At 42.9% G+C, this 57671-nt stretch carries 59 protein-coding genes and 1 pseudogene (1 of these 60 cut by a window edge); 33 read left to right on the forward strand and 27 right to left on the reverse strand.

The annotated features are described in order from the left end of the window. Positions 1–191, reverse strand: the start of a protein-coding gene (locus MSHOH_RS04670) for a cupin domain-containing protein (RefSeq protein WP_048137764.1). The gene continues 208 nt to the left of window position 1, outside the view; the window shows 191 of its 399 coding nt (coding positions 1–191); it begins with the start codon at positions 189–191; its stop codon lies off the left edge, out of view. 212 nt (positions 192–403) lie between these two features. Here MSHOH_RS04670 and MSHOH_RS04675 point away from each other — a divergent pair, with 212 nt between their 5' ends. The 16 genes from MSHOH_RS04675 (at position 404) to MSHOH_RS04735 (ending at position 15389) form a co-directional block, all read left to right on the forward strand. Continuing rightward, complete coding sequence (locus MSHOH_RS04675; protein ID WP_052730710.1) at positions 404–850, forward strand: hypothetical protein; 447 nt, start codon at positions 404–406, stop codon at positions 848–850. 255 nt (positions 851–1105) lie between these two features. After that, a complete protein-coding gene (locus tag MSHOH_RS04680; protein ID WP_048137765.1) occupies positions 1106–1393 on the forward strand; it encodes a hypothetical protein in 288 nt (95 codons plus the stop codon). 422 nt (positions 1394–1815) lie between these two features. Further along, positions 1816–3057: an acyltransferase family protein gene (locus MSHOH_RS04685; RefSeq protein WP_239451218.1), complete on the forward strand. Its 1242-nt coding sequence runs from the start codon at positions 1816–1818 to the stop codon at positions 3055–3057. A 455-nt stretch (positions 3058–3512) separates the two neighbouring features. Further along, positions 3513–3866: a hypothetical protein gene (locus tag MSHOH_RS04690; RefSeq protein WP_048137769.1), complete on the forward strand. Its 354-nt coding sequence runs from the start codon at positions 3513–3515 to the stop codon at positions 3864–3866. Between the two features lie 933 nt (positions 3867–4799). Continuing rightward, positions 4800–5150: a hypothetical protein gene (locus tag MSHOH_RS04695; protein ID WP_048137771.1), complete on the forward strand. Its 351-nt coding sequence runs from the start codon at positions 4800–4802 to the stop codon at positions 5148–5150. Between the two features lie 353 nt (positions 5151–5503). Continuing rightward, on the forward strand, positions 5504–5869 hold the full coding sequence (locus MSHOH_RS04700; RefSeq protein ID WP_239451219.1) for a hypothetical protein: 366 nt from the start codon (positions 5504–5506) through the stop codon (positions 5867–5869). A 667-nt stretch (positions 5870–6536) separates the two neighbouring features. Next, positions 6537–6704 carry a hypothetical protein gene (locus MSHOH_RS23425; RefSeq protein ID WP_158024046.1) on the forward strand — a complete coding sequence of 56 codons (168 nt, stop codon included), beginning with the start codon at positions 6537–6539 and terminating at the stop codon, positions 6702–6704. A 16-nt stretch (positions 6705–6720) separates the two neighbouring features. Continuing rightward, positions 6721–8958, forward strand: a complete 2238-nt coding sequence (locus MSHOH_RS04705; RefSeq protein WP_048137775.1) for an amino acid permease — start codon at positions 6721–6723, stop codon at positions 8956–8958. A 117-nt stretch (positions 8959–9075) separates the two neighbouring features. Then, on the forward strand, positions 9076–9243 hold the full coding sequence (locus MSHOH_RS24525) for an alpha/beta fold hydrolase (protein WP_204245385.1): 168 nt from the start codon (positions 9076–9078) through the stop codon (positions 9241–9243). A gap of 385 nt (positions 9244–9628) precedes the next feature. Next, the gene (locus MSHOH_RS04710) at positions 9629–9883 is read left to right on the forward strand and encodes a hypothetical protein (RefSeq protein WP_048137777.1); all 255 of its coding nucleotides are present in this window, start codon (positions 9629–9631) and stop codon (positions 9881–9883) included. Between the two features lie 318 nt (positions 9884–10201). After that, the gene (locus MSHOH_RS04715; protein WP_048137779.1) at positions 10202–11035 is read left to right on the forward strand and encodes a transglutaminase-like domain-containing protein; all 834 of its coding nucleotides are present in this window, start codon (positions 10202–10204) and stop codon (positions 11033–11035) included. 248 nt (positions 11036–11283) lie between these two features. Further along, entirely contained in the window at positions 11284–11745 is a 462-nt protein-coding gene (locus MSHOH_RS04720) for a hypothetical protein (protein ID WP_048137781.1), read from the forward strand. 723 nt (positions 11746–12468) lie between these two features. Continuing rightward, positions 12469–12858, forward strand: a complete 390-nt coding sequence (locus tag MSHOH_RS04725) for a DUF2267 domain-containing protein (RefSeq protein WP_269850268.1) — start codon at positions 12469–12471, stop codon at positions 12856–12858. Positions 12859–13092: 234 nt separating this feature from the next. After that, positions 13093–13620 (forward strand): hypothetical protein, encoded by a 528-nt coding sequence (locus tag MSHOH_RS24995; RefSeq protein WP_239451220.1) that lies wholly within the window; start codon positions 13093–13095, stop codon positions 13618–13620. Next, the gene (locus MSHOH_RS25000; protein WP_239451221.1) at positions 13569–14003 is read left to right on the forward strand and encodes a hypothetical protein; all 435 of its coding nucleotides are present in this window, start codon (positions 13569–13571) and stop codon (positions 14001–14003) included. Before MSHOH_RS24995 ends, MSHOH_RS25000 begins: the two co-directional genes overlap by 52 nt. Before the next feature lie 378 nt (positions 14004–14381). Beyond that, positions 14382–15389 carry a TolB family protein gene (locus tag MSHOH_RS04735; RefSeq protein WP_048137785.1) on the forward strand — a complete coding sequence of 336 codons (1008 nt, stop codon included), beginning with the start codon at positions 14382–14384 and terminating at the stop codon, positions 15387–15389. Positions 15390–15661: 272 nt separating this feature from the next. On the opposite strand, the gene MSHOH_RS25005 is transcribed toward MSHOH_RS04735, so the two are convergent. Together MSHOH_RS25005 and MSHOH_RS25010 are read right to left on the reverse strand one after the other, a co-directional pair. Beyond that, positions 15662–15892 (reverse strand): hypothetical protein, encoded by a 231-nt coding sequence (locus MSHOH_RS25005; protein ID WP_239451222.1) that lies wholly within the window; start codon positions 15890–15892, stop codon positions 15662–15664. Beyond that, positions 15883–16053: a DNA methyltransferase family protein gene (locus MSHOH_RS25010; protein ID WP_239451223.1), complete on the reverse strand. Its 171-nt coding sequence runs from the start codon at positions 16051–16053 to the stop codon at positions 15883–15885. The genes MSHOH_RS25005 and MSHOH_RS25010 overlap by 10 nt, the downstream gene beginning before the upstream one ends. A gap of 1345 nt (positions 16054–17398) precedes the next feature. On the opposite strand from MSHOH_RS25010, the gene cfbA reads away from it, so the two are divergent. The 12 genes from cfbA to MSHOH_RS04805 all read left to right on the forward strand — a co-directional run bounded on the left by cfbA (position 17399) and on the right by MSHOH_RS04805 (position 30023). Then, positions 17399–17791: a sirohydrochlorin nickelochelatase gene (gene cfbA / locus MSHOH_RS04745; RefSeq protein WP_048137786.1), complete on the forward strand. Its 393-nt coding sequence runs from the start codon at positions 17399–17401 to the stop codon at positions 17789–17791. 27 nt (positions 17792–17818) lie between these two features. Next, entirely contained in the window at positions 17819–19249 is a 1431-nt protein-coding gene (gene cfbE, locus MSHOH_RS04750) for a coenzyme F430 synthase (protein ID WP_048137788.1), read from the forward strand. Positions 19250–19591: 342 nt separating this feature from the next. Beyond that, positions 19592–20704, forward strand: a complete 1113-nt coding sequence (gene cfbD / locus MSHOH_RS04760; RefSeq protein WP_048137791.1) for a Ni-sirohydrochlorin a,c-diamide reductive cyclase catalytic subunit — start codon at positions 19592–19594, stop codon at positions 20702–20704. A 112-nt stretch (positions 20705–20816) separates the two neighbouring features. Next, positions 20817–21614, forward strand: a complete 798-nt coding sequence (gene cfbC / locus MSHOH_RS04765) for a Ni-sirohydrochlorin a,c-diamide reductive cyclase ATP-dependent reductase subunit (RefSeq protein WP_048137793.1) — start codon at positions 20817–20819, stop codon at positions 21612–21614. 126 nt (positions 21615–21740) lie between these two features. Further along, the gene (gene cfbB, locus MSHOH_RS04770; RefSeq protein WP_048137795.1) at positions 21741–23237 is read left to right on the forward strand and encodes a Ni-sirohydrochlorin a,c-diamide synthase; all 1497 of its coding nucleotides are present in this window, start codon (positions 21741–21743) and stop codon (positions 23235–23237) included. Between the two features lie 320 nt (positions 23238–23557). Then, entirely contained in the window at positions 23558–24610 is a 1053-nt protein-coding gene (endA, locus tag MSHOH_RS04775; protein WP_048137797.1) for a tRNA-intron lyase, read from the forward strand. A gap of 229 nt (positions 24611–24839) precedes the next feature. Beyond that, positions 24840–25235 (forward strand): DUF2209 domain-containing protein, encoded by a 396-nt coding sequence (locus MSHOH_RS04780; RefSeq protein ID WP_048137798.1) that lies wholly within the window; start codon positions 24840–24842, stop codon positions 25233–25235. Positions 25236–25237: 2 nt separating this feature from the next. Beyond that, positions 25238–26518 (forward strand): GTPase HflX, encoded by a 1281-nt coding sequence (gene hflX / locus MSHOH_RS04785; protein ID WP_082089236.1) that lies wholly within the window; start codon positions 25238–25240, stop codon positions 26516–26518. Between the two features lie 768 nt (positions 26519–27286). Further along, the gene (locus tag MSHOH_RS04790) at positions 27287–27961 is read left to right on the forward strand and encodes a PHP domain-containing protein (protein WP_048143184.1); all 675 of its coding nucleotides are present in this window, start codon (positions 27287–27289) and stop codon (positions 27959–27961) included. Positions 27962–28133: 172 nt separating this feature from the next. Continuing rightward, positions 28134–28646, forward strand: coding sequence for an SRPBCC domain-containing protein (locus MSHOH_RS04795; RefSeq protein ID WP_082089237.1), 513 nt, complete (start codon positions 28134–28136; stop codon positions 28644–28646). A 313-nt stretch (positions 28647–28959) separates the two neighbouring features. Further along, positions 28960–29616, forward strand: coding sequence for a hypothetical protein (locus MSHOH_RS04800; RefSeq protein ID WP_239451225.1), 657 nt, complete (start codon positions 28960–28962; stop codon positions 29614–29616). 41 nt (positions 29617–29657) lie between these two features. Next, complete coding sequence (locus MSHOH_RS04805; protein WP_048137804.1) at positions 29658–30023, forward strand: cupin domain-containing protein; 366 nt, start codon at positions 29658–29660, stop codon at positions 30021–30023. Positions 30024–30159: 136 nt separating this feature from the next. Here MSHOH_RS04805 and MSHOH_RS04810 read toward each other — a convergent pair whose 3' ends face one another. After that, positions 30160–30942, reverse strand: a complete 783-nt coding sequence (locus MSHOH_RS04810) for a hypothetical protein (protein WP_158024047.1) — start codon at positions 30940–30942, stop codon at positions 30160–30162. Positions 30943–31761: 819 nt separating this feature from the next. Between MSHOH_RS04810 and MSHOH_RS04815 the strand changes: the two genes are divergently transcribed. After that, positions 31762–32331, forward strand: coding sequence for an exonuclease/endonuclease/phosphatase family protein (locus tag MSHOH_RS04815; protein WP_239451226.1), 570 nt, complete (start codon positions 31762–31764; stop codon positions 32329–32331). A gap of 245 nt (positions 32332–32576) precedes the next feature. Here the strand turns inward: MSHOH_RS04815 and MSHOH_RS04820 are convergent, their stop codons facing one another. Next, complete coding sequence (locus MSHOH_RS04820; protein ID WP_048137808.1) at positions 32577–33716, reverse strand: adenine nucleotide alpha hydrolase family protein; 1140 nt, start codon at positions 33714–33716, stop codon at positions 32577–32579. Between the two features lie 714 nt (positions 33717–34430). On the opposite strand from MSHOH_RS04820, the gene MSHOH_RS04825 reads away from it, so the two are divergent. After that, a complete protein-coding gene (locus tag MSHOH_RS04825) occupies positions 34431–35726 on the forward strand; it encodes a YIP1 family protein (protein WP_048137810.1) in 1296 nt (431 codons plus the stop codon). 420 nt (positions 35727–36146) lie between these two features. Here MSHOH_RS04825 and mtaA read toward each other — a convergent pair whose 3' ends face one another. From mtaA to MSHOH_RS25935, 4 genes are all read right to left on the reverse strand, one after another. Further along, positions 36147–37184, reverse strand: a complete 1038-nt coding sequence (mtaA, locus tag MSHOH_RS04830; protein WP_048143186.1) for a methylcobamide:CoM methyltransferase MtaA — start codon at positions 37182–37184, stop codon at positions 36147–36149. A gap of 103 nt (positions 37185–37287) precedes the next feature. Then, positions 37288–40653, reverse strand: coding sequence for a HEAT repeat domain-containing protein (locus MSHOH_RS04835; protein WP_239451227.1), 3366 nt, complete (start codon positions 40651–40653; stop codon positions 37288–37290). Between the two features lie 116 nt (positions 40654–40769). Beyond that, the gene (locus MSHOH_RS04840) at positions 40770–41588 is read right to left on the reverse strand and encodes an alpha/beta fold hydrolase (protein WP_048137812.1); all 819 of its coding nucleotides are present in this window, start codon (positions 41586–41588) and stop codon (positions 40770–40772) included. Positions 41589–41951: 363 nt separating this feature from the next. Further along, positions 41952–42197 (reverse strand): CPBP family intramembrane glutamic endopeptidase, encoded by a 246-nt coding sequence (locus tag MSHOH_RS25935; protein ID WP_204245430.1) that lies wholly within the window; start codon positions 42195–42197, stop codon positions 41952–41954. 152 nt (positions 42198–42349) lie between these two features. Between MSHOH_RS25935 and tnpB the strand changes: the two are divergent. Further along, a pseudogene (gene tnpB / locus MSHOH_RS04845) lies at positions 42350–43460 on the forward strand (IS200/IS605 family element RNA-guided endonuclease TnpB). Between the two features lie 474 nt (positions 43461–43934). Here tnpB and MSHOH_RS24535 read toward each other — a convergent pair. From MSHOH_RS24535 to MSHOH_RS04885, 11 genes are all read right to left on the reverse strand, one after another. After that, positions 43935–44195, reverse strand: coding sequence for a hypothetical protein (locus MSHOH_RS24535; RefSeq protein WP_048137814.1), 261 nt, complete (start codon positions 44193–44195; stop codon positions 43935–43937). A 23-nt stretch (positions 44196–44218) separates the two neighbouring features. After that, entirely contained in the window at positions 44219–44539 is a 321-nt protein-coding gene (locus MSHOH_RS24540) for a class I SAM-dependent methyltransferase (RefSeq protein ID WP_052730712.1), read from the reverse strand. A 271-nt stretch (positions 44540–44810) separates the two neighbouring features. Then, positions 44811–45818: a class I SAM-dependent methyltransferase gene (locus tag MSHOH_RS21925; protein WP_052730713.1), complete on the reverse strand. Its 1008-nt coding sequence runs from the start codon at positions 45816–45818 to the stop codon at positions 44811–44813. A gap of 27 nt (positions 45819–45845) precedes the next feature. Then, a complete protein-coding gene (locus MSHOH_RS04865) occupies positions 45846–46766 on the reverse strand; it encodes a carboxymuconolactone decarboxylase family protein (RefSeq protein WP_048137815.1) in 921 nt (306 codons plus the stop codon). 286 nt (positions 46767–47052) lie between these two features. Beyond that, the gene (locus MSHOH_RS04870; RefSeq protein WP_204245431.1) at positions 47053–47751 is read right to left on the reverse strand and encodes an SAM-dependent methyltransferase; all 699 of its coding nucleotides are present in this window, start codon (positions 47749–47751) and stop codon (positions 47053–47055) included. Next, positions 47667–47912, reverse strand: a complete 246-nt coding sequence (locus MSHOH_RS24545; protein ID WP_204245386.1) for a hypothetical protein — start codon at positions 47910–47912, stop codon at positions 47667–47669. The genes MSHOH_RS04870 and MSHOH_RS24545 overlap by 85 nt, the downstream gene beginning before the upstream one ends. Positions 47913–47972: 60 nt before the next feature. Continuing rightward, on the reverse strand, positions 47973–48689 hold the full coding sequence (locus MSHOH_RS04875) for a TetR/AcrR family transcriptional regulator (RefSeq protein ID WP_048137817.1): 717 nt from the start codon (positions 48687–48689) through the stop codon (positions 47973–47975). Between the two features lie 37 nt (positions 48690–48726). Then, positions 48727–48948: a hypothetical protein gene (locus MSHOH_RS23435; RefSeq protein WP_158024048.1), complete on the reverse strand. Its 222-nt coding sequence runs from the start codon at positions 48946–48948 to the stop codon at positions 48727–48729. Between the two features lie 176 nt (positions 48949–49124). Then, on the reverse strand, positions 49125–49922 hold the full coding sequence (locus tag MSHOH_RS04880) for a CPBP family intramembrane glutamic endopeptidase (protein ID WP_048137819.1): 798 nt from the start codon (positions 49920–49922) through the stop codon (positions 49125–49127). A 187-nt stretch (positions 49923–50109) separates the two neighbouring features. Further along, the gene (locus MSHOH_RS24230; protein ID WP_162197604.1) at positions 50110–50271 is read right to left on the reverse strand and encodes a hypothetical protein; all 162 of its coding nucleotides are present in this window, start codon (positions 50269–50271) and stop codon (positions 50110–50112) included. 96 nt (positions 50272–50367) lie between these two features. Further along, the gene (locus MSHOH_RS04885) at positions 50368–50925 is read right to left on the reverse strand and encodes a putative glycolipid-binding domain-containing protein (protein WP_048137821.1); all 558 of its coding nucleotides are present in this window, start codon (positions 50923–50925) and stop codon (positions 50368–50370) included. Between the two features lie 218 nt (positions 50926–51143). On the opposite strand from MSHOH_RS04885, the gene MSHOH_RS04890 reads away from it, so the two are divergent. After that, on the forward strand, positions 51144–51884 hold the full coding sequence (locus tag MSHOH_RS04890) for an alpha/beta fold hydrolase (protein WP_048137823.1): 741 nt from the start codon (positions 51144–51146) through the stop codon (positions 51882–51884). A 482-nt stretch (positions 51885–52366) separates the two neighbouring features. Here the strand turns inward: MSHOH_RS04890 and MSHOH_RS04895 are convergent, their stop codons facing one another. The 7 genes from MSHOH_RS04895 to MSHOH_RS04920 all read right to left on the reverse strand — a co-directional run bounded on the left by MSHOH_RS04895 (position 52367) and on the right by MSHOH_RS04920 (position 57384). Next, positions 52367–52924 carry a class I SAM-dependent methyltransferase gene (locus tag MSHOH_RS04895; protein WP_048137825.1) on the reverse strand — a complete coding sequence of 186 codons (558 nt, stop codon included), beginning with the start codon at positions 52922–52924 and terminating at the stop codon, positions 52367–52369. A gap of 480 nt (positions 52925–53404) precedes the next feature. After that, the gene (locus tag MSHOH_RS04900; RefSeq protein WP_048137827.1) at positions 53405–54286 is read right to left on the reverse strand and encodes an arginase family protein; all 882 of its coding nucleotides are present in this window, start codon (positions 54284–54286) and stop codon (positions 53405–53407) included. 121 nt (positions 54287–54407) lie between these two features. Further along, positions 54408–54911: an alpha/beta fold hydrolase gene (locus tag MSHOH_RS24550; RefSeq protein ID WP_052730714.1), complete on the reverse strand. Its 504-nt coding sequence runs from the start codon at positions 54909–54911 to the stop codon at positions 54408–54410. Between the two features lie 36 nt (positions 54912–54947). Continuing rightward, on the reverse strand, positions 54948–55163 hold the full coding sequence (locus MSHOH_RS24555) for an alpha/beta fold hydrolase (protein WP_052730715.1): 216 nt from the start codon (positions 55161–55163) through the stop codon (positions 54948–54950). A 359-nt stretch (positions 55164–55522) separates the two neighbouring features. After that, positions 55523–55825, reverse strand: coding sequence for a CPBP family intramembrane glutamic endopeptidase (locus tag MSHOH_RS25940; protein ID WP_082089238.1), 303 nt, complete (start codon positions 55823–55825; stop codon positions 55523–55525). Between the two features lie 154 nt (positions 55826–55979). Continuing rightward, positions 55980–56750, reverse strand: coding sequence for a peroxiredoxin (locus MSHOH_RS04915; protein ID WP_082089239.1), 771 nt, complete (start codon positions 56748–56750; stop codon positions 55980–55982). Positions 56751–57063: 313 nt separating this feature from the next. After that, on the reverse strand, positions 57064–57384 hold the full coding sequence (locus tag MSHOH_RS04920; RefSeq protein WP_048137829.1) for an amidohydrolase family protein: 321 nt from the start codon (positions 57382–57384) through the stop codon (positions 57064–57066). Between MSHOH_RS04920 and MSHOH_RS21945 the strand changes: the two genes are divergently transcribed. Beyond that, entirely contained in the window at positions 57371–57664 is a 294-nt protein-coding gene (locus MSHOH_RS21945) for a hypothetical protein (RefSeq protein WP_052730717.1), read from the forward strand. The genes MSHOH_RS04920 and MSHOH_RS21945 overlap by 14 nt on opposite strands. The last annotated feature ends 7 nt before the right edge of the window (positions 57665–57671 follow it).

Here is a 57671-nt window from a genome sequence, read left to right on the forward strand (position 1 = left end):
ATTATGCACTTCCCCTGGCCTGCCTCAAAACGGAAAAACTGGTCGTTTTCCTCATGGACTTCCATTCCGATTTCTTCCTCGGGTTTGAGAGTCATAAGTACCAGCTGACTGTGCTTTGAGGTGTAGAGCACCTTGCGGAAATTCTCATTTTCCAGAGTCGCTTCTTCGATATTAATAGAAAATCCTTTCATGCCTTTTAATTATTGGTTATTGTATATAGAATTTTTCGAGAACGAAGTCCATTTAAAAAAAAGTTAAAATATATTTCATCACTTTCGTTCCTGAGGCTGTGATAATTCGCAGTTAAAATCTATTAAAATAGGGCCAAAATTTCGATTGCCTACAGAACAAATATATTTAAATTGTAATTATACTTTTTATATTAAATAAAGGTGTAATTACAATGTTAAAAAAACTAATTCTGGCAACCTTAATAATCCTCCTGCTAGCAGAGAGTACATCAGCAGCAACCCTCTATGTAGGCAGCACACCCAGATACAAAACCATTCAAAGCGCGGTAAATGCGGCAAATGAAAGCGACACAATCAGAGTAGCCAATGGAACATATAATGAGTATGTCTCCATATCGGGAAATTCGTTAGCATATACGGAACAGACTATCCAAAAGTTAACGGATTCTACAGGATTGACCTGCAGTGAAAACACTATAATGAATAATCAGATTACTAATGGAACGGTTACTTTGTGTGATACATGGGATAACGTGCTCAAAGGAAACAAAATTACAAAAGCCAGGATTTGTCTCCATATCTATGAAGGAGCGACCTGCACAAGTATTACAGGAAATTCATTCTCTTACTATAATATTGCAGATCGCATGCCTTGTTAGAGTGCAATATACCTTAAAACAGGGATTAAAGCCCCATTTTGGATTTTCGGTTTTAGCGATATGGGCAGGAATCAATTCTTAAAGGATTGAAACTTATTATTATCTTTCTGTCTGTTGTGGTTTTAAGTGCTATAAGGATTATAAAAACACAAAGTTCTATAACCCTAAGTAGAACAAAATCAAAAAGGAACCCTATACACGAAGCTGAAAAAGTAAATCGTGTAATAACTTAACAATTAGAATATGTGATCCAACATGCCCAGAAAATACACCAATAAAACAACCCACTTTATCCTACACGATGATGGTACATTCGACGTTTACATAAATAAGAAGTTCAAAGAATGCGGACTCTATGAGGAAACCCCGGATGCTGTAAAATTAGACTATTATAAACACTCTTCAGTATTCCTGAAGGAAGAAGGGTGCTTAATTTCTGAGAATTTTAGAATCTGGATAGAAGATAAAGTAATGAACGTTCCCGGTGGCGTTCTTAATAATGGGGTCTTCATAGCTAATAGTGACAGCGGAAATACTACTTAAAAGATATTGAAGCAAAGAAGAATGAAGGCTGAAGTTAAAAGTCAGGTTTTAGAGGGATTGAAACTTATCCCCAAAATTTCTTTCTCCATCCTGAGTTTTTTTTGTCATCCTGGTTTCTTTTATTACCCTGGTCTTCTTTTTTAAACAGACTGAAACAAATAGAAAGACTTATTTCATCTGTGGCTCTCGTTATTCGAGACCAAGATCTATTGAATTAAATATTAAACATTCTACGCTTTCGAGTTCCTGTTATTGAGCCGGTTCCACACAAAGTACAGGCAGACTTGTTGAATGTATCCGGGTAATGTCATGAAGGGCAAGGTTGCGTGCGGTAATTGAGCTTTACCCTGTGGACTGCATAGGCCTTACTATAAAAGTTGCATAGAAGAAGTTTAATAAAATGCTCTTTTAATACTCATTAAGTGATAAACGTGACCGAGAAGATCAGCTATCTTGATGGGCTGCGCGGTATAGCTGCGGTTAATGTTATGATAATGCATTTCTTTGTCGCATTAGCCCCGGCGATGATCTATGGTAGTGAGCTGCCCTCGCATTTCGGAAATCTTGACCACCTCTTTTCGACCACACCACTGGGGTTAATTGGCGCGGGTAACTTTTCAGTGTGCATTTTCTTCGTCCTGAGCGGTTACGTATTAACCCAGAAATTTTTTAAAACAAGGGATAATAATGTAATTATAAACAGCGCAATGCGCCGATATATACGATTATTTGTCCCGGTATTTGCGGCAGTTATGTTATCGTACTTGTTAGCATCAACCGGATCATACCGTTATTATATTGAAACCATGGCAGTTTCCGCAGGCAGTAACTACCGCGGGTACTGGACGTTTACTCCTGATATCCTCGATGCAATTAAGCAGGCTGTATGGAACTCGTTTTTCTTGGGCGGTACTATTCACTATAACCCGGTTTTATGGACAATGACAATCGAATTTTACGGGTCTATGCTTGTTTTCACAATGGCGCTGCTTTTCGGGTCTCTACGCAGTCGATGGACATTCTATCTTGCTTCAGCCGTACTTTTCGTGAACTCTTACTATCTGGCTTTTGTAATAGGGATGGTTTTCGCAGATGTGTTCAACAGTAAGATCCCAATATTTAAAACAGGTAATAAAATAATACTATCTATTGTGTTGATATCGGGGCTGTTTTTAGGATCGTACCCTATAAGCCCTCTGACAGACGGTTCTTTATACGGATTTCTCGATAACGGCTTCTTCGAAACGCCAAAAGTAACCTATCATATCATAGGTGCAGGCATGGTATTGTATGTCTTATTGAATAGCCGGGATTTGCAAAGCATTTTTTCTTCCCGAGTGCCGGTATTCCTCGGCAAGATATCTTATTCTATGTATCTGGTACATTTCCTGGTGATAAGCAGTTTCACCTGTGCATTGTTCCTTATCCTGTACCCTGTAGTATCTTATGGTTCAGCTGTTTTAATTTCATGTGCCATATCCTTATTACTAATTATACCATTAAGCTATCTATTTTATAAGCATATAGACATTGCAGGCATAGAATTATCACAACTTTTTTATAATCGACCTGCCCATTCCGGCACACATGACAGCACCGGATATATAAAAAAAGGATATCTTTCAAGTGCTATTTTCACAATATATAATAAATTATTCAAATAATTCGAAAAATACGTTAAATTATATACGCTTTATTGTCACCGATATAATTCTCTAACCTTATTGACCTTATAATTCTCTGATCTCTTGGTACCTTCCGAGTCATTGAAGCTATTATAAAGAAAAATTCACAAAACAAGATCAACTAAAATAGGAACCAGATTTCAAGAATCCGCAAAATAAATGTCCCTTTAAAAGATTTAATTAACTTGAATTTCCATTCCATAACTTAATATATTTGTGAGTACTATTTTTATATATGGAATCTCATTTTAATGGCTTGGAATTTTATAGCCTGAGGTCTAAAAAGGTTTAGTTTGAAATTTATTATGATAACTGATAATTTCGCTTTTCTATAAAGTCGAATTTCGACATCTATATCTTAAAGAATAACCTGAACACAAACTCAGAAAATGCATTTTTAGATTAGAGTCAATTAAAAAAGGAAGCGATGAGTTTTGACTGCACAAAAAATAAAAAATCTGGTCAGAAAATTCAATAATTCTATTGAAAGAAATAAGGACTATCAGGCTTATTCAGACTTTAAAGAAGGAGTGAATAAAGGCCTGGATATAGCCAGATATACCTTCGAAGAAAATGTAGAAAAATTCTCTCTATTGGGTCTGGATGAAGATCAGGCTCAAAAAGTAAAGAGCTTGCAGGACAATTTTAATCGTCTTTTAGATGGGATTATCCTGCCAAAAAAGCCAAACTGCTCTGAAGAGCGTCTGGATGGTATATATACCGGATTTGAGAAGTCGAAAAAAGTATTTGGAGATTTCATACAGGAGGCTTTTCCTCTGGAAAATTAATGAAAAAGCCCCTGTAATCTTTATGTTTTGATAGAGCTTGAAAGCACTATTCTTCAGCTCATCCTTATATCTCTGTTTTGTAGCTTTACCTTTTATCCTCTGATTTTCAACCGGTTCTCAGCCAGCTTACTTTAGATTTCGACTTATGTATTTGCCTGTTAGAGGCAACTCTGTGTTTTCTATTCTTTCACTGTAACGCACTCTCTGACCTGTTCTAAAAGATCCAAATAAGAAGGAAAAACGGGTTTTGAGTTCGGGTCAGATTCCGAGATAAACAGACAGGTTTCCTTTGAATGGATGGAAGGCGGCTTTTTCCTTGTTCAACACATTAATCTTGAATATAAAGGACAGAATATCAGGGGCATAGAGTTATCGGTTATGATGAGCCGACCAGGACTCTTAAATCTCACTACTTTGACAACACAGGCAATGCCTTTGAACGTTAATGGGAACTGGAAAACAACTCCCTGATCATCAGGGGAGGAGATGTCAGATCTCCGGTAATTTTTACGGGTAAGATCAGTGATAATGACAATCTTATTTCCGGAGCCTGGGAGTGGCCTGGAGGCGGGTATACCGTAACCATGACCAGAGCCGGAATTGGATAAAAGCCTCCGACTCTTTGAAGCGATACGAGCAATATCTACTAAGAAATAATATCTACTAAGAAATAAGTAATAACGGCAGCTCTTATTTTTCTCACGTTGATTATCAATTCTCTATCAGGTTCATTTTTAAAGAATTAAATCTAAAATAATATAAATCTCAATAAATATATCCATTATTCGGGAGTGGATTAGTTAGAACCACGATATTATTTCTGTATCTGTAGAGATGTCAGATCTCATTTGAGGACGGATCCGACAAAGTAGAGATTGGGGTTCTTGTTATTGGAAAAGAATCTTTTTATCTTTTAATTAGAAGGGGTAAAAATTGGATCAGCAAAAAATCAATAAGACAGTTAGAAGATTTGGTGATCTAATCGAGAGGAGCAAGGATGGACGAGCGTACTCGGATTTTAAAGAAGGGGTAAACAAAGGTTTACAAATTGCTAAAAGTACTTTTAATGAAAATGCGGAAAAATTTCTCTCACCTGATGTGGACGGAGGCCACGTTATAGAGATAGAGAGCCATCAGAATAGATTTAACCTGATTATAGATTCAATCGTTGTTAAAGAAAAACCAAATTATTCTCGGGATTATCTGGATGGAATATACGAGGGATTCGAAAGATCCAAAGAATTGTTTGGAGAATTCATAAAAGAATTCTATAACCCTGATTGAAGCTCAAAGCTCCGTTTTAATAATACCCGGCTTCAGTCGGTGTTATCTCTCGATATTGTTCCTTTATATTGTTTATATGAGTAAATTTCAAATTGTAACTATTTGGTAAAGAATTCGCAAAAAGATACATTAAAATCAGGGAGCAAAAAAATCATAAATGCGATGTTTTCAGAGACTCTTTAATCGGGTTCTCTGTTGTAATGATAACTTTACAAAACAACGACTGAAACCAGAATAAGCATAAATAATAGTAAACAAATACCCAATTAAGACTCATTAATATAAGGATTTTATTAATACAGGGATTTGAGTTTTTCTTACTTATTTTTTAATTTTCTGTTTTTTGCAGGGAGGTGGCAAATTTGAATCAGCAAAGAATTAAAAAGACAGTTAGAAAGTTTAGCGATTTAATTGAGAGAAATAAGGATAGACGAGCTTACTCTGATTATAAAGAAGGGATAAATGAAGGTCTGGAGATGGCTAAAGATACTTTTGAAGAGAATGTAGAAAAGTTTCTTTCTTCAGTCCCGGACGAAGATCCTGTTGCAAAGGTACAGAGCCTTCAGGATAGATTTAATCTTATTATAGATACGATTGTTGTTAAAGAAAAACCAAATTATTCTCCAGACCATCTAGATGGAATATATGAAGGATTTGAAAAGTCCAAAAAGATATTTGGAGAATGTTTAAGAGAATATTATTACCCTGACATAGAGTAAAAAATCCTCTTGTTTTTACAGTATTCAGTTTTATTCAGGACAAGTCCTCTCAAAGTTCCCAAAAGTAACGTCTAATCTAAATATTATTTGGGGAATTCCAGAACTAATGATCCTCAAAGGAGTAATGGAATTATGAGTCATCCCCTGAGTATAACATAACTAAAAAAGTATTATATAGTAGTACGTAAAAAATTATGTTTTCGAAAGTATTCAATACGAAGCTCAATCTTTGGAGCCGACTCACGACGATCGCGTTCGATACAAGGCTTTCAAAAGAATATTCCTTCCACTTCCTCGCTGTTCAGGAAACGGGAACCGATTTTTTTACCTTAACTTATCTTGATCCGGTAACGGATCAAGAAGGGTAAGAGAACAGTGCAGGCAGAGGTACTCTGGAAGTCATCATTATGCCCGAGACCAAGGAGACGAAAGTAAAAAAAATAATAAGTTATAGACGCAGAAAATAACTGATTCGCAAGTATATCCATTAAAATGAGAATCGGAACTTAAATTCGCCTCTGACGGATAGTTATATGTACTATTCGAAAACAAGATCATAAAAACACGAATCAAAGCCTTTTGAACATCGAAGGATTCCTTCTTCCTATAAATAATTGTAATACATGATCCGCCAAAACAGAGATTAAAACTGTACTGCAGGAGGACAATGACGTTTTTCGGAGATTTTTATTCGAAAGCAGGATCCATTAAGCAGGAATTTGAACTCTCTTCACCTGCCTGGATGCACGATGCGGAAGTGCATGCTCAACATTGTAAACGCAACTGTAACATATATGTTTGTACAGGATTTGATTTCTCGGTTCGAGAGTCCTGAAAAGACGGGGATATAAATGGCGCCGATTGAAACAACGGAAAGGCTGGGGCGCAGCCTGGGTTTTTTCTCAACTTTTGCAATAGGCACCGGGACAATGATAGGGGCAGGAATATTCCTTCTTCCCGGAATTGCCATGGCGAATGCAGGTTCAGGAGCAATAATTTCGTTTTTGCTTGGCGGGCTGATTTCCATAGCCACAGCCATCAGTATGACAGAGCTGGCAACAGGCATGCCTTCAGCAGGCGGGAGCTATTACTATATCAGCAGAACTATGGGAGCCGCATTCGGTGCAGTAATCGGTCTCGGCTCCTGGCTGGCACTGGTGTTTAAAGGCACTTTTGCCCTAATAGGACTTGCAGAGTACTCTCAGGTCTTTTATCCCCTGCCGATCTATCTGGTAGCGGCTGTTACAGGAGTGCTCCTTTTAATAATTAATTACCGCGGGGCAAAAAGCAGTGGTTCCCTGCAAAATATTATCGTCGTGATTTTGCTGGTAATACTGGTTATATTCATTGGCAAAGTATCTTTCATGGTTAAGCCGGATAATTTCTTCCCGGTAGCTTCACATGGGATAACCTCGATAATCACTACAACAGGGATCATTTTCATCTCTTATCTTGGACTGGCAGAAGCTTCTGCTGTCGCTGAAGAGGTGAAAAATCCGTCAAAGAACTTGCCGAGGGCTTTCATCGCTTCAGCGGTTATAGTAACCCTGTTCTATGTAGGCATAATGGCTGTAGTCGTAGGTTTCTCAGGTTCTGAAGGGACTGCATCAACAGTCACTCCACTGGCAGATATTGCAGGCTTGATTGCAGGCGATTCCGGGAAACTATTTATTGCCTTTGCCGCCCTGCTTGCAACGCTTTCAACAGCTAATGGAGCCATACTGTCATCTTCCAGGTTCCCTTTCGCAATGAGCAGAGACGCACTGATGCCAGAATGGTTTGTCATGATCCATAAAAAATATGAGACTCCTTACAATGCCATCCTGGTTACAGGGTCTGTAATGGTCGCGCTTCTGTTTTTGTTTGATATAGAGCAGCTGGCAAGACTGGGCGGAGCTTTTAACATTTTGATATTCATTCTGCTGAATGCGGCAGTAATTATCCTGAGGAAACGTACTCTGCCCGGATATGAACCGACGTTTCGCGATCCCTTTTTCCCTTTCACACAGATCTTCGGGGTGGTGGGGAGCTTACTGCTGTTGCCTCTTCTTGGCGGTTTACCTTTATTGTTTTCCGTCTTGATGATATTTGCCGGAGCAGCCTGGTACATGTTCTATGGAAAAGAGAAGGCTATGCCAGCATACAACCTCTTTGACCTGCTGGAGAATAATGTCGAGAGAGTGAGCCCTGAACCAAAGCCTGTTGGCAGGGTACTTGTACCGGTTTCAAATCCTGGACATGAACGGGACCTTCTTAAACTGGCAGACCTCCTGGGCAATGAGATTATCTGCCTGCATGTAATCGAAGTTCCGGGTCAGACCAGCTTGCAGATAGCTCAGGAAGCCTACCATGAGAAACAGATAGAGATGGACTGCCGTTTTCAGGAAGACTTTGAGCAGTATCCTGCAAAGTTCGGAAATAAAAGGGAGTACATTGTTGCTTTCGACCACAGGATCTCAAACTCAATTATTGAACAGGCTGAAATAGAGAATGCTGATATAATTATAATGGGCTGGCCCGGATCAAAGAGGTTCCAGTACTCTTTCGGAGATGTAACAAACGATGTTCTCCTGTCCTCGAAAAGCCAGATTGCTCTCTTAAAAGGACACCTGCCTGACAATATTAAAAGGATCCTTGTAGCCTATAATGGAAGAGAAAATTCCGTATACGGGCTTTCTCTGGCAAAAAAGATTGCTACAAATACAGGCGCTTCAATGAAAATAATTAGTATTGTCAGCCCTGACGAAGACCAGGACAGGAAGGCAAAAATTGCTGAAGAACTTTCAGAGCTGGTCAAAAAGATTCCTTCGATACCTGTAAGTTTCAAACTGCTCGAAAGGTATTCTGTCGAGGACGCCATACTTGAGGTTTCAAACGGTTATGACCTGACAATTATCGGGGACTCGAGCGAGAGATTCAAGATCTCTTTACTTGGGACTCTCTCGCAGAGGATTGCCAGGCACTCCAGAAAACCGGTAATGATAGTTAAAAAATCAAAACCGATCTCAAAAGAAAGCCTGAACTACCTGCTGAAAAAGTCTGCTAAAAAGGTCTATGAAAGGATCAGGAAAGAGAAAGACAGGGCCTAATAACACAGGATTGTAGTCGAGAACGGCATATGGGCAATAGCTGATGCCAATCCGCTCAACCCACTCAATCCTCAGGCTGCCGGACGGCTTGCTGAGATCAATATTCCTGCGTTAATTATGGCTGGTTCTCTTGATAATCCTGAAATCCTGCGTGCCTCTAACCTGCTTGCAAACGAAATTAAAGGAGCAAAAAAGATTATAATTTGCGATAGTGCCCATGTGCCAAATATGGAAAAACCTGAAGAATTCTCCGGGATTGTTCTGAATTTTCTGAATCATTTATGAGGCAGCAGAATCGCATATGGAATTCCTTTTTTAAGGGCAGAAATCATGCTTTAAAGCAAATATTTTTGCTCCCTAGCTTTATAGATTACTTGAGATTAAAGGAGTCTCTACTGTAAAATCTCTTTTTCAATCTGTACACCTGCTTAGTCTGTACACTTACTGATCTGAGTTGCAGGACAGCGGTCCACAGTTCCTTTTAGACTGTTTTGCATTTTTTTTCTTTCACGGTCAATAGTTCCAGGTTTCGGAAAGAGAAAAGTCAGGTTATATGGATATTAAAAGATTATACTCGCAAACATATAAAACTATTTAAATCTGATTAGTTTTGATTTATTTTTTGAGCAAAGAGCTTGACATAGTAAGTTATTTAATGGGGAGAATACTAATGTCTGTAAAAATAGAATGGAAAATTTTTACCGCTGAAACACAGAGTGACGGGACGTGGAAGTCAAATAGTCCCAGTCTTGAAGAACTGCTCAATGCCATAGCCAGTCCTCTCAGGATTAAGGAGTACACTTCCGATATCGAATACTCAATGGCTCAGCTTGCAGTTAAAGGGCTTCCATACTTCAGGATAACCGAGGTAGCTTCAGGACATGCAGGCATACCAGGTAACGAAACAGAGCAGATCCAGGCCTGAAAAGAGAGCAATACAATGTTTTGTACACAGGCATATTAGAAGCTATGTACTTGGGGGTGTCGATATATAGGGATTTTGTCCAAATTTTTTCATCCCAAATGTAAGTATCGTTCTTCATGCTCTCATTTCACTCCCAATGGTAAATATTGTGAGGGCATTGACTACCCTAAGTGCGGTATATTCTTAAAACGAAAAAGGGGAATGTAAATGCTGGTATGCAAATCATAAATTAGTGACAGAACTTGAAATAGACTATTTTGTCATATTTAGGGAAGTTTATTAACCTGCATAACCCATAGTACTTCTGGAGCTGATTTTATGGGCCGTCTGAAGGCCTTAATATTTATATTCCTCGTTTTTTTTCTCTTCCTGACAGCCGGCTGCATAGATATTGATAACCTTAAAGAGGATCTTGTTGCCGATGAAGTGAATAAATTGATACCTGAGGAGGCTGTTCCGGAGGAAGGTTTTGAAACCATAGATGTTAATGCTACCGGAAGCGAGGAAAGCTTAGAAAGTCCGGTCTCTCAGAAGATACCTGAAGTGCCCGTATACTCCGAAGAGAAATCTCGTGCTGTTTATTCAAAAGAATACAGGCTGTTGTCTCTTAACTTCCAGAGAGCTATAGGCTCAGGAGAGGAAAAGATAGGTGCAGAGGTCTTCAATATCACAGGAAAAACTTCAGGGTATAACATAGAAGACGCCTGTGATGTTTTCATTTACGTAAACAAAAACTGGCATTACAGGTACGATAAAAATGCTGAGTTTTTCTTCGGGGCTTCACAGACCATCGACAGCGGGTATATAGGAGACTGCGATGACTATTGCATTGTTATGTCTGCTCTTTTGAAAAATATGGGCTTCAATACTAGAATAGTTACTGCGTATAATGAATCTTATGGTCACGCTTATCCTGAACTTTACATAGGGGATAACATGGATACTGCTTACGGTATACTGGATTATATCGCAGAACGATACCCCTATGCCGAAAATATCTGGTACTCAGAAAGGGTGCTTGAAGATGGGAATTTAACTCAGTACTGGCTTAACTTTGACTGGAGCGGGTCAAACGGATACATGCATCCAGGTGGCGTGTATTTTCAGGGAGCGTATATTATATACTACCCTAATGGTCTGATAGAGTTCTAAAACAGAAGTGAGTAAAACCTTTGCCCGGTTTTAAACCTTCTTGCAGGCTGGCGTTAAAAGAGTAAACGTAAGCCGGATTTTTTTCTCTGAAAAACAAGTATCGAAATTAAATTTTTCTGATTAACTTTATATGATCATATCTCCACCCTCTTTTAGTAACAGGTATTCCCGGTCATAGTATCAGGGTAGACTGTAAATCCTGAAAATATACTTTATGTGTAGAGCTTTATGAAGAGGGGGAATTTCATGTGATAACTGATTTTAGAGAATTCGTAAGGGGAGACAGGGTAAGGGCCAACACTTCTCCTGAGATTAACGAGGCAATTGATCGTGAAATCGCAGCGACAGTCAGGTTCTACGCAGGTAAAACTGACTATGAGATTTCAAAAAGGATAGAAGAACTCGATAATGAGTGGGATATAGGGCGCCATGTTGAAACCCGTGCGGCTGTAATTTCTATGATTGGATTGGTACTCGGTTTAAGCAGGAGCAGAAAATGGTTTATCCTGTCTTTGATAGCTACAACTTTCCTGTTCCAGTACGCTGTACAGGGCTGGGCTCCTCCGATACCCTTTCTCAGAAGATTCGGTATTCGCACGAAACAGGAAATTGATGTGGAAAAATATGCCTTGAGAGCTCTGCGTGGAGATTTCGACGACATTTTTTCTCAGGAGAGAAGAACAGAGAATGTATTAAAGGCTTTCAATTAAATTAAAAATGTTTAAGGTCTGGATAAGCCTTAATCATTTCTTCAATTTTTAACTTTAATTTTTAACTCTAGTTTTCAACTTTAATATATATTTCATTCCGGATTTATCCAGGTCTATTGCAAAGGGGGAATTTAACTGATGACCGAATATGAGGCTCTTGTTAGGGGAGACAGGGTAAGGGCCAACACCCCCGAGAAATTAATGAGGTTATCGACTCTGAAATCGTAGCAACGGTCCGGTTTTATGCAGGTGAAACTAATTACGAGATTTCGAAAAGGATTAAAGAGTTTGATCACGAATGGGATATAGAAAGTTATCTTGAAGCCAATGCAGCTATATTTTCTCTCACTGGAGCCATACTTGGCTTAAAAGAGACTAGAAAGTGGTTTATTCTGCCTATTATGGTTTCAATCTTTCTGTTTCAACATGCTGTGCAGGGCTGGTGCCTTCCTGTATTTTGATAGGGTTTCTTTTCAGGAAAGTGAAATAACCCGTGCAAAGAAAGCTGTCAGTGGTACTAAGTCTATTTAAGATCGCGCCAACAGATTCGGCAGGTTTTAATCCTTTATTCTTTTTTGAATTTTATTCTCAGATATTATTATATAAATACAATCCATAAATTAATTCTGTCGAATGATATTGATTTTTACTGCATAAGGGGGAGATGGAACGAGTACAGGTGTAACAAGTCTTGATAACAGTATTGAACTGACAAATGTCTGGCTGAAGGATATTCTTGAACAGTTACAATGGCAGAGTAAGAACAGTGCATATGAAGCTCTCAGGGGCACATTGCATGCACTCAGAGACAGACTTCCGATGGAAGAAGCAGTTCAGCTCGCAGCACAGCTGCCTCTTGTAATTAAAGGAATGTATTATGACGGCTGGACACCCAGGGATAAACCTGAGAAATTCAAAAAAGAGGAGTTTGCAAGAAGGGTGCACGAGCAGTTCGGGCTTGATTCAGGTGTAAATCCGGCTGAGGTTATCCGTGGGGTTTTGCGTGTCATGTACAGGCACATGGGTGAAGGTGAGCTCAGACATGTAAGGAACAATATGCCTGCAGATATCCAGGAATGGTTCCCTGAGGAGGTCAGGCCGCCGGAACAGTAAAAAATGTCTAAACCTGGTCTATAAAGCAAATTTAAATGGCCTTTGTTTTTAAAGAAAATTGTTTTTAAAGAGAATTTATCTTTTTTTTAGCTTTCCTTATTTCTATTTCTTTTCTTAATCCATAGGAATTTAAAGACAACCCTCCTGCCATATATGATGCTCGATATCTGGAAACCGGGGATATTCCACGGCAAGGGAAAAAAGAAGGACTTTTTCGAGGGCTGGTACTTTAAGATGGTAGACCGTAGTGAAAAGAACTCTTATGCTGTCATCCCTGGCGTTTCCACAGTGAAAGACCAGTTGAAGTCCCACGCTTTTGTCATGCTTCTGGATGCCAGATCACAGAAAATGCGCTATTTCAGATATTCGCTCGATGACCTTAAGGCGAGTGATAGAAAGTTCGAGCTCACCATTGGAGGATCTTTTTTTAGCACTGATGGAATGATTCTCAACCTCGAACAGGGTGGAAACCCGATCACTGCCCGCATCAGTTTCAGGGACACATACCCCTGGCCTGTGACGCTGCTGTCCCCTGGAGTGATGGGCTGGTATGCATTCGTGCCGGGCATGGAGTGCTATCATGGCATATTGAGCATGGACCACGCCATCGAGGGGTTCATCGAGGCTGATGGCGTAAGGACAGATCTCACAGGTGGCAGGGGCTATATCGAAAATGATGGGGCATTTCAATGCCTTCCTCCTGGATATGGATGCAGACCAACCACTTCGACCGGGAAGGAATATCGCTTTCTGGCTCAATAGCGAAAATACCCTGGTTCGACAGTTATTTCACGGGTTACATCTTCGGCTTTTTGTACGATAAAAAGTTATACAAATTTACAACTTATTCCGGGGCAAAGGTCACCGTACTCAATGTGACAAAAGATAATATTCGGATGAGACTGGAAAGTAATGTCTATCAGCTCGACATCGATGCGGATAGATCAGAAGGTGTCGAGCTTCCGGCTCCAAAACTGGGAGAAATGACGGCGAAGGTTAATGAGTCGCTAAACTCCCGTATCAATGTGGCTCTTTTAAGGAAAAATGGTTCCGGCACGGAGCTTATCTATTCGGGGACAGGGAGGAATGCGGGTCTGGAATTCGTGGGGAATATTGCAGAGCTGGTAAAAGGGTTGAAAAAATAATCAGGAAAATTGATTTTTATATTTTGAGTTTTCACAACTTCTCTAGAGGAAGAGATGTTGAAAGCCATTATTGCTTACTTTTAATTCATTTACCTCAGGTCTTAAAGCAATTTTTTAATATTGAATTGAAGTCTGTAATTTTATTTCATAGCAAAAATCGATATGTAACAAAGGTTGAAAAATATTTTATTCGTAAAATTATATAATTATTTAGTTTCTTTACTAATTTATCACATAATTTTGGGTAAATACTCTAGATTTGGATTAATTTGACTTTGGTAATAGATGATTCAGATATTATTACAGAACCTGAAAAATATCCGAATCATATAAACTGTACATTAACTTTGAAAAATAAAGCTACCTGGGGGAAAATAAATGAAAAATAAGAGAAAGCTATATTCGGTAACTTTAGCTTCAGCATTCCTGGTTTTTGTTTTTTTGATTTTAATCTCAGCCGCAGCTTCAGCGGCTCAAATTACGAAAATTGGCACAGGATACGATCCTGCTATTTATGGTAACGAGGTAGTATGGACAAATGGGGTTGTTATTCATCTATACAACCTGACCGACGGAACAGACATTAAGGTTAGCTCTTCTGGAGCATCCAGTCCAGATATTTACGACAACAAATTAGTGTGGCATGATGAAAGCAGCGGAACACCAAGGCTTGCTGTGTACGATATTCCTACAGCCACAAAAACTTACATTACACAGGACGTGGACCAATATAGCAAACCTGCTATTTACGGCGACAGAATAGTCTGGAGTGCAAATGATAGTGTGTATCTGATGAACATGTCTACATCCACACAAACTAAAATCGGAAACGGAAGTAATCCCGACATATATGACACAAAAGTGGTGTATTACTCATACTCAGAGGATCCAGAAGCAGATATAACTATCAGAATGTATGACATCAATACGAAGGAAAAAGTAACTGTCACTTCATATGGAGATCCAAATATACCTCATATTTGGGGTACTAAAGTAATCTGGGCTGACGTGTATAATCATCAGGGATATATTGCGATGTACGATACGTCAACAAATGAAACTATAGACGTTACGCATCAACTTGACACCGATCCAGATGGAAATGAATACGGAGCCAGTACAGGGACACATATTGCCATACAAAATGATAAAATTGTATACAATAAAGTTGTTGATGATTATGAAGGCAAACCTGGAGTATATGTATATAACATAACTACAGGACAAAACACATTGGTATACGGCTATCTTGAAGACGTTTATACGACCCCAGAAGTATACAATAACACTATTGTATGGGGAATGGACAAGAACTACGTTGATGGTGCGGAAAGCAATGATATCTATTTATATAATTTCTCAGAACAACATGAAATATCACAGTAATATAAGTGGTGGATTCCACCACAACATTTTATTGAAAAACATCTGAATTTTTGGATCTGACGAGGATAAAAAGAAAATTAGAATATTCTTTAATCTTCAGACAAAAGAATATCAGAACATTCTTTTATCTTCAGGCATATTCGGAATTTTTTTAATTATCTTCACTTTCTCCATTGACTGTAGCCATAATTTCTTTAAAACTTGCCAGGGAATCTTCCATATTCTCAATAATTTCGTTTGCGAGAATATCAGAGTCCGGAAGGTTGTCAAGATCAACAAGGTTCTTTGAGCCAGAAAATATCCAGATTCGTCTTATCCCTAGCTACGATTTCCTCATAGCTGAATTTCCGGAACCTGCCTTCGGGAGATTCTTCGCTCCAGGTCTCCTTGCGGCTAAAGCGATTTTCCGGGTTGTAGCATTGAATGAGGTCTTCCAGATCCAAATATTTCATCAGGTTCTTCTTTAATGTGTGGTGCACATTTGTGCGGTAATCTAGATCCACACCTCTTTTGTCCAGGACTCTTTAGCTGCGGGTTTTGCTTCAAAGAAAAGCACGTTTGCCTTTACGCCGTTTACATAAAAGATACCTGTTAGCAGGCGCAGGTCTGTGTACAGGTATGTGGTCTCAAGGAGTTTTTTTGCGAATTGTCTCTCCTGTTTCACCTTCAAACAAGACATTGTCCGGAAGTACGACTGCCGTCTGCCCGCCGGTTTTTAGGATGGTATGGAAGTATCTGTTGCAAGAATTATGTTCATTTTGTCTCAAAACAGTATCATGAAGTTGCTTGTTAAATATCTAAAACGAAAAGCTGGTAAAAGCAGTAAAAGAAGAGGAAACAACATATATACGTTTTAACTTTGATTAAAAGAGGAGTAAAGAGTTCACAAGGTTTGGTCTGCAACAATGAAGTTTATTACGGATCAGATTTTACTCTGTCCTGAATTTGCTTCATCTCGCAGTTTACGCCATAAGCGAAGGATATTACGGGATCGGTTTTCAAGCCGTCCTGAATTTGCTTCACCTTATAGCTACGCGTCAATGAAGTATTATTACGGGATCAGCTTTCAGACTGTCCTGAATTTACTTCATTTTACAGCTAAGTTCCTTGTGAACAATATATAATATGTAACTTCTTGTATAAAACGATGACGGTGATATTACTCAAGGTAATATGGACGGTTCATTTTTTGCTAAGTCTACCTGTAAATCATCAGTCAGATACTCTCTCGATCAGTGTGTACCATAGTATCTTTGTTTCCCTCGGCTCTCAGAAGGGTGTCAGTGTTCATAGTACCGATTATCTGCTCATGGACTCTGCGGACATTTTCTATGTATTCGTTTAGTTCTCCGGAATAAGTTGACCTGGCAATATCAGTCAGGTTCTCCTGTGCCTTTTTCTTTGCATCGGCGTCCTGAATTTCCGGCTGGTGAAGTTTAATTTCAGAAGCTTTGAGATCGATGATATCGGGATTATACGCATTGAACAGGTCTTTTATTTCAGTCGAATACCCCGCTAGCTTGCTGTAGGGATGGAAAACTTCCCCGATAACCGTTAATGAAAATATGATGTATCAATTCCATTTTCAGGCTGTTAATTTCTGCTCAAACTAAATTGTTTAGGGTTATTGTCTACTATAACGAAATTTTGACGGCATCGCGAACATACCCCGTTGCTTGCAGCGGGTGCGCTAGCGCAACTTTGATTTTTAATGATAGACTAGCTTAAGACAATTAGAGAGTACTTTCGATCTCCTCTCGTGTAGCCTCTCATATAGCAGTCCTTTTTGTATGCCCACTGTCTAAACTATCTTAAAAATTCCTTCATCTTTCTACTGTAAAACAGTACCGGCTTACTTCTTCAAGTAATTATGACATATTAACTGTAGAAACGAAGATGTTATATCGGATAAATCCTAACTATGTTAAACTCTATGATGTTACAAATTAGAATAATTGTGTTAAACAAATTCTGATAATATTGATCTTAGCTCAGAAGAGGTTTTAAAAATGACTGAGAAACTCGGAATCCTGGCCATCGGCCACGGGAGCAAGCTTCCTTACAACAAGGAAGTAGTTAGCCAGATCGCAGATTTCATCGCACAGAAGCACTCTGATGTTATTGTCAGAGCAGGATTTATGGAAAACAGCGAACCAACCCTCGAAGAAGCAATTGCAGGCTTTTCGGGTACAGGAGTAACAAAGATTGCAGCAGTACCTGTTTTCCTGGCATCCGGCGTTCATATCACAAAGGACATTCCGAATATCCTTGGTCTGGATAAAAATGGCTGCGGAACCATTGAAATCGATGGAAAAGAAGTCCCCCTCAGCTATGCAAAGCCACTCGGTGCTGACGAACTGATCGCTGACCTCGTCTTTAAGAGGGTCCAGGAGTCCCTGTAGATTTGAAGACTTGGGTCCGGTTTTATTATGGGCCTGCTGCGGAAGAAGCTCGCCGTGCTCGACCTTACTCACGGCGGCATTCCAATCGCAAAAAAGCTTGCAGCCCTCGGAAATGATGTTTCCGGGGTGGACGTTTACGGGACCGTAGATCAGGCGCTTCTAGGGGAGCTTGAGGAGAAGTACGGCATCCGCTGTTCAAAAGTTCCCCTCCCCATCTCCGAATTTGATTTTCTGGTAGTGCCCGTACATCTCAATCCCGCCTATTCCATGTTAGCGGAAGCCAGAGCGGAAGGAAAAGCTGTTCTTTCACATCACGAAGCCGTAGGGAAAATCCTGCAGGATAGCCTTGAGCTCTCAGGAACAAGGATAATTGAAGTAACAGGCGTAAAAGCAAAAACGAGTACTGCATCCCTGCTGGCTGACATGCTCTCCCGCAGGTTTAAAGTCGTGCTCCATACCTCACGCGGGCTTGAAGCCTGGGAAAAAGGCTCTCCTTCTCTAGTTCACAGGGGCTTGAGTATTACTCCGGGAAGTATCCTGACAGCCATTGAAAAAAGCCTTGAGGCAGGAGTCAGGCCGAATTTTTTCATCTTTGAAATCTCTATCGGAGGTACGGGTACTGCAGATTTCGGGATCCTGACTACTATCTCCCCTGATTACGGGATTGCAAATAATACTGCCCTTGCAAGTGATGCAAAACTTCAGCTTATCCTTAATGCAAAATCAGGAAGCACCCTTCTTCTCAATGCAGGGGCCAAAAAAGTCCTTGAAGCTGCAAAAGGAAGCCAGGCAAAGATTCTCACCTTTAAAGACCCCTTTTATTCAGAGGCGCATCCAGAGATTTCTGAGACTCCTGACTTTGTTCTGGAAACTGAAGAAACGTTAAACACTAACGAAGTTCCAGGCTCGACCCTGCACTTTCTCAGGACAGGCGAAGAAATCTTTTCAGCTTCCCTGCGCCCGGGATATAACAATTCGGCATACAGGACAGCTTTTGTTGCAGCCTCTGTTTCAGCTCTCGAACTTGGGATTGAGATAAAAGATATTGTTTGCGTGCTCGAGCAATTCAGAGGGCTTTCAGGCAGGATGCAGGAAAAAGAGCTTAACGGAACTGCTCTGATCGACAACTCAAACTCCGGAATGGATATCCTTTCTGCGGAAAAGGCTCTTGAGTATGCTCTTCTGAAGAAAAAGGACGAAAAAAAGAAAAGTATAATCCTTGTCCTCGGAGAAGAAGCCTCACAGGTCTGTGAAGGGTTACCTCCTGCCTCAGTACAGGGGTTTGTAGAAAAATTCGGTACAAAGTGCAGACATATCATACTCGTCGGGCAGAGAATGGGGGAGGTAACTGCTGATAATGCTTCTTATGCAGGCAGCCTTCCTGAAGGGTTATCGAAAGCTTCGGAACTTGCAGGAACAGAAGATATAATCCTTTCTTCAGTGAAATGTTTCCGCTGAGTGCTGTCTCCAGGGTGATCTACAATGCAGATTGTTTTGCGCAGGTTGTTCCTTCTAAGCTCCCGCTCCCGGATCTGGAAAACAGGCAGGATTTGCGGTTCAGGCTGCGGGCTTTTCACCGGATTTTTTATGATACAATTTTATACAGGGTCTTCCAATCTGTATTCGTTTCCATAGCTTGTTTAACTCTTATCACTATTTAACTGACATCTATTTAATTTCAAATGATCCTGTTTCCGGATACTTTTTCCCGTTCAGGTGGGGTTCACAGTCTAGCGGGCTTCCGGATTCTCCCGGGTGAAACTCATATCAACATTCGTAGAATCAAAAAGAGGATTTATTATGACTCAAAAAGAGATTTCAATCATTCACCCCCGCCCAAGTTCAATCGTTGCGGCTCTTTATACCCTCAGGGACTTAAATGTCGATGTTGCAATCCTGCATGGTCCTCCAGGCTGTTCCTTCAAACATGCGAGACTGCTTGAAGAGGACGGCATCCATGTAGTTACTACAGGACTTGATGAAAACGGCTTTGTTTTCGGAGGCCATGACCGGCTTGTACAGGTTATTAACAAGTCTATCGAACTCTTTAACCCGAAAATCCTGGGAGTTGTCGGCACCTGTGCAAGCATGATAATAGGAGAGGAAATGCACGAAGCCGTACTCGAAGCAAACCCGGATATCCCTGTTATTGAAGTCGAAGTGCACGCAGGTTATCACAATAATACAAAAGGTGTGCTTTTTGCCCTTGAATCCGCTCTTGATGCCGGGATAATTGACCATAAAGAGTTCGAGCGCCAGGAATACCTCCTTATAAAGGCCACGGAGGTTGAAAAGAAGTTCGGGGCTGCAAGCAAAGAGTACCTTGCTCCTTCCAGAGGAGACCTTAAATATAAGGTTGCAAAGCGGCTGATCGAGCTCCTCAAGGAAGGAAAAAAAGGGCTCGTAATAATGAATGCAAAAAAGGAAACAGGCTATATGTTTGCAGATATCACCCTTGCGGTTAATGAGGTTGCAGAGACCCTCGGGAAAAAGGAAAACCTGGTCAATATGGCAAATATCGATCCCGAACTCGGGCTTCCGAGGGTCAGGCAGCATGCCGAATATATTATGCGAGACTTCATAGCTCACGGGGTTGAAATCCATGAAATCATCGGCGGCATGGATGAGTACCCGGTTGCCGGGGAAAAGGTCAATGAGCTCATAAAGGAAAAATACAGCGATTACGATTTTGCGGTTATCACAGGTGTTCCGCACGCAATCCCTATGGATAACCTGCGGCAGATGGAATTGATCTCTATTACGAACGGTCCGAGGCAGGTCCTTCCCCTAAAAGAGATTGGGCATGAGCATGTTATGGTTGAGATCGACCTCCACCCAAAGACCCTCGGAGTCAGCGAGATAGTGGAATCCGAGTTCGGAGCCACATTAAGAGAAGTTGCAAAGGAAGCCTGAAAAGAAAGAGTCAGGTAAAAACCGGATACTAAGGATAAATCCAGAATTTCAGAATATAGGCCAGAGTTTCAGGATAAATCCAGACTAAATTAGATAACGGGAGGGAGATTCTTTGAAAAAACAAAAGATCATTGCAATTTACGGAAAGGGCGGCATAGGTAAATCAAGCACTGCTTCAAACGTTGCAGCTGCCTGTGCGGAAGCTGGTAAGAAAGTCATGATCATAGGCTGCGACCCTAAAAGCGACTCCTCAATAACCCTTCTCGGAGGGCGGAGAATTCCGACCATTCTCGACCTCCTCCGTGAAGGTGTGGATGTAAAGGAAAAAGATATTGTCTTTGAAGGGTATGCAGGCGTCAAATGCGTGGAAGCCGGAGGTCCTGAACCCGGTATAGGCTGTGCAGGGCGCGGGATTATAGTTGCAATCCAGAAACTGAAAAGCGTCTCAGGAGACCTTTTGAAAGAACAGGATCTCATCATTTACGATGTGCCTGGAGATATCGTATGTGGGGGATTTGTTGCCCCTGTCAGGAAGGGTTTTGTAAATGAGGCATACGTCCTGACCTCAGGAGAATACATGCCCCTTTATGCAGCAAATAACATTTGCAAAGGGCTTTCCAAAATAGGGATGCCTCTTAGCGGGGTAATCTGCAATTCCAGAAACGCGAGCAGAGAAGAGGAGATTGTCAGGAAGTTTTCCGAGGAAATCGGCAGCCAGTTAATGGCTTTCATTCCAAAGCGGCAGGCAGTGCAGGACTGGGAAAGGGAAGGTTACTCTGTCATGGAAAAAGCTCCTGACTCCGATATTGCTGAGGTCTACCGCCAGCTTGGGAAGGCAATCCTGGAAAACGAAAAGAAGGTCATGGCGGACCACCTGAGCGATGAGCGATTAAGGGAAATGACAAAGTAAACTGGAAAGGACCGGAAAGAACTGGAAAGAACTGAATAATTAGAAATAAATTATAAAAACCAGTATAAACCACAAAACTACCTGTACCGCAATAAAAAGAGAACCCAATAAGGGGTATTGAAAAGCATGTCCCACAGCAACCAGCCAGGCAGAAAAGAGGTAGGGAGCATTCCCAGAGTCCTTATTTCCGCAGACCGTTCTTCCTCAGGCAAGACCACAATTTCCATGGGGCTTATGGCTGCCCTTGTCTCAAAAGGGTATAAAGTCCAGCCATTCAAGGTCGCCCTTGACTATATCGATCCCAGTTACCACACCGAGATCACGGGCAGGTTCTGCAGAAACCTTGACGGATACCTGATGGATGAGCATGGGATTCTTGATGTCTATACCCACGCCTGTGAAACCGGAGGTGGTGCTGATATTGCAATTATCGAAGGTGTCCGCGGGCTTTTCGAGGGTTTTGAGAGTTTAAGCGACCTCGGGAGCACTGCTCAGATTGCGAAGATCCTTAAATGCCCTGTAGTTTTCGTAATCAATGCCCGTAGCATCACCCGTTCCGCTGCTGCCCTTATAAGCGGTTATAAGAATTTCGACCCTGATGTGGAAATTGCAGGGGTAATCCTCAACAATATCGGAGGTCGACGCCACGCACAGAAGGCAAAAGAGGCAATAGAATACTATACCGGCGTGCCGGTAATAGGAATAATTCCAAGGGACCCCTCAATGCAGATTTCCATGCGCCACCTCGGGCTTATGCCAGCTCTTGAAGGCAGGCGGAGGCTTGGAGACGGAGGGTTTGAGAACAGGCTTCACGGCATTGAAGAGATTATCAATAAAGGAATTGATGTGGATCGCTTTTTGGAAATCGCAGGAAGTGCAAGCCCCCTGACAGTCCAGGAAAACAGTATTTTTTCTCCCGATGCAAGTGCAGACTATCCCAGGCCGAAAATAGGGGTTGCCCTTGATGAAGCTTTTAATTTTTACTACCGCGACAATATTGACCTGCTGGAACTTGCAGGTGCGGAGATTGTTTACTTCAGTCCTGTAAATGACCCCTCACTTCCTGATGTTGACGGCCTCTACATAGGAGGGGGCTACCCCGAACTTTTTGCAGCCGGACTTGAAGCCAATGAGTCCATGAGGACAGCCATCAGAGAAGCTTCTGCTGCAGGTATGCCCATATATGCCGAATGCGGCGGGCTCATGTACCTTACGGAAAAAATCAGTACCGGAGTTCCCGGAAAAGGCACTTATCACGATGCCTCCATGCCCGAGTCAACCTATTCAATGGTTGGAGCGCTTCCGGGCCACACAATTATGGGGCAGACAAGGGTTGTCAGTTACAATATAGGGACTCTTGAGAAGGACTGCCTTATAGGGAAAAAAGGCAACAGCTTCAAAGGGCATGAGTTTCATCATTCAGAAATCCGGGAAATTCCTGATAACGCGGAATTTGCAATAACCCTCTCACGCGGCACCGGGATAAAAGGTGACAGGGACGGGCTTATTGTCAACAACACCCTTGGCTCTTACGCTCACCTGCATGGGGTTGCATACAGAGAACTTGCAGGCTCGCTTGTCGAAGCTGCCCGTAAATTCAAGGAATCCGGGGCTTCTCTTTAAATATCTATTCAGATAAGCAAATATAGCCTGATTTTCTACCGAAAGACATGAGGCGATATATTGTTCGCTTGTAATATCTGCATCTCATGGTACTGAGTTTGTCAGCAAGCATCGGAGGCTGTGGGTAATCGGCTTTTGAAGGTAGAAAAAACAATATTATATTAAGCCAGATTATTATACACCGTTTATTAATGGCTGGATTTTTAAAAGTCAGAATGACAATCCAGTCCGGCGTAAATTAGATTGTTAAAAGCCAAAATCTTACAAAATAAATTCTTATAAAACTTATTTTCATCTTATTTTCTTTTCAGGTGAATCTATTGAAAACACAACTTAAAGGGGACCGGGTCCTCGCAGGAAAGGAAGCGTTGGCCGAACTTTACAAAACAGGTTATTTCGGGCGTCCCAGAGATGACGGACTTGAACTCTCACTTGTGGAGGCTGCATACCTTCAGTCCAGAGGAAAACTCGATATCGAGCTTGAAGGAAAACTGCTTGATTTCAGGGTCTTTTTCGAACAGGCTTCTCTGAGGCAGCAGAATTTCGAACTTAAGTATATCGTTTATAAGGACCTCAAAGAGCGAGGATTTTACGTCCAGCCTTCAGCTGCAGACTTCAGGGTATACCCGAGAGGCAGCCATCCCGGAAAAAGTGCGGCAAAAATATTTGTTCATGTCCTTTCCGAAAGGCAGCTTCTCCCTGTGAAGCTTTTGCAGGAATCGGTTGCTTCGGCAGAAAACGTACACAAGCAGTTTATCCTTGCTGTCGTGGACGAAGAAAGTGACCTTACCTTTTACGAGATTAAGTCCGCTTCTCCGAAAGGAGAGATGCCTGAGCCGTTCCCAGAAGTCAAAACCGATGCAACCTTCCTTGAAGACAGGGTAATTGCCTGGGATGCCGAGGTTTCCGCAGCTCTTTATGCCAGAGGCTTCTACGGAAAAATGCTCGACTCTGAAAGGCTGCAGCTTTCCCTTGTTGAGTCCCTCTACCTCTTTTCCAGAGGGGTCATAGTTGTCAGGGACAGGAAAGGAAAGGTCTTTTCATTCGATGAGTTTGTTGAAAAAGTCTCGGAAATTGAAGGCTCTTTCCTGAGAAAATACGGTGCTTATAAAGCCCTCCGTGACTCAGGACATGTGGTAAAGACAGGCTTTAAGTTCGGAACCCATTTCAGGGTCTACAGAAAAGTCGAATCAATAGAAAAAATCCCTCATTCCGAGTACCTTGTAAATGTTATTCCTGAAGATTACGAGTTCAGGCTGCCGGTTATGTCCGGGGCTGTCCGGCTTGCAAACAGTGTACGCAAAAGAATGCTTTTTGCAGTCGAGAAAGGCGAAGAAGTCGAGTATCTGGATATAAGCAGGGTCAAAATGTGATTTTGTAATTGTTCTGTATTTCTGTATTGACCTATATTGCCTCTCTTTGTATTGTTTCTTCAAGCAAAACCGAGTGAACATTATAGGCCTTACCGTTGTGCCTATTACTGGCTACTAACAGCTGTTATCGGCTGTTACTGGCTTTATTATTTATCTGAATAAACATACTCACCGTTCTCAAAAGAGTTCGTGATCGGGTTTTCATCCCGTAAAGAGGGTGAAGTATAAAATGTGGGACATTATCGCAGTGGACATTTCGGGCAGGCACAGGATAGAAGGCGGCTATTATATGGTATGTGCAGCAGCAGCTCTCACTGTTTCTGCTGACCATATCGAAAAGGTAAAACAGGTGAAAATTCTACCCGTCTGGCTCAAAAGAGCTCCGGGTCTTCTTGATGTCGTTCAGTTAATTGAGGATACGGCTAACCAGCTTTCCTTTGAGGGTACGATTGTGGCAGAAAAAGGGGACATGTATAACCAGCCCCTCTGGGTTCCCGAAAGCATGTTTTCCCGGCCGTTTAAGTACCAGGAGTCCATGGCTGAGAGAAGAGCTATCGAACTTGCTCACCACATCTCTCTGAGTGCTCGAAATTTACTCATTAAAGAACTTAATATTGAGGCGTAAAAATTCCAGCAGAAAAGAAAACCGAAACCGAAAGCCGGGTAGTTCTGGTAAAAAGGACAAACCCGCGGGCAGACCCTGAACGCAGTGAATATCTCTTTGAGGAATTAAGAGAGCTTGCAAGAGCCGCAGGCTATGTCCCGGTCGGGCAGCTTACTCAGACAAGGTTTCCTGATTCCAGGTACCAGCTCGGGAAAGGAAAGATAGAAGAACTTGCCGAACTTGTGAAACAGAGGAGAGCCGGAAAGGTAATTTTCTATAACAGGCTTTCCACAATTCAGCTTTTTAATATCTCGGAAATCTGCGGGTGCCAGGTAATAGACAAGTTCCAGCTTATCCTTGAGATCTTTGCAAAAAGAGCTACCACGCGCCGCTCCAAGTTACAGGTTGAACTTGCCAGACTCAGGTATGAGATCCCGAGAGCAAGAGCCATTGTTTCCCTTGTTAAAAAAGAAGAAAGGGCAGGTTTCATGGGGCTTGGGGATTATGAGGACGCCTACGAACAGGATTTAAAGAAAAGAATAACAAGGATTGAAGAGGAACTTGAGTCTGCCGGAAAAGATGATGAGTCCCTGCGGGCTTTCCGGCACAGGAAAGGTTTTTCTCTTGTAGCCCTTGCAGGTTACACCAATGCCGGAAAAAGCACCCTTTTCAATGCTATTGTTGATGAAAGTGTTGAAGCCCAGAATATGCTTTTTACAACCCTTGTGCCCACTACCCGAGCCCTTGATCTTGGCGGAAGAAAAGCTCTTTTGACGGATACCGTTGGATTCATAGAGGAGCTTCCGCACTGGCTGGTCGATGCTTTCAAATCCACCCTTGATGAGATTTTTCTCTCTGACCTCATCCTGCTGGTAGTTGATGTAAGTGAAAGACCTGATATAATTCTGCAGAAACTTTCCACGTCCCACGACACACTATGGGACCGCATTCAGGGAGTTCCCGTAATCACGGTGCTTAACAAAATAGACCTGCTTGAAGAGTCCGAACTTGAAGCTGTTATGGAAGAAATTGGCTACATGGCTCCCAATCCCGTATTTGTTTCTGCAAAAAAGAAAATCGGCATGCAGGAGTTAAAAGCTGAAATAACCAAACATCTCCCTGCATGGTCTTTCTACTCTTTTTCTCTACCTAATTCTGAAAAAGGGATGTCGATTCTCTCCTGGCTGTACGATGAAGGCATTGTACACAGGGTTGAGTATGGAGAACAAATTTCAGTGGATTATGAAGCCAGAGAAGATATAATTAACAGGATAAAATCTCTGGAGCTAGGTCCTGATGAGTAGGTTAAATAAGATTTTTAGTGCTTTTTCAGAGGGTTATGAACTAATAATAAACTTTTCCAATTTTATAAAAATCATTAATATATTACCCTCATGTTTGCCAATATTTTTCTTTTCAGAAATTTTTTTGTATAATTTGAATATTGTTCGTATGCTTACGAAAGACCTTTATACTCTAAAGTCGTTTGTTTATTTGCGAACGGGTGTCTACTGGAAATATCAGACCCTCCTAATATCCTAAACTACCCCTACACCAGATTTTTTAAATAAGCGTGCCCGTTCGTTATTCCTCCTTTTCCGAATTCAATTTATAGAGTCTTGGCTTTTTTCTGTTAATTTTTGTTAACATATGGTTCTAGAAAAGATTTTAAAGATATCTTGAAAAGTTGTTTTTAAGAAGACCCTCTTATAGGTTTTAACTTGATTTTGTTTAAATCTCAATTTGTTCGTACTTAAACGAAAGGCTTTTATTTTATCCTGCCGTAACTACAAACGCGGACGGGTTTTTCTTTCTGGAGGCAGCACCTCTTTTCTTTAAAGTGTGAACCTAACATCCTGAAATCCCACAACCGTTCGTTGATTATTTTTTTCATGTTATTTTTTCACACCACTTTTTCACACTACTTTTTCACACTATTTTCTCATATTCCTTTTTAATTATTTTTCGCTATCTTCTTGTGACTCAGGGAATCTTAGAGTATGCTTTCTTTCTCTTTTTCTCACTTCCGTTTCAAAATTTATATAAATTCAACTGGCATTTTTTATATTATCATGAAATTCGATCTTCACGTACATTCCGAGCATTCGAGAGATAGTAATTCAAGCCACAGGGATATCATTGAGATTGCCCGCAAAAGAGGACTTGACGGGTTTGCTATCTGTGATCACGATACCGTGGAAGGCGGGCTTGCCTGTGCGGAAAAAACTCTGGAACTCGGGCTTGAAATTACAGTAATTCCGGGAGTGGAAGTGAGTTCCTCAAAAGGACATATCCTGGTTCTCGGGATCAGGGAAAACATTGAGCCTCTGTTAAGCCCGGAAGAAACGATCCGACAGGCAAGGAAACTTGGAGGCACGGTTATTATTCCTCACCCGTTCAAGCGCAGTTCCCACGGGATAGGAAGTTTTGAAGGGCTTGATATCGATGCAGTTGAGGTCTTTAATTCTCGCTGTCTTTTCAATTCAGCCAACCGAAAAGCCCTGGCTGAGGCAAAAAGGCTTGGAATACCGGGAGTTGCAGGAAGTGATTCCCACATTCCCGAAATGGTAGGGCAGGCATATACTGAAATCGACGCTTCTGAGAACACTGTGGAAGCCATACTGAAGGCAATCAGGGAAGGAAAAGTTGCCCCTGCAGGCAAAAACACGCCCACTCCAATTATCCTTGAACAGATGTCAGGAAGCGCAAGGCGAAAAATAAAGAGAAAATTATTCGGGAGATCTTAAAGGACTGGGAGATCTTAAAAGACTATTAGATAAATGATTTTGAGTAAATTGTTTTGAGTTAGTTGTTTAGAATTACTTGTTTGGTTCTTCATCTCATTTTATCTTTTCCGACTCTCGTCTCTTTTGACTCTTATCTCTCCTGACTCCAGGTTAGACTAAAATAAGCAGAATTATGAAGTTTGCCTTCGATAGACTAGGAAAAAGCAGGAAAAATGAGACAGGAGTTGCAACTATCAGGTTCAAAAAAGAAATAAGCACGGAAATTGAAATCTTCGCTTCTGCAGACCGCATCTGGCAGATTCTTATGGATTTTGCAGCCTATCCCCAGTGGAACCCTTATATAAAGGAAATCAGTGGAGAGGCGAAAGTTGGAAGCAAAATTAAAGTTCATATGAAGCCTGAGTGGGAAAAAGGTGTGACTCTTCATCCAAGGATCATCTGCCTGGAGCCAAGAAAAGAGTTTACCTGGAAAGGAAATTTCTTTTTCCCCGGGCTGCTGGATGGGGAGCACAGCTTCATCCTTGAAGAGATCTCAGGTCACAGGGTACGTTTCATACAGAAAGAGAAATTTAGTGGAATTGCAATTCCTTTTATCAGCGTTTCGTGGTCTATAGAGAAAGGTACGGTACGCAGTTTCGGAGATATGAACAGTGCTCTTAAAAAGAGAGCGGAAAAGGTCAAGTGAAGTTTAAAGATCCCTTATTTGTGATAAAAGGGCTATGAACTGATTTTGATTTCGCTTCATCTATACATTTTTTCGAATTTACGTTTTACTGGATTTGCATTGAATTTGTTCCCCTTATTTATTCTCTGGATTTATTTTCCGAACTTGTTTTCTTGAATTCTGAGTTCTTCGATACATTTTCATGGCTATGCATTTATATAATGCTATTTATATATTACTCTAGGATAGTATTTTGCAATCTTTTATTCGACAAATGGATTTTGTAAACTCGGGGAAGCCTGGCTGAAAATGAGCCAGGGTATCAGGGGGTTTAGTGTTGGAAAGCATTGCTGTTGGAAAATGTATACATCTGTTGTCCCGAATAGAGGATAAGGCTCTTGACAGATTCTGGCAGGATACTTCTGCAGGTAAGTATCCGATAATTGACCTTGAAGGTAATATGGGTTATTCACTTTCTGACCAGGATGGCCTGCTGTTTGTTAGAAACGATTTTACGGCTTCGACTTATGAAGACTGCGAATTCGTCTTTGGAAACCTCTTCCTGCCGGACACGGTCCAGGAACTTCTTTCCAGAGACAAGGTACTGATCCTGATGGTATACAGGAAAACAACCAGGAACCTTTTATTATCCGAGCTTGAAGCAGATGCCAGATATATGCTTGATCTACCTCACGGCCTCTACTCATTTTTTGTACTTGTTCTGGATGCAGGAGCCAAAGACCTTTTAGATTCCAGAATCTACGCAGTGGGTCTTCCCTGCAAAGAAAACCTGAACCGTCCGGAACTCGAGAAGTTTTATCTGGAACATCCCGCTGACATCCGGGAATTCGTAGATTCGGCTCCTATAGATATTAAGCGCGGTGGACCTTTCTATCTCAATCTGATTATGATAGATGCCGAGAAAATCCCTGACTGCCCTATGCTCTTTTCTGAGTTTTTACAGGAAGATGAACCTTCACCTCCTCTTTGAAATAAAAATTATTATATAGTTGCCAGTTCCAGTAGTTTTGAATGAAACTAAAAACCGAATATGAAAAAGTAGAACCCTACATTACAAAAGACGGTTCAATAATCCGTGAGCTCATGCACCCTGCAGTTCACGGCAACTCAAAACAGAGCCTTGCCGAAGCCACTGTGCCTGCCGGAGGAAAAACATCGCTTCACAAACACCGGCTAACCGAAGAAATCTATCATATCACGGAAGGCAGCGGGGTAATGACCCTGGGCGGCCAGGAGTTTGAAGTCCGTGCAGGAGATACAATCTGTATCCGGCCGGGAACTCCGCACAGAATCAGGAACGCCGATAAAAAGGAGCTGAAAATTCTCTGCTGCTGTGCGCCGGCGTATTCGCATGAGGATACGGAATTGATGGAGTAATTAGTACTTACTGAGAGATTTGATACACTGAAGGAGTTCCTTGAGAAGCAAAAACAGATAGCATAATTGCACTGAAATGAAGAAAATATAATTAGTATTTGCGGATTGGATATATCAGAATTTCTACAAAGTCTAATTAAGAGGTCAATATCCTCAGAATTTCCCAAAAGTCTCCCCTGTTAGAACAACTGTCATTCAGATTTAAATCAGTAGACATATCATATTCAGAAGCAACGGCAACTACATGAAAGATTTTTCGATTTTTGAAGGATTCGACTGGAATATATGCTCGAAGAATATTGCCTTCCTTTTCCATATCTTTTTCATCTATAGTGAGAGTCCAGAGACTCTGTTCCTGAGTAGCTATATAATAAGTATATTCTGCAGTACTATTCTCATCAATCTCTCCCGCAAGTTCCATCTCCAGAAGCACAGAGTCTTCGACAACACGCGATTTCAGCCGTAATATGTCAATGTTGTCATGCCCGGCAAGTTTAGGTTCTGTATAACCAGAGTAACTGACATCATCTGAAGGGTCGTCTATACAAAATTCCAGATCAGCTTTTTCAGATGAATAGTATAAATAAATTGATAAAATTAGCCCCACTATTACCAATGTGTAAGCAACAGTTCTATTGTCAACTCTAAAATTAGGAATTATGGGTTTATAATGTCTTGAAAGCGCTATTACCAGAATAATGCCTCCAAATACTCCTGCAATGATCCCGCGTATCCAGAGAGCAGAATCCAGCAGGTATGCAGTAAGGACAAAAGAAATAATTCCGGTTAATCCGCCCAAAAGACCTATTCCCAATCGTCTATAAACCACATAGCATATCACAAAGGCAGTCCAAAATGGAATAAATGTCAGAACAAAAACAAACAATAAAATTCCGTCAAGGGTGGGGACATTTGTCATATATTGCCTCTTCCTATCTGAACAACTTTCGTGAAATATTTATTTTTAGAGTATCACTATATAATAGTCTTGCTTTACTATACACTAATTTTTACATTTATTAATAGTTTGTTTTTCGAATGGAAAATATTTTGATTTTTCTTCAAACTATTGTCTTTTTTCCCTCTCCATTCATGAATCTAACATTAAAGGCAGGAGTCTCACCGGGTTTGTTGATGGTGAAATTGCTTTTTTTTCGTGGGAGAGACCGCTCGCCTGCGAGCGGGACAAGAACGGTTTGGTATAGCGAATAACATTTTACAGGTCTAGATTTTAATTAGTCCTCTTGAGCGAAGCGAAAAGGACCTCGTGCTGTTATTACACCTCAACTCCCAGAATATCTTCGATTTTCCGCGATCCCGAAGCGAAGTTCGGGCGGGACAAGAATGGTTTAGTATAGTGAATAAAGTTGTATGGATCAGAAATTTCTCTTATCCCGAAAAGGGTTTCTAAATTCGCATAATATAGGAAACCCCGCCAGCTTGTCTGGCGGCTCTACCCAAAAAGAAGAGAAGAAAGATAAATTTGAAAATTAATAACACAATAAAACGAATGTGTAAAAGAGTTCTTCAGGTACCGTTCAATTCTGCTTCGTTTGAGTCCTTTTCAGGCTTTTGCCGTTTTTAATCCTGTTATTTAGATAAGCAATTTTAAGTTTTAGGATAAGTTCAATCAAAAGAACAAACTTTTTGTCTTGGTATTTCTTACTTTTAAGAGATATCTTACTCTATTTGTAGCTGAAGATTTTTAGTGGTCAGTAATCGCGTTAATGGTGTTAATATGAGAATTATAACCTGGAATTGTAACATGGCTTTCAGAAAGAAATACGAGCAAATTCTTCCTTATGAGCCTGACTTATTAATAGTTCCAGAATGTGAGCATCCGGACAAGTTCAAAAACAAGTTCTATAACGATGTTTTATGGATAGGCGATAACAAAAATAAGGGCCTGGCTGTTTTTAGTTTCAATGACTTTGAATTTGCAATTCATGAGTCATATTGTGAAAGCTACAGGTATGTCCTTCCGGTCAAAGTGCATAAAGATAGAGAAATAAATCTTATTGCTGTCTGGTCACAGAACAATAAAGAGGATCCGAGAAGAAGGTATATTGGAGAAGTCTGGCAGTCGTTGAACTTTTATAAAACCATGTTCAAGTCTCCAACAATTGTTGCAGGCGATTTCAACTGGAATGTCATCTGGGATAGTGAGCACCCTAAATATCCTCTTCATGGGACACTTACCGATGTAATTAATCTGCTAAATCAGTTTGAAATTTCCAGTATGTATCACGCATTAACAAAAGTAAAGTTTGGGACTGAGAGATCCTACACTATATTTCAGGAAAAATAAAAAAACTCCTTATCATATCGATTATATATTTACGTCTGTCGATTTTATTAATAGCAGGAAATCTTTTTCTATCGGTAAATATGAAGATTGGATAACTCTAAGCGATCACATGCCTTTAATCGCGGAAATTCAGTAGAATACTTAAATTCCCAGGATTTCTTAAATACCCGGGATTTTATTGGATAAACTGCCTGAATTCCTTTTTGGTTGTATGGGTCAGAATATTTGTAATATTTAAAGAAAAATTATCCGATTTTTTCGGCCATTAATTCCTTTAGAATTATGTCCTTTTTATCGGTTTGTAAATGAGAAAGGTCGTTGATTCCAGTGCTATCAAGTAGTTTCCGTATTTCATTCATGTGCAATTTGTTTTCATCTTTTAATCTTATGAGCGCTTCCTCACGAGTAATTAGATCTTCTCTAACCATTTTAGCATAAAAATCGTCTTTTTCGGTCATATTAAGCGTTTTCATATACATTAGATCCTTTAAATGACTTACAGTGCAGTCAAATCTCCATGATGAACTGAATCTTTTAGGGCTTTCCCAGTTCAATTCCTGCTTAATTCTTGACAAAACTTCCTCTTCTTGCCAGGGAATGTAGTGAAATATATCTATAAACTCAATATCCGGGGACAAAAATCTGGGTCCGAAGCTGTAAGGGTTTCCATACAAAAATCCTGTTATCATTGTGGGAATACACATTGGATGGCAGTAAAGAGGATTTTTTAACATTTCGTTAGCTACTCCTCCAAACCCTTTTATACCAAAACTTTTTGTTAAGAGATTCATGTAATTTTCATCTGTTGAAACATTCAGTAACTCCCTTTTAAAAGATATATATTCATACGGATTACCCCCTGTAACTACACATTTCACATCATACTTTTTTGCATATTTAATTATATTTGGAAGAATTAATTTACAGGCAATACACATCATAGGTATGGATGCAGGAGATGGTTTGCGAAGCCACGAAGTAAAATTATGTTTAAATGTTTTTTCATGAATATTATTCTTCAATTTGAAACTAACAACATCAACGTTCAACGCTTCTACAGCATTTTCAATATTGGTTTTAGCCTGAGGGTCAGTAAATGGATTTTCGTAATTAACTGCCAGAACTTTCAGGTTATAATCTTTTGCAAGTTTGAGGAGTGCGTAACTGCTATCCCTTCCGCCGCTGACTCCTATAACGCAGTCATATTTGTTGCTCTCTTTGCGATGCGAGTACAATAATTCTTTAAGTTTTGATTCCCCTTCGTACTGGACCTTTACGTGAGAATGGCAAAAATTACAAACACCATCTTTATCAAAAGTAATGTTTGGTGTCGTTTCGGGCAATATACACCTGCTACATCTTTTCAAGTATTCATTCTCTGTCATAATCCCCCCCCAGATATATTGTTTTAATTTTGAATGATCTATATTTGGATACTGAAGATAGGCTAAAAAATAATTAATATTACTATTTTAGTTTAGAATTTGTTCAATTTCATAATTTATTATTACCTATAATATAATTATACTTAAAATTAACTAATTTTTATAATAATTGATGAGAAAGCCCTTTTGGCTTTAACTCTTATCGCAGCTTTTCTGGTTGAATAGAGCCTTAGAAAAAGTTTTACAGATATTCGCTAAGCGTAGGAACTGTAAACGTAGGTAAATCTTGTACTGCGATAATATAACCTGAAAATCTTTCAAAATTATATGGTTTAGTTTTGTTATATGGGAAACCAATGTACACTGATTTGCCTCACTCTCTGCCTTTTTTACACAAAGACTTATTATTTTTATAAAAAATATTAATTGAAAAATAGTACTTTCCTTTTTATTTAAAAAAACTGTTTTTATTTAAAACGTTAGACGATATTTTTTATAGTGGGAATGTGTAAATCTTTTCAAGAACTGTGCAATTTTAATAAAATTGTTTCCGCAATAGTTCTCAATATCCAGACTTTCAATGATAACAGGAGCAACAAGGATGAAACCCAATGTTTTCTCAGCGCTGGCATTAGTAGCTACCATTTGTTTTTACTGACTTTCAAAGACATGAAGAAAATTTAAAAATTTCAATAGATATTGGTGGAATTCAAAATGTTCTCTATCTCAGGTTATCTCAAAGAATGGTTCAATACGACTAAATATATTCTCACACAACCTCGAGACTTCTTCAAAGAGATGCCCACATCCGGAAGTTTCAAAGAGCCTCTGAATTTCATGATTTTTACCATATTCATTGCATCGCTGTTGTCCACACCCATCATAATGCTAACATTCGCTGATTATCTGTCAGAAATGGACCTTTCCTGCATCATTTTAGTGACTGCAGGAGCGTTTGTGTTTTCTTTATTCGTTATGGCCATATCCGTTCCTCTGAATGCATTCACATATCATATTCTGCTCATGATATGCGGCGCAAATGGCAACTTTAAAACAACCCTGCGGGTATTTTGCTACTACCTGTCAGCTTCGGTGTTCATCCTTCCCTCAATAGGCATTATGATGCTGATACTGCATATTGCAGAAAAAAATGGATTGGAGGGAGGGCTGTTTGACATAGTATCAATTGTTTTCCTGATGGCTGTAGTTATACTTTTCACCTACTACGCCTTCTATATACTTTTTGTAGGATTTTCCGAAGCACACAGGATGTCAATGAAACGGGTGATATTTGCCCTAGTTGGTATTCCCCTGGTAATAAATATCATAATCGCAGCTATTCCAATGGCTATGGTATTCAGCAGTGGTTTTTCTACTGAGGCCTGCGGTCAGTCTACTGAAAACACATTACCTTTCGATCATGAGTACACTGACACATCCCATGTTGAATCAAATATAACTGCATCCTATGGTTCAATCCCTGTTGTAGACGGGTATTACACTCCTGAAGATAAATGGCAGGAGACACAAGAGGTGAATTTCACATCCGAAGACGTTGAATACACAATAGCAGCCAAACATGATAGTGAAAACCTGTATATCCTCATAAAATGGGAAGGTGATCCGGTATGGCAAAATTCTATGGACATACATTTCGAACAGGACGGAAACTCTCATGACCACAATCTGTCAACCGGACGTGATGATTACAAATACAACGGTGCTAAAGTGTACGGACCCGGTAACTTTGCAGATGCCCATTATAGCGGAGGTGCCAGAGAGGAAGAGAATGGTATGGTTGCCGGTAATTACTCTGATGGATTCTGGGTGCAGGAATGGGTGGTACCACTTCGAAGCGCTGACCCCGGAGATATCAACGTAGAGCAGCTTCCTGCCGAACTGGGATTTGCAGTTCTCGACTGGGGATCGGGTATCGCAACCGGACGCTGGCCGGCAAGGGCCTGGCCTTATGAGCCTGAAACGTGGGGTAATCTGGAGATAGTTGAGTGACCGGTTTATTGTTTTTGGACAGGAGAAAAGTTAAGCTCTTTGAATGCCGATCATACTAACAAACAAATGAAGAGAATATATGGTATGGCTAAAAAAACAAGTGGTATGGCTAAAAAAACAAGTTCTCCGTTTTCCTTGAAGAAAAAAGGGATGCCTGGGAGAAAATTTTAAACGAGGAAGAGATATTCGAAGAATACCCCTCTGACCTCGCTGGGTTTGTCAATAATGAAATTGTTTCTTCTGTTTTTTTCACGAGAAAGGACACTCTCCTTTGTCGGAAGGGACAAAAAAACGGTTTGATATAACGAATACTGTTTTACTGGTTAATAGTGTTTTACTGGTTAGAGGTCCTTTAAGTTAGCTCCTATGATCCAATATCACTATTTTCACCCTATATTTTACCTGCTTCTCATAGTTTTTTCAATCCTTTTCTTTATACCATTCATCTCTCGCTTCCACAAGTGCCCTTATATTTGCAAGCGGAGTTCTCGGTGCGATCCCGCAGCCCGGGGCAAGAATATCCACACCTGCGGAAAGACAATCTTTTGCTTCTTCTTTCACGATTTCCGGGGTTCCAAAAAGCAGAGTTCTTGAGGGAGAGACATTTCCGATCAACCTTGCCCTACCGCTAATTGCCTCTTTTGCAGCTTTCAAACTGACTTTTTCTTCTATGCTGACGGCTTCGAAACCGCATTCCGAAAGAGTTTTCAGGGAATCACCGACATCGCCGCAGATATGAAGAATTACAGGGCCGTTTACTTTTCTGCAAAGGTGTTTGTAGAAGGGTTTGACCGAATTTTCAAGGACTGAAGGGGGCATCATTCTTGAGCCGGCTATTCCACCGTCGGGCATACAGAGGGCATCTGCACTGCGTTCAAAAAGCGAGTTTGCATACTCAATACAGAGTTCAGTACAGGTTTCCATGAACATATCAAAATAGTCGGGCTTTTTTAGTGCCCAGATAAGGCAGTTTTTAACTTCGGCAAGATGAGTAAAAACTGTCAGAGGACCTTCCATGCCTGCAATGAGAGGAATTTCACTTCGTTTTCCATTCCCGTTACGGGCTGCGAGGATTTCTGTCGCTTTCAGGATGGTGGGAATTCTTCCTTTTTCGAGCAGGTTCTCAGGCACTCTGAGGTTTTCGGGCCCTTTTGAGAAAGGGTAGGACAGGACCGAGGGCTGGATATCTTTTGTGCCCATCCTCACACCGCAGCCCATAATTTCTGCAATCACTGTCAGGCAATAGGGATAGCGTACGGCTTCAAGGCCTGCAATCTCGTGACCTGCAAGGGCGAGTGCTGCCATCTTTTCAGGGTCGGAGTGTGCTTTCGGCCAGGCTGCTCCGGTCATATCCATCAATTCTACGGTTCCGGTCTGGGTAACAGAAAGGGCAGGAACCCTGTCAACCGGATTTCCATGGAGGGTGTCAAGAAAGTTTTTCCTGAGATTTCTTTCCATTTTTCTGGCTCCGATATTTTTAAAATGGCGTTTTTTCAAACCGATTTTTTAAATTTCTGTAAATTATTTGATCGTTTTATTCAAATCTGTTCCTTTTTTGGAGCTACTGCAAGTCCGGAAACAGCATGGTTTTTGACAACTCCTCTATTTCAATTTCTTCCAGGATTTCAAAAGCAAGGTTTGCTGCAAGTTCATTTTCCGAATCAAGTAATGTCTGCATCCTCTCTTCGTCCGCTTTTGTACAGATTTTCATGAGAGCTCCGGCAGCTTCTGCTTTTACAAAGCGGTTCCAGTCGTAAAGCGTGCTGATCAGTGGCTCGATAGCTTTTTTCGGTTTTATCCTTCCAAGAGCCTTTGCAGCAGCCAGCCTTGTGAAATCGTCTTTATCATCAAGAGCAAGAATAAGAGGAACGACTGCAGTTTCAGCTTTAATCATGCCCAATGCTTCGGCAGCTCCCCATTTGCCTTCATTGTTTTCATCAAGGAGTGCGTCAATAAGAGGTTCTATGGCTTTTCTGGAACCTATTTTTCCAAGAGACCGGGCAGCTTCCCCTTTTACAAATCCGGTTGAATCGAAAAGCATTGTATCTACCAGGGGCTCCAGGGTTTTTTCGGACTTTATCTGTCCAAGTGCTTCAGCTGCAAACCTCCTCACAATAGGGTCATGGGATTTGAGAGCGCTGACCAGGTGAGGAACGGCTTTTTCGGAATCAAGGCATTTCAGTACACCTGCCAGGACTCTCCTTACCTCATCGTCTTCGTCATCAAGCGCATTAATCAGGGATTCAAAGGCTCTTTCAGGCATATTTTTGGATATATTTTCCAGGGATCTGGCTGCTTCTCTACGTACAAGCTTATCTTCATCCTCAAAGGCACTATCCAGAGAATCGAAGATCTTACCCGGTATCTGGTTCGGGTTCCCGTTAGAGTTTATCTGTCCAAGGGCCCTTACCGCGCCTTGCCTGACAAACTGATTCTCGGATTCAACTGCCTGGATAAGTAACTCAAGAACTCTTTCGGATTCAAGTTGCCCGAGTGCCTTTGCGGCTTCTTTCCGGACAAAGCGGTTTTCATCTCCCAGCACAAAAAGAAGTGGGAAAATAGCTTCCCTGAACCTTACCGTTCCCAGTGCCTTTGCCGCTTCCAGGCGAACGAAATGGCTTTCATCATTGAGCATTTTTATCAGGGCTTCAGCAGCTGTTTCTGAGCCTGCTATTTCATTTCCTCTCTCTCCGATGGCTTCAGCAGCCGCCTTTCTTACGAATTCATCCTCATCCGAAAGTGCGGAGACAAGGTGGTCAAGTGTTTTTTCCGAACCCACCACTCCGAGAGCTTTTGCGGCTTCCCTTCGGACGAAACGGCTTTTGTCACCAAGTATATCCGTGAAGCTATCTGAAATTTTGTCCGATTTTATTTTTCCAAGAGCTTTTGTAGCCATCCATCGTACAAATTCGTCTTCATCCTTCAGGGCAGCCAGGAATGGTTCTACTGCTCTTTCCGATCCCATTTGCCCCAGAGCTTCGGCAGCTCCCAGCCTAACGAGTTTATCTTCTTCCTGAAACGCTTTTATGAGAGGATCCGCCGCTTCTCGCGGGTTTGCCCTGCCAAGAGCCCCTATAGCCCCAAGACGAACAAAGTCATCTTTTGCCCCAAGTGCGGAAACAAGAACTTCCAGTGCACTTTTTGACCCTATCTTCACAAGCGCGTCCGTAGCTTCCAGACGGACAGCTCGGTTCCTATCTCCAAGTACGTTTGTAAGCAGTTCGATGGCTCTTTCGGACCCTATCGCACTGAGAGCTTTTACAGCTTCTATCCTCACGGAAAAATTCTCATCTCCAAGTGCAGCTGTAAGGTGGGCAAGCGCTATCTCGGATTTTGTTTTTCCAAGAGTTCTTACAGCTTCTCTTTTCACCCCTACATCCTTGTTATCAAGTACTTTTGAACTGGCTTCGATCCCGCAGGCTCCCAGCCTTCCGAGGCTCTGAATTGCTCTCATTTTCTCCACTGTATATCTACTGTCGAGTCTGCTGGCAAGTTCTGAGCATAATTTTTCTTTTGTTTCAGGGCTGGCTTTTCCTATACATTTCGAGGCAAGATCTAAATTCCTGCTTGAAACTAAGGAGTTTACCAGTTCATTTCCCGATTCTACAATCTTCGAAGTAAGAATGATCACATTTTCCCATGCTGGCTGCTTGAACGTTTCTGAAATATCCACTCCTTTTTCAAGGTATGTTTTCAACTTTAAAGCCGCAAAGTATTCCTGAAAAGCCCTATCTATTCCGAATCTTACTTCAGAATAGCTTCTGGTAAGGATCTCGAGTTCAAAACATGTTTTAAGAAGTTCTTTTGCTTCTGTTTTTCTGGCCTGTTTTCCACCACATATATCGTGTTTCGCATATTTTTCTGCCAGTTCAAGGGCGTAGCTGTACTTACAGGAAATCTTTTTCCTGCACTGGAGCTTGAATGCCAGATCCATTAGAAAATTTTCAATCCTCTCCCTTACGATATCGACTTCTCCTGAGTTTGTTATTTTCCGGGAGAGTGTGTTTTCAGAACTGAGGGTCTCCTTTTTTATTCTGTAACTCCTGAATAGCTCTGAAATGAAAGCCAGGTAAAGCTCTGCCCGATTGGAATGAATAAAATCAGAATCAAAGGGAGCAAGTTCCTGAGCCGGTCTGTTATTTCCGGCACTCTCCATTCGATCAATTGAAATCCTTGTCCAGAGCATAAGTAAAAGTGGGTTTCGGATAAAGGGATATGAATTGATTCTATTAAGGATTCCAGTTTTCAAAAGTTTTGCACGTCTTTTATTAGGGATATAATTCTCTATAAATATCCTTATTTTCTCATCCGATAATTTTTCAAGCTCGCAGACTGCAAATGCACTCTTTATGCTTCCCGATGGTCCGTGTCTTGAAGCAATAACATATCGACAGTCTTCATAATCGGAAACAAAATTGGAAATCTCTTCAAGTGGAGAAAATTTATCTGAAAGTGCGAGCAGGTCCAGCCCGTCCAGAAGCAGCAGGGCTTTCCCTTCGAGTAATTTCCTGAAATCAGGTCCGAAAATTCCTTTTTGCTTTGCTTTCGTTTTCAAGTAATCATAAAAAGATCCTTTACAATAGGAATCAAGAGTGACATACAGCGGGATATATTCCTGTTTTCCCTCAAAGCAGTCCCTAGCAAAAATGTAATTGAGCCATTTAAGGGTGCTTGTCTTTCCCAAGCCTGCCTCCCCGTAAATTATAAGGCGTTTTTCTTTTTCTACAAGTTGTGAAATTTTGAATTCATGAACCAGAGTAAGATTTTCTTCGAAGAGCCGGCGTGTAATTGGTAATATTTCCCTGGCGGAAAGTTCTACATAGTAATCGTATATTTCTTTTCTGTCCTCAGCTATTCTGTCTTCGAATATCATGTTTTTCAGGTAATTTTCCAGTCCTTCGTTTGAGTTTCTCTCAATCTCTTGCACAAGATCCCCCACATTGTTTTTAAAAAAGATTTCCGCTTTTCATTTCTGTCCTTTTGTCAGGGGGCTTTTTTTTATTTGCAAACTACAACCTGTCTTCGGCCATCCGGAATAGTCGATCACTTTTCCTCCGGCATTGGTAAGTCCAGAAATTCTCCGATCATCGGAAGCAGCCACTCGGCACGTTCTATCAGTGTGATGTGGGTTGTGCCCGGGAGTACGGCAAGCCTGGAACGCGGAAGACCGGTAAGGTCACCAGCTACCCCTCCTCCGAGCAGCCGGAACATTTCAACTGCATGCTCCGGACGAACAATATCGGAATCCCCTATTATGATCAGGGTAGGGGCCTTAATTGCCTGAACCTCATCAGCTGTCCAGCCCTTAAAATCTCGCGTGAGTTGTTGCTCTTTAGCAATCAGAACGGGCCAGTGTTCCGGATTTGGTGCAATCCTCGCATAGGCTTTTTGCCATTCTGTCCCGTTGAGATCTTCGGGCTTCAGTTTCTCTTCTCCTTCGAGCACTTCGGGGTAGAGCCCGTCATTACTGTAAGCGGGAGCGATAACTGCAAGTTTGCGCATCAGATAAGGGTGCTGAATAGCAATCTGCAGGGCGATAGCTGCACCCATGCTATATCCGAAGAAGTCAGCTTTTTCTATCCTGAGCTGTCGGAGGAGTTCTATTGTATCCTCAGCCATTTGTTCATATGTCAACGGGCGGTCGACGTCGGCGGTATGCCCATGTCCCTGCTGCTCGATTGCAATCACCTGTCGAGTCTTTGCAAAGAATGGTATAAACTTCCCAAACGAGGTCTCAATTGTTGTCAAAGAGCCATGGAGAAGAACCAGTGGTCTGCCTGCGCCACAGATTTCATAATACATATCGAGCCCGTTCACGGAAGCATAGCCGCTTTTGATGCCGTTATTTCTTTTATCGGGCATGCTTTTCGTCCTGATACACTCCCCTTTTGCAGTTCATCTGTAGAAATGTTCTAAGTTTGATTTTTACCCTATATTTTTTATAAACATTCTGTTATAAAACTGCTCCTTATCTTTCCCCAAATATTAGCGTAGAGACTTCAAGCCGCTGAGCGGCCATACCTGTACTGAGCTAACGTTTTTGGACCTCACAGGAATGTCACGATCAAAGCCATAACTATAATGATCGAATAGTGTACACCCGGGTAGTCAACCAGTGGGTTGTGAGTCTGGTCGATTGGAAACAAAATCCTGCCGGTATGGCTATTGCATGAAAGAGGATGGCTGTAAAAACGCTCTTTCCGGTGTTATTTAAGAACCAGACAATCAGGATTCGCATACCAATGGTATCCCCCATGCTATCCATGTCAGGTCACGGCCCTGTTGAATCATCGACGGGTAATGCCATGTCGACCACATCAGTCCTAAAATGATGCTGGTTGTTAGTGCATTCCATCGTTTTTGCATGGGATCGATGGCATATCCAGTCCAGCCCAGTTCTTCACCAGCAGCGCCGATAAAAAACCCAGCAAAAAGTATCGGTATAGTCAGAAAAGGAATATGCGTTTCTATGGGGGGATAGCCCTATCAGAGAAATTTAACTTTAAGGCGGGAAGTCCCCTTCCTCGGAGCGAAGCGACAGGTGGGGGATGAAAGCCGTCAACTTCCCGACAAAGCAAGTTTAACAAAATCTATTTATCTCTCTAAAACATATAATATTTATTATGTTAAAAGCCTATAAATACCGAATCTACCCAGACAATGATCAGAAAGAACTAATCAAAGTTCATTTTGGCGCATGTAGATTTGTCTATAATTGGGCTTTAGAACAGAAGATAAAAACATATCAACAATCAAATAAATCAATATCAAGATTCGACTTACAAAAGATTTTAGTTCACGAAATAAAGCCTTCTAACGAATGGTTGAAAAAAGCTAATTCACAGGCTCTACTCGCCTCTTTGGTAAATGTAGAATCAGCATTTACAAAATTCTTTAGAGAAAAAACTGGATTCCCAAAGTTCAAATCTAAGAAAAATCCAGTGCAGTCCTATCAAATGCCACAACATTACACGGTAAATTTTGATAGAAATATTATCAAACTTCCCAAAATTGGAGAAGTAAATGCAGTTCTTCACAGAAGATTTGAAGGTGAAATGAAAACTGCAACTATCTCTAAATCAAGTACAGGAAAATATTTCATAAGTATTCTTGTTGACGATGGAAAAGAAACACCTGAAAAACAAGAAATATCAGAATCAAATACAATAGGCATAGATGTAGGTATAAAAGATTTTGCAATTCTTTCTAATGGAGAAAAAGTTGAGAATCCTAATACCTCAAAATTCTCTTAAAGATGAAATGTTTGCAAAGAGAGTTTCAAAGAAAGTTAAAGGTTCTAATAACCGAAACAAAGCTAGGCAACGTCTTTCTAAAATCCATGAGAAAATAAGCAATCAGAGAAACAATTTCCAGCACCAAATCTCTTCTAAACTTATCAGTGAGAACCAAGCTATTGCACTGGAAACTCTGAACGTAAAAGGTATGGTAAAAAATCATTGTCTGGCTCAATCTATTTCCGATGCTTCGTGGAGTAGTTTTGTAACAAAATTAGAGTATAAAGCTGAATGGTTAGGAAAGACTATTCTAAGGATCGGAAAATTTGAGCCCTCTCCCCAGATATGTAATGTTTGCGGTTATCATAATTCAGAATTGACATTAAAGGATAGAGAATGGGTATGTCCCGATTGCAAAACAAAGCATGATAGAGACATAAATGCTGCAATCAATATCAAAAAATTCTCTCTGCAAGATCAAAATCTTATAGTTATCTGACACCGTAGGAACTACGGGGATGGGCTTGTGGACTTGTGAACAGTAGTTCAAGGGATGAAGCAAGAAGCCCCTTCCTCGCCATCAGGCAGGGAGGGGTAGTTCACTAATCGGATGTTTTTAAATGCTACCGAGTAGCTTGCCGAAACTTATTTGCTATTATCCAGAACTTTGCCCTCGCCCTATCTCGGCCCGACAATTTGTAAACCTAATGGCAATCTATTTTTCACTAAACTCGCAGGGTATGCTTATTGCAAGCAAGCTATAATTATTACAAAAAATGTGTTGTCTGGAGAAGCCTCAAGGTGGCCTTTTTCTTTTTGGTACGTATAAGGGCCATGCTCTCGGCAGTACTACTGGATTGTTTTTGTCTCATACGAAAGCTCCCTCTTTGCCGAAGTTCATTCTTCACGTATATGGACTTGGCAACTAGCTGATCAATCCTGTAAAATTTCGCTTTGAAATCATCCAGCTGGGCTAAAATCGGTAAAGAAGCACACGATTCATTCTCCGTAGAGTGGGAATAGTATCCATAACGCGAACAATCGCATGCATCGCTAACGGCAGCCTGGAGTATGCGACCAGTTCAGACGTCCTGAACTCCTTGATAAGGTTGAGCTTTGGCTCAAGTTTCTTAATATCCTGGGGATCACCGAGCCCCCATTTGTAGGACGCGCCGGTTCCACCGATGTTTGTGATATTTTTTGCAGCAAATGGGTTGAGAGCATCAAACACCATCTGTCCGGTAGGGAAATGACCGGTCAGTCCACACTGGCAGGCGGGTCGATGCGGAAGATACGACTGTCCATGCCGCAGCCCAGATGCAGCACCGTTGCATCAGGGTGATCCGCGACATACTGAGTCGTCAACAGATCGAAATTCTTCGCCCGAATTGCGGTAATCATCGCCCCGATCTTGCCCACTTTGAATTTGCTGAAATCGTAATCAATGCAGCGAACTGCGTCCTCTGCCCATTGGTCCGGCAAGATGGGGTCCTCCCATTGGCTCTGCATAGCCCGGGCATACAGAGTCATGAGCATTGTTTCTTTTTCTTGCGTGAAGTGAACTTTTCCAATGGTCATTTTTATTCACCCTTGCCGACGTAATGTCAACACCTTTAGTAGTCGTGCGCCCCGCTTTCGGGCCGGTGAAATAGAGCCGTTTTAACTCATCGGCATCTGTATTGACGTCGCGGAAGCCTCACTGGGTCAGGAACGGCTCAATCTGACTTTCGCCAATCCCGAAAATATGCTACTCGCCAGTCACTCGCATTAGCCATCATATCTTTTCACGAAAGTCTAGCACCTAAGTGGTCACCCTCGGATTGCCTTCTCGGGCCTTAGCAGTTACCGCTTACTTTACAATGGCAGTTGCAAAGCCGCCCCATGCGCGCTTCCTTTTCGTCTCTTGCCCCAGTGTGCGCTGCTCGCCAAGTGAGAGACTACAAGACCGAAGTAACTCGGCGAGGCGCTCTCTCGAAGGGGGCGTGCTATCGACCCCGAACTTCAATGGTTCGCCTGCAGCTTTGGTCGTTGCTCTCGCGTAGCGCCAATAGAGTGTTTGCGACTCGAGAGGCTCTGTCGTGAAGTAGTCAAAAGCGACAACGCTGCCCTTAGCGGTACCGGCAATCTTGCGAAGGGTGGCCTCGACGGCTTCCCGGTCCAGGTACATTATCACACCCTCCCAAAGGAAAAGGGTCGGTTTGCCAGTGTCGAAACCGGCATCCACGAGCCGGATGAGCCAGTCCTCCTTCTCAAAGTCGGCAGCTACAAACGTGACCCCAGCCGAATCAATGCCTGCTTTCCCCAGCATTGCGCATTTGATCGCCTGTGTTTTCGGGGCATCGACCTCGAATGATCGGACCGATGTATCCTTAGGCAGTCTGAACGCACGTGTATCGAAGCCTGCGCCAAGTATGACAAGCTGTGCGATGTCAGCGAGATAACGATCGACAACAATATCGAAGAATGTTTGTCGGGCAGAGGCCTCGTACTGCATGGGAATATCGCCCTCGAAGGGATATCTGAAGGCCTTCGGCACATAGCCGCTCACACGATGAGCGAGCAGCAGTGGACCCGCCACGAGACGTAGGCCCAGAGGAGGGACACCTGGTAGCACCATCATCAACCGGTTAGCCGGTTCATCTCGCCTAGTGCCCAGATTGTGCTGGAGCCAGCGCGCAAAAAGCGGCCCTTGCGCTGTCCTCGAAACTCCCGATGTGTTCCCCATGAGAATGCCCTTGCTGATCCAGATTACGTAACCGGTCAGAGTGACAGGGAACAAAAGGGCGCTGAAAATGTAGAAGACGGTCGCCTCGACAGGACCTCCCGCTGAAGCCAGCTTTTGATCATTTTCGTTCATAGCCGACCTCTAATGTTTCAGCAGGACTCAAACGCGAGTTCCATCGAAGGGAAAGGTCCCGGTGCCTTGGATCGTGACATAGCCCGAGATCGAGTCGCCTTCCACAATCCCTTCGAACTCGATATCCATCCGCAGCGGCGTGGTCATTGGTGCCTTGAAAGAGAATCGGTTACCTTCGACCTTACCATCGACGATCTGCACGCTCGTCCCCTGCGACGGGCTTGTCGCCGAGCCGGAAATCTCCCCGTTACTCGTGTCTATCACGAGCGTGAGATCAAGGTCGGCGGCCGGATGGTGAAAGACAACCTGCCATGTTCCGTCTACTGCTGTACGCCTCCCCTTGGTGGTAGTTGCCCCACCCGTAACATCTGTCTCGGACCGCCTGGGCGCTGGCGTTCGCTGAGGGACCGGCAGCTGCCCGAGGCGCGGCTTGCCTGGCTCAGGCTGCACGCCGGCCGAGTTCAAGAAGCCAGCCATCATCCTGTAGAACCCGACTACGAAGAGGATTTCAATGATCTCCATGTCGTCACGGGTAGCTTTCAACGCCGCCCAGGTGTCATCCGACACGCAGTCGTCCGAGCACAGCTCGTCGACTGCACGGAAAAGCGCAGCGTCGGCGTCCGACCACGATGCCGACTCATTGGACAGCGCCTCGATCTCGGCCTCAGTGGCACCGGTACCGAGCGCGCCCAGGGTGTGGTTCGCCCATTCGTACTCGCACTCGGTGCGAAGTGCAACCCGCAGGATCGCCAACTCGCGATCCCTGGGGGACAGTCGACCTCTGACAAGCAACATCTCACCAAGCGGGCCCCACGACGTGAACAGATCCTCGTGGCGAACAAGCGTCCGAATGACGTTTGACGCGCCGATCCCAGCGAGGGCGCGCTGACTCTCGGTCATCGACTCCATGTCGACGGGTGGAATGCGTGGTTCAGTGGGGCGCTTCATACTATTCCCTCCTGGCGGACTAGACCCTTATTAAAAATCGGCTCACTTGCAACAAGCGCACCGAATGCTTTGATGTTCAAACTTGCTATCATGAATCAACCTCCTTCAGTTACATCTTTAATACGCTGGAGATACTTACATAACCTAGGATATCCCGGATCGTCATCTGCTCATTGCCTCTGGAATACACCAGCCGTTGCACAGCGTCTAGGATGCCACTCCGCTTCTCGGCATATTCCTGTTCTTTGACTGTTCGTGCCACTATGATACCTTTTATTAAAGGAGATTAGTCTCCGGTCTTGTTCACCCTTGCCGATACAATGTCAACACCTTTGCTAATCGCTCGACCGGCGTTTGGGCCGATAAAATAGAGGCGTTTTAGTTCTTCGGCGTCCACATTGTGAACATCGCAGAAGCCGCGCTGGGTCAGGAACGGCTCAATCTGGCCTTGATCGATCCCGAAAATCAGCCTCTCTCCGATCTTCCGTGTTACCCACCGCGTCCGCGCCGTCTTCATGTTGTGTAGGGTTTCGTTGGTGAAATAGTCAAAGATCACAGAGCTGCCCGATCCGGAATGGTTGGCGATGAAAGCGAGAGTGCTGTCAATTCCTTCCGGAGTAAGGTACATGGTCACGCCCTGCCAGATAAACAGCGTTTTCCCATGCTCGTCATAGCCGCTTGCAGGCAGGCGCTCGTCAAGCTTCTGGGTATTGAAATCTATCGGAACGAATGTGACGTGGTCAGGCAGAGGGTCGATGACCTTCTTCAACCGCTTCAGCTTGAGAGCCTGCGTGGCAGGGTGATCGACTTCGAACACCCTCGTCTTCTCAATTCCCTCAATCCGGTACGCACGGGTATCGAACCCGGCTCCCAGGATGACAACCTGATCGAGGCCTTTGCTTAGGCACGCCTTGAGGAAATCCTCGACGTATCTTTCTCGTGCGACGATGAACTCGATTGCTCCAGGGAAGAATCGTCCGTACAGGCCGAATCAATTATCAGTTTGCTGAGGAAAAACTTATATCCGGGTACCATTGAACGGGCAATCGGATCATAGCAAATTCGTTTGCCTTCCGGCCTTGACGCCTCGATAGCACGCACCAGGGCCATGCCCTCGGCTGTGGTACTGGATTGTTTTTGTCTCATACGTAAGCTCCTTCGTTCATTATTTTCTGTAATTTCATGACCAGGCAGGTCAGAGCTCTCTCACGCACAGTCGTTACCCCGCAGCGCCGCCACCCACACCTTCACCGCTTCGACGTCAGCGCGGTATAGGGAATTTGGGGGCGCACCCAGCACGCGCTCAATCGCATCCATATAGGCTGCATGGACTGAGACGATGTCCTCAACGCAGCGCCGCTCGTCGCACTCCTGCTCCAACGATAGCAGTAACTTGGCATGGGTATTTCCCATGCCCTGTACAAGAGACAGGATAACTTCACCCGCCTGATCAGGATAGGCGGTTGTGAAGACATCTTCCTGGATGCCCTGAAGAACTATCGTGGTCAGCAGAGGCGCACGCTGTTTGAAAACCGCATCGTCCACTTTCTGGCGGACGATGGCGTTGTCGTCGGTATACCAGACGCGTAGCAATTTAACAACATCAGCTTTCTGAGCGATTCTCAAACGGTCGAGTGTGGCAAAGAAGCCCTGGAGTTTTTCGATGGCAGACAGGTGCGGATCATGAACGATGGGGAGGAGCGGCTTTTCCGTCTCTTCCTGTATCCGTTCGGTAAGCGCCTCCAGCAGCGCACCTCGCGAGTCGAAGTAGTGATGGAAAGCCCCACTGGAAATCTGGAGCTCGTCCAGAACATCCTTTATCGACATCTTCTCGTACCCCTTGGTTAACACCAGTCGTTGGGCTGTATCCAGGATCTCTCTGCGTTTCAAAGCCAATTTTTCTGGTTCGATGGTTCGGGCCATTGTTTCCCCTTAAATAAACAGACGATCGGTTTATTTATTATCTCGCTTTACTGCATAAATAGGTAGTGTTTTGTGGTGTTTTTCTCTTTTTCCTGCATTTCTTGCGCAGGCATTCGCCTCCGTTGACTGCCTGCAAGCCCGTGCCTTTGTTGTATAATACCAGTTTCGCCTTCAGGAAGCTCAAGAGAATAATCCAGTTGGTTGATGCAATGATTATTCTGGAGAAGTTATACTCAGGCAGACTTCCCGGTCGGGCCAAATTTCAGGTAATTCCCTCAATCGTCCATAGTAACTGTTTTACATTCCATACCGTCTGCAAGTCTATTAGCGATTTGGAGTATCCAGCTGAGCCGGATTTCCAGGAGTATTTGCTGATAGAAAGCACTTTGTCTTTTCTTGATACTCCACTGTGAGAATAGCCCCCTAAGTTGCTGATCAGGCATACCTGTATCGAGCTAACGTCTTTGGGCCCCATAAGAACGTCACAATCACAGCCGCGATTGCGGTGATCACTCCGGTAATAACGGGGTCGTAATGTGAACCATAATTTGGGAACAGGAACTCGCTGACATTCATCATATCGTGAAAAAGGACCGCCGCAAGCACACTTCCCCTGGTATTGTTATAAAGCCAGACAATAATAATTCGAAGTGCTACTGTAGAGAGAAATTGTCCTGCGGTCCATGTTAAAGTATGGTGGGCTTGAAAATACCAACCTACGACATGCCATAATCCCCACACCGACCCCATGATAATTCCAGCTCTTAATGCGCTCCAGCGATACTGCACGGGATCGACGGCATATCCCATCCAGCCCGCCTCTTCACATACAGCAGGTATTAAGAACAGGATAAAAAATAACGGTATTGCCGGAAATGGAATCTGCGGTTCTGGGAGTGGTCGCCCGATCAAGCGCATCACCCCATAAGATAGCAACATAATGACCGGCATCAGCAAAAGGATAGGCAGATACCAGATTTTTGGTTTGATTCTCCTGTAGTCGAGGGTCTTTTTCAATAGCTGTTTTATTCCATCAAGTTTATTTTCTCTATACACAAGGATCAAAGCTGCTATGAGCGGACAAACGAACATGAGCGCACTTACAGGGAGATTTATCGGAAGCGGAAGTCCCTGTTTGGCCATGGAGCCAACCAACCAGAATGGAATAGAAAGAGCGAAAACTAGCAAGAAGAATCCTGGAGGTGACCTTTTAGACGATTCACCGATATTCACGCTCGTAGTCTCCTGGATGGCTTAATTTACTTTGATTGAGTGAGAAGCTCATTTTGTGCGGTACTGATAAATGAGCATTTATATGCCGATTTTGCCTCCCATCGTAAGAGATAGAAAGGGATCAGGTAGAAAACCCTCCTTTAGGGAGAGATTTTCTGATGATTTCTATAATGATACTTGCAGCCTGTCAATACCCCGTTTTAACCACCGGAACAGCTCCAATATCGAGATACTGGTCTTTCTCAGTGCTGTACTCTGGTAAGGTTAACATTATTAGTCTCCCTGTGAGGGTTTTTAAGCTCCGGCAAACCTGACCCGGAGACTCATCCGTATATGTGCTGGTGTTCACGACCTGTAATCTTCTAAATAGCTTATTTCATTTTTCTCCGACACTGCTCAGCGAATCAGATTGGGATGTTTGCACTCTTAATTGGCCGATTCATTTTCAGACGCGTCTGAACATCTTCTGAAAATCAATCACCAGCCCTTCATCATCTACTACGATATCGGATACAAAATCTGGCAGTTCAACATCCTGGTAGCGGTAGGTCCGCTCATCTACCCGGCTGTAAATTTGTTGTAGCCTCCGTAGTGAAAACTTGTTTTCATCAAAGTAAATAATATCTACTCTTTGCGGCCGCTTACTCTCAAACTGCAGCCTTTTGATTGGCAGAGTATTTGTAAACGGTGAGATCGAAATATCCACCATTTTTACGCCATCAAACTCGACTAGATGCTTACCCATGGCGTCATACCACTGGTCCCCCTTATGCACGAGTTTAATAATACGCTCATCCAGTAATGATTTAATCGATACCTTTTTAATATCCCAGTTCGCCGTCAGTGCCACTTCATACTCTATCGCAAACGGAATACAGTTGTCTGTTTTGCCAACCGCCAGGCCATGGCCATTAATACCGGCGTTGACTTTATGAATATGAACAACTGTACTCGGCCAGGACAATGCCTGCCAAACTATTGTTCTGGTTTTATCCGTTACCACTACTTTATGATTTGAGGATTAGGTAATGAGTTTTTTCTGCCATGTTTTTTCTTTTTAGTTTGCAATTAGTATACTATAACCAGCACAGGTGCCTGGATTGACTGAATATCCTCAGGCGGTCAGCCCTCAAATTCCACCAATGTATAAATTCGTGTGCAAAGGTACTTTAGTGCATGGGACAGTTGGATGTATAGCGATATTTCTAAGGGGTGATGCATATGGACAAAGTGAGGTCTAAAGATGGAACGCTTATTGCTTACGAGCGAAGTTGGATAGGACCTGCTCTGGTTTTGGTGCATGGCACAAGTGCAGATCACACGCGCTGGGCGTCTGTCCTTCCAATGCTGGAGCAAAAATTTACCGTTTATGCCCTTGACCGGCGTGGCCGCGGTCAGAGTGGAGATTCGGCAGTCTACTCCATCGAGCGTGAATATGAAGACATAGCCGCGGTAGTGAGTTCTATCCGGGAGCCGGTGAATCTTCTGGGTCACTCGTACGGCGCATTGATTTGTCTGGAAGCAGCTCTCCGCGTCACTAATCTCAACAAACTGGTACTCTATGAGCCATCCTTTCGTTTAGATGGGCCTTTATATCCACCTGATGTTCGGAGACGAATCCAGTCGCTGCTTGATTCAGGGAATCAGGAGAAAGCCCTGGTATTATTCTTCCGCGAGCTTGTTGGTGTACCGGAGGATCAACTCGAATCATTGCGAAACGAGCCAGTTTGGGCAGGCAGGTTAGCGGCGGCTCATACCATCCTTCGTGAATTCGCTGATGAGGACTATATACTCGACCCCCAGCGTTTCGAGAACCTAACTGTTCCTACTATGCTCCTGCAAGGTAGCGAAAGTCCTGACTTTCTCAGGACAACAACGGAGACATTGCATGCAGCATTACCCAATAGCAGAATTGTCGTCATGCCGGGGCAGCAGCACATCGCTATGAGAACAGCACCTTAATTGTTTGTGCGCCTGGTCACTGAATTCTTAATAGGATCAATCTAAATGTCCGGGAGGGGTTAGCAGCATGCCTATTTATTATTCACGGTGCTCCCATTGCGGACTCTTTCCGATCATTGTTGACCGAGCCAATTCTGGATCACCAATACAGCACACTGTCTACCATCGCGGGGGCGAATCACTCAACCGTTTCTCTCCGTCCTCGATAGCGATAGAAAAATTCTCTGATCCCGTTTTTGATCCCGTTTTGGGGAAACGCACCGGTTGCTTTTGGAGAGGTTGCCGCATGTCCGCGTTTTTGTCCTTCCAGGTGCAATGCACAGGCTGAGATGCAGAACCCACATGAAATAGCTAGAGCTCTCTTGGACTTCTTCGCGCATCACCCCATCCGGCCCCCTACCAGTTCTGGCCTTTGATCCCCAGAGAGCCTGCCTTTGAGCATGGACCTCGATCAGTTCCACGGGTTGCCTCGATGTCGTTCCTTACAACCTGGCAATAATGATGTAATGATACGGCCCAGCCTCTTTTACCGATGTCACATGAAACCCGGCAGACTCGATTAGTTGCTGAGCTTTACCGATGGAGAACCTCTTTTCCAGTGGCGGGCCAAATGACATCGGCTCGGGTTTCCAATCGAGGTCGACTAACAATCCTGATGGTCGGAGCATCCGCTTTGCATTCCCGATCACCTGTGCCGGGTCGGCAAAATCATGGAGATCTATCCCAAAGAAGACAAAATCGGCACATCCCTCGCAGGCGATGGTCTCCTCCGCAGCCTGCACTTTGGCTGACAAATGTCCGAGTCCCTCTTCCGCTGCTTTCTGCTGGAGTCGCATTATGGAACCTTTGTCGATATCTACTGCGATCACTTTTCCTTCCTGCCCTACTATCCTCGCTGCAGGTATGGCAAAGTACCCGTCACCGCATCCCACGTCCACGAATGTCATACTCGGCTTCAGGCCGATGTCGATCAAAATCTTTTCCGGGTCCTGCCATTTCCGGCGCTCTGGATCATTTATCGGAAATTGCCTATGTACCATATAACAAACCTCATGCAATTACTGGTCAGGTAAAAATATTTCATATAAATTATTTTTTATGCATCTCTATTGGCTACTGCTGGCTATTGTTCAATCAAAACTGTCATTGAGCCAAAATTTGATATTCATTACCTGGTGGCCGTCACGGACTTTGCCACTGCCATGTATCCAGCTTAAAGTGATGACGAGATTAGTCGCAGTCACGTTTTTCCCGGGATAGGTGTGTCAAGAAACTCTTTGATCATCGAAAACAGCCAATCGCGGCACGTCCAATGAAGCATAATGTGAATGGCGCCTGGGAGCACTGCAAACTGAAAACGTGAGAGACCAGTAAGATCTCTGAGCATATCGTCGCAGAGCCTTTATCTAATGACTTCTTCAGATGCAGAGCACCTTCAATAACCAGCCAGCTTGAGCAGTTGGCTATAACCTCTTGCTGGGTGGTGGCACAGATGATAAATGTAGCATTTCCCTGCCAACTTACGAAAAGCCCATAATAATGCTCTGCGTGAATTGATTAGCAATCGAACCACTCGGATCGAGCGTGGGATTGAAGATGGTAATTGTTATACCCACTGCCTGACCTGATGTCATTAAAGCTCTCAACAGAGCACTCAATTCATCCCATTGCAAACCGCCGTCCGGTAGGGGATAATCCACCGCCGGCATGATCGCATTGTCCAGCACATCAGCATCAAGGTGAATCCAGAACCCGTTAAGTTGATCTTTTTGTAGCCTCTCAAGAGCTTTTTGAGCAGCTATATCGCTTCCCAGAGCGCGCACCTGCTCCAGGCTAAAAGCGTTTATCGAAGTCTCTCGAATATCCTGACTGGCGTGTTCCTTCTGTTCTTCAGTATCACGGTAACCGAATGCGATGATGTCTTCGTCTCGCACGAGTGGCTTAAGTCCGTCTATGTCGGTTAGAATGTTTGGGCCTCTGCCGGAAACGATGGCCAATTCCATAGAGGCAACCTCACCATTTGGCTCAGCCTCAGGTTGATAAAAATCGGCGTGACCATCAATAAAAAAAAGTCCATATTTACCTGAACGCCGTAAAGCTAACATACAACCAATTAGAATGCTGCAATCTCCTCCGAGCACAACGGGAAACCGCCCTTTTCTTCGCACGTCGGCAACCTTTTCGGCCAGGCGTAAAGAAAATTCTTTGATCGAATACGGATTCAGAAGAAGTGTGTCCCTATCTCTTTCTGGTTTGTAGGGAGGGGCATCAACTCGACCCGCATATCCTGCCCGTAAACCCTGGATTAATCCGGCATTCTTCAACGCTTCCGGTAAAGTTTCAACTCCTGTAGGTTTAAGCCCCAGGATGGAGGGAGCATCAATTACTGAGAACTGTAGCATAGTCTCTATCCCCACTTATTTAATAAAGATCTTCTAAATCTTCAAAATTCATCATGAAGATGCCAGTCTCGACCGCCCTGTTTTCTCTTTGTTTGCAGTTCATGCAGCTGAGAAGTCATGCTCACCTGGCCTCTGGCATGGGAGCATCAAGAAACTCCGTAACTATCGGGATAAGCCAATTTGAACGATCCACAAGTTCGATGTCGGTGGTGTTGGGAAACACAGCAAGTCGTGATTGTGGAAGGATGGAGATGTCTTCAGGAACGCCACCGAGCAATCGTAACATCTCTACAGAGCGCTCGGGGCGGACAATATCCGAATCCCCTATTATGACCAGAGTGGGTGCCTTTATCGACCGAATCGCCCCGGCAGGCAAGTCCGGGATATGCAGATCCAGCTGTTTCAGCTTGTCGACCAGAGTGGGCCAGTCTTCCGGATTCGGAGTTATACGGATGTATTCATCCTGCCAGGATGTCCCAGTCAGGTCTTCGGGCTTCAATTTCTCCATTCCTGTCAGGAGCCCGGGACGAAATCCGCTGTTGTTGTAGGTAACCGAAGCGACCACGAGCTTACTTACCAGATCCGGGTAATGGATTGCAATACGCAGGGCTATGCCGGCTCCCATGCTATAGCTGAAGAAATCGGCATTCTTGATATTGAGCTATCTGAGAAGAGCGACTGTATCGTCTGCCATTTGCCTGACGGTCAGAGGGCGACTGATATCAGCCGTGTGTCCATGAGCCTGCTGTTCGATTGTAATGACCTGTCGTTTCCTGGCAAGGGACGGGAGAAGCTTTCCGAAAGATGTCCCGGTTGCTGACAATGCACCGTGAAGCAGGACAAGTGAACTGCCTGTGCCGTGGATCTCATAATACATTTTAAGGCCATTTACGGGAGCATAGCCACTCCTGTAACCGTTATTTCTTTCACCGGGTATACTTTTCGTCCTTATGCACTCCCCTTCGGTAATCAGGTTCTGTAGAAAATCTTCTAAGTCTGATTTTTACCCTTTATTTTTTATAAACATTATGTTATAAATCAACTCCTTACTTATATCCCCACAAATATTTAGCCTACTGCTTCAAACCACTGAGCGGGAGTATCTGTACCGGACTAACGTTTCTGGACCCCATAAGAATATGACAATTGCAGTCGCGACTGTCATAACGATAAACGCAATGAAGGGGTCGTAATATGAACCGTAAATTGGAAACAAGACAAGTTCACTAACATTGCTCATGGCATGGAATGAGATTGCTGCGAATACGCTTTTCCCAGACTGTTGTAAATCCAGACAATAAGAACTCGTAGCACAACCGTAGCCGCATTTTTCCCTGCCACCCAGATTGGAGTGTAGTGGGTTTGAAGGAAGGGAGTAATGTGCCATACTGCCCATACTGTCCCCAAAATGATACCGGTTTCCAATGCGTTCCACCGATCCTGCAATGGGTCAGTTGCATATCCCGTCCAGCCTATCTCCTCACCTATCCCCCCGATAAAAAAACCACGAAAGATACCGGTAACATCAAAACTGGAAATTGGAAGTTAGGAATCCATATCCCCATTAACAATAATTAGTGGAATATTCGCAATTATGGGAAAAGAGGACATAGAGAGTACGTGAGGAAGATATCCTCAGGTATTTTCATGCCAAAAAATATAGCTTTGTGTTCTGCAAGGCTATGTAGGGATATCAATAGGGCACTTTCTTATAGCAGAGCCACCAATCGAAGCAAGTCATATTATTGCCTGTGACGCGTGTAGCCTTTGTCGTCTCATTTGTGGGTGGTGGTACTATGACGTTATCACCTATCAGTTCATTGTTCGGCCAGTTGGCAGGCATAGCGACCTTGTTCTGGTCTGAGACCTGCAGGGCTTTAACAGTCCTCAGGATCTCATCCATGTTTCTGCCCACTTCCTGGGGATAATACAGTATTGTCCTAACAGTTCCTGTGGGATCTACTATGAATACTGCTCTGACTGTGTTGGTTCCCTTAGCAGGGTGGATCATGCCGAGCTGTGTGGCAACGCTCCCGGTGCCATCGGCTATTATCGGAAATGTTATGTTCGTCATCAGAGTATTGTTGATCCACTCAATCCACTTCATATGGGCCTGAACCTGATCTATGGAAAGCCCTATTAGCTCTGTATTGTTCTCCCTGAACTGCTCATGCCTCTTGGCGAAAGCCACAAACTCAGTGGTGCATACAGGCGTGAAATCCCCAGGATGGCTGAAAAGGACGAACCATTTGCCTGCATAAGCATCCGGCAAAGTCATCGTTCCTGTAGTCGTCTGTACTGTCATATTTGGAAACTTCTCGCCTAACAGTGGAATCTTTTGAGTAGCATTCTTTTGAGTAGCATTATCTGTTCCTTGAGTAGCATTATCTGTTGATAATGCCGGTGTTACCAAGATGCTTAAAAAAACTAGCAACGTGGCCGATAAAATCAAAAATCTGCTCATTAACTAACCCCCATACATGTTACAGATTATTTTCATTTTTGATATTTATAAAATTATCTGTATTATAATCATCAGTAGTGTTTTTATTGTATCTAGTTTCTTAGTTAAAATTGCGAGGGCGCACCCCGTTGTAAGCTGCAGGTATTCATAAAGAATAAAGGTGGATATCAAGTCTTGGGCAAAGCAGTTTATAAGTAAATAGATGAGAGAATGACTACCCAAAATGACACAAAAATTTGGCAGGAGGGATAAGACTCCGATATCTCGAGACTCCTGCATATCAGGTGAAGTATCTACCGACCGTGTCGGCATTTTAAGATGGCTGCTTTTGTAGAGAGCTGTTTTTATAAACTCCTTCTACCGATATTGTATCATTCTCATCTAAGGACCCGTAGACCTCTCTGCCCTCCAGTATGGTATTCAATACCCTGACCTTGTTGATATCCTCCGGCGGCAGCTTGAAGAGATCTTTGTCGAGGACTATCAAATCGGCCATCTTACCGACCTCCAGGGAACCAGTCTCATTCTCCAGGAAAGCGGCATATGCTCCGTTGATTGTTGCACATTCGATAAGGGTCTTCAAATCGACCTTCTCCTCAGGCCACAGCGGTTTTGTGACGTTGGTATCCTGCATCTGCTACCGCACTAACGAAAACAATATGCTTAACTGGACAAACTTCATACGCAGTATAATACGCGAATACGGTTCTTTGCTTGCAAAAATCCAAATTACTGAGGAACCAAATAATCCTCACGCAGCAACAGGAGGTGACGGCAGCTTTTTGAACGTCCGAAAAGCACTTATCGAAGGCATTATAGCCGCCAGCGATGAAGCACAAAAAGCAGGCTACTACAGGTTGGCTTCAATGCAGTACCCTCTTTCAATCCCACCGATGACTTCTGGAAAGAAATAGCCTCTTT

It is taken from the genome of Methanosarcina horonobensis HB-1 = JCM 15518 (assembly GCF_000970285.1).
GTDB lineage: Archaea > Halobacteriota > Methanosarcinia > Methanosarcinales > Methanosarcinaceae > Methanosarcina > Methanosarcina horonobensis.

What these genes read in the sequence shown, in the direction of transcription:
- MSHOH_RS04675 (WP_052730710.1), top strand. Translation starts at nt 404, where the DNA reads ATGTTAAAAAAACTAATTCTGGCAACCTTAATAATCCTCCTGCTAGCA.
- MSHOH_RS04680 (WP_048137765.1), top strand. Translation starts at nt 1,106, where the DNA reads ATGCCCAGAAAATACACCAATAAAACAACCCACTTTATCCTACACGAT.
- MSHOH_RS23425 (WP_158024046.1), top strand. Translation starts at nt 6,537, where the DNA reads ATGACGTTTTTCGGAGATTTTTATTCGAAAGCAGGATCCATTAAGCAG.
- MSHOH_RS04705 (WP_048137775.1), top strand. Translation starts at nt 6,721, where the DNA reads ATGGCGCCGATTGAAACAACGGAAAGGCTGGGGCGCAGCCTGGGTTTT.
- MSHOH_RS24525 (WP_204245385.1), top strand. Translation starts at nt 9,076, where the DNA reads ATGGCTGGTTCTCTTGATAATCCTGAAATCCTGCGTGCCTCTAACCTG.
- MSHOH_RS04710 (WP_048137777.1), top strand. Translation starts at nt 9,629, where the DNA reads ATGTCTGTAAAAATAGAATGGAAAATTTTTACCGCTGAAACACAGAGT.
- MSHOH_RS04715 (WP_048137779.1), top strand. Translation starts at nt 10,202, where the DNA reads ATGGGCCGTCTGAAGGCCTTAATATTTATATTCCTCGTTTTTTTTCTC.
- MSHOH_RS24995 (WP_239451220.1), top strand. Translation starts at nt 13,093, where the DNA reads ATGGTAGACCGTAGTGAAAAGAACTCTTATGCTGTCATCCCTGGCGTT.
- MSHOH_RS25000 (WP_239451221.1), top strand. Translation starts at nt 13,569, where the DNA reads ATGCAGACCAACCACTTCGACCGGGAAGGAATATCGCTTTCTGGCTCA.
- MSHOH_RS04735 (WP_048137785.1), top strand. Translation starts at nt 14,382, where the DNA reads ATGAAAAATAAGAGAAAGCTATATTCGGTAACTTTAGCTTCAGCATTC.
- cfbA (WP_048137786.1), top strand. Translation starts at nt 17,399, where the DNA reads ATGACTGAGAAACTCGGAATCCTGGCCATCGGCCACGGGAGCAAGCTT.
- cfbE (WP_048137788.1), top strand. Translation starts at nt 17,819, where the DNA reads ATGGGCCTGCTGCGGAAGAAGCTCGCCGTGCTCGACCTTACTCACGGC.
- cfbD (WP_048137791.1), top strand. Translation starts at nt 19,592, where the DNA reads ATGACTCAAAAAGAGATTTCAATCATTCACCCCCGCCCAAGTTCAATC.
- cfbB (WP_048137795.1), top strand. Translation starts at nt 21,741, where the DNA reads ATGTCCCACAGCAACCAGCCAGGCAGAAAAGAGGTAGGGAGCATTCCC.
- MSHOH_RS04780 (WP_048137798.1), top strand. Translation starts at nt 24,840, where the DNA reads ATGTGGGACATTATCGCAGTGGACATTTCGGGCAGGCACAGGATAGAA.
- MSHOH_RS04790 (WP_048143184.1), top strand. Translation starts at nt 27,287, where the DNA reads ATGAAATTCGATCTTCACGTACATTCCGAGCATTCGAGAGATAGTAAT.
- MSHOH_RS04795 (WP_082089237.1), top strand. Translation starts at nt 28,134, where the DNA reads ATGAAGTTTGCCTTCGATAGACTAGGAAAAAGCAGGAAAAATGAGACA.
- MSHOH_RS04805 (WP_048137804.1), top strand. Translation starts at nt 29,658, where the DNA reads ATGAAACTAAAAACCGAATATGAAAAAGTAGAACCCTACATTACAAAA.
- MSHOH_RS04810 (WP_158024047.1), bottom strand. Translation starts at nt 30,942, where the DNA reads ATGACAAATGTCCCCACCCTTGACGGAATTTTATTGTTTGTTTTTGTT.
- MSHOH_RS04815 (WP_239451226.1), top strand. Translation starts at nt 31,762, where the DNA reads ATGAGAATTATAACCTGGAATTGTAACATGGCTTTCAGAAAGAAATAC.
- MSHOH_RS04820 (WP_048137808.1), bottom strand. Translation starts at nt 33,716, where the DNA reads ATGACAGAGAATGAATACTTGAAAAGATGTAGCAGGTGTATATTGCCC.
- MSHOH_RS04825 (WP_048137810.1), top strand. Translation starts at nt 34,431, where the DNA reads ATGTTCTCTATCTCAGGTTATCTCAAAGAATGGTTCAATACGACTAAA.
- mtaA (WP_048143186.1), bottom strand. Translation starts at nt 37,184, where the DNA reads ATGGAAAGAAATCTCAGGAAAAACTTTCTTGACACCCTCCATGGAAAT.
- MSHOH_RS04840 (WP_048137812.1), bottom strand. Translation starts at nt 41,588, where the DNA reads ATGCCCGATAAAAGAAATAACGGCATCAAAAGCGGCTATGCTTCCGTG.
- MSHOH_RS24535 (WP_048137814.1), bottom strand. Translation starts at nt 44,195, where the DNA reads ATGGTGTTTGATGCTCTCAACCCATTTGCTGCAAAAAATATCACAAAC.
- MSHOH_RS24540 (WP_052730712.1), bottom strand. Translation starts at nt 44,539, where the DNA reads ATGACCATTGGAAAAGTTCACTTCACGCAAGAAAAAGAAACAATGCTC.
- MSHOH_RS21925 (WP_052730713.1), bottom strand. Translation starts at nt 45,818, where the DNA reads ATGAACGAAAATGATCAAAAGCTGGCTTCAGCGGGAGGTCCTGTCGAG.
- MSHOH_RS04865 (WP_048137815.1), bottom strand. Translation starts at nt 46,766, where the DNA reads ATGAAGCGCCCCACTGAACCACGCATTCCACCCGTCGACATGGAGTCG.
- MSHOH_RS24545 (WP_204245386.1), bottom strand. Translation starts at nt 47,912, where the DNA reads ATGAGACAAAAACAATCCAGTACCACAGCCGAGGGCATGGCCCTGGTG.
- MSHOH_RS04875 (WP_048137817.1), bottom strand. Translation starts at nt 48,689, where the DNA reads ATGGCCCGAACCATCGAACCAGAAAAATTGGCTTTGAAACGCAGAGAG.
- MSHOH_RS04890 (WP_048137823.1), top strand. Translation starts at nt 51,144, where the DNA reads ATGGACAAAGTGAGGTCTAAAGATGGAACGCTTATTGCTTACGAGCGA.
- MSHOH_RS04895 (WP_048137825.1), bottom strand. Translation starts at nt 52,924, where the DNA reads ATGGTACATAGGCAATTTCCGATAAATGATCCAGAGCGCCGGAAATGG.
- MSHOH_RS04900 (WP_048137827.1), bottom strand. Translation starts at nt 54,286, where the DNA reads ATGCTACAGTTCTCAGTAATTGATGCTCCCTCCATCCTGGGGCTTAAA.
- MSHOH_RS24550 (WP_052730714.1), bottom strand. Translation starts at nt 54,911, where the DNA reads ATGGGAGCCGGCATAGCCCTGCGTATTGCAATCCATTACCCGGATCTG.
- MSHOH_RS24555 (WP_052730715.1), bottom strand. Translation starts at nt 55,163, where the DNA reads ATGTATTATGAGATCCACGGCACAGGCAGTTCACTTGTCCTGCTTCAC.
- MSHOH_RS04915 (WP_082089239.1), bottom strand. Translation starts at nt 56,750, where the DNA reads ATGAGCAGATTTTTGATTTTATCGGCCACGTTGCTAGTTTTTTTAAGC.
- MSHOH_RS04920 (WP_048137829.1), bottom strand. Translation starts at nt 57,384, where the DNA reads ATGCAGGATACCAACGTCACAAAACCGCTGTGGCCTGAGGAGAAGGTC.